We start from the raw sequence: 57,259 nt of genomic DNA, 5'->3' as shown, positions 1-57,259 counted from the left end.
CTGGGAGTCGAACCGGAATGAACGGCATCCCCTTCGCGCGGGAACACAATGTCACTCTGTGCCACCTGTGCAGCTATGTCTGCGCAGAGGACGATGAGACCTGCCCGCGCTGCGATTCCACCGTCCATGCGCGCAAGCCCGACAGCCTGAGGCGCACCTGGGCGTTCCTGCTCGCCGGGCTGATTTTCTACATCCCGGCCAACACGCTTCCGGTGATGTTCACGACATTGCTGGGCAGCAGCAGCGAGAACACCATCATGAGCGGGGTCATCGAGTTTGCCGAAGGCGGCTCGTGGGACATCGCCATCCTGATCTTCATCGCCAGTGTGCTGGTGCCCTGCATCAAGTTTCTGGTGCTGGGCATGTTGCTGGTGACGTGCCAGCGCCGCAGTCAGTGGGCCATGCGCGAGCGCTCGCGCCTGTATCGCTTCATCGAACTGATCGGCTATTGGTCGATGCTCGACGTGCTGGTCGTGGCGCTGGTCGCCGCGCTGGTTCAATTCCGCGGCTTGAGCACCATCGAGCCCCGGCTTGGCATTCTGTTTTTTGGTCTGGTGGTCGTGATGACGATGTTCGCCGCCATGAGTTTCGATCCCCGGCTAATCTGGGACGCAGAGGTTGAAGATGTCCGATAACGCACTCCCCCCGTCAGCCCCCGCGCGCCCGCATGTCAAGGCCCGCAAGGCGCGTATATCACTGGTCTGGCTGGTGCCTATCGTGGCCGGCATCATCGGCCTGTCGATGGTGATCCACGACTTCCTCAACGTCGGCCCGAAGGTGGTGGTGTCGTTCCTCACGGCCGAAGGGCTGGAGGCGAAGAAAACCCAGGTCAAATACAAGAACGTGGTGATCGGGACCGTGACCGACATCGCGCTCAGCGACGACCGCACGCACATTCTGGCGACCATCGAACTGAATCAGTCGGCCACCCCGTTCACCCGCGCCGACACGCAGTACTGGGTGGTCCGCCCGCGCATCGGCGCCCATGGCGTGTCAGGCGTCGACACCTTGCTGTCGGGTGCATTCATCAGCGCCGACGCAGGCAGCTCGGACAAGACCGAGAAAAACTTCACCGGGCTGGAAACACCGCCGCCGGTGACCTTCGGCGAACGCGGCAAACGCTTCATCCTGCACACCGATGACCTCGGCTCGCTGGACATCGGCTCCCCGGTGTACTTCCGCCGTATTCAGGTCGGTCAGGTGGTGGCCTACGAACTGGCCAAGGACGGCAAGGGCGTGGACATCGAAATCTTCATCAGCTCGCCCAACGATGAATTCGTGCTCACCGACTCGCGATTCTGGAACGCCAGTGGCGTGGATGTCTCGCTGGGCGCCGCCGGACTGAAGGTCTCCACCCAGTCGCTGACCTCGATCATCTCGGGCGGCATTGCGTTTCGCGAGCCCAACTACAGCCCCGACGCCAAGCCTGCCGAGGGCAACGCCGAGTTCAAGCTGTTCGACGATCAGGCCAGCGCCCTCGCCCCACCGGACGGTGAACCCAAGTACATTCGCATGCGCTTCAATCAGTCCCTGCGCGGGCTGGTGGTCAACGCACCGGTCGATTTCCTGGGCGTGAACGTCGGCCGCGTGGTGTCGGTGGACCTGGATTACGACCCGGCCACCGGCAGCTTCCCTGGCGTGGTTGGCGCTGTGATTTACCCGCAACGACTGGGCGCGGCCAACGACAAGCTTCGGCAACAGGCTGGCGGTGGCGATGAAGAGGAGCAGACGTCGAGAATCATCGGCCGCTTCGTCGAACGTGGGCTGCGGGCGCAGGTTCGCACCGGCAACCTGCTGACTGGCCAGCTGTACGTGGCGATGGATTTCGATCCGAAAGCGCCGAAAGTTACCTACAACGCCAAGGCGCGGCCGCTTGAGGTGCCTACCATCGGCGGCAGCTTCGACAAACTTCAGGAGCAGTTGCAGGCCTTCGTCGACAAGCTGGGCAAGATTCCGCTCGACGATCTGGCCAAGAACCTCAACGGCAGCCTGATCGAACTGCAAAAAACCATGAAACAGGTCAACGGCGAAGTGCTCCCGCAGATGCGTGGCACCTTGCAGCAAGCACAGAAAACGCTGGGCAGCGCGAACGACACTTTCGCCGACGACTCGCCGGCGCGCCAGCAATTGGGCCAGGCCATGGAGGAGGTGCAGCGCACGGCGCGTTCCGTGCGCGTGCTGACCGACTTCCTCAGCCGACACCCCGAATCGCTGATTCGAGGACGCAGCGGCGACGCGGCGCCCGGCTCGTATAAAGGTTCTTCCTCATCCCGTGAAATCGCTCCGGAGCCTGTGCAATGACCCTGCGTAACCACCTTCTGATGTTGGCCTGCGCGTTGAGCCTGGGCGCCTGCTCCTCGACGCCGACGCGTTACTACACCCTCATCGCGCCTGCGACCGAGCCTGCAGCCAATGTCGCCCAGGCACCGTTTCAATTCGAGATGCAGCCGGTGCTGATGGCCGTGCAAGTGGATCAGCCGCCCCTGGTGGTGCGTCAGGGCGATGGCAGTCTGGCGATTCTGGAAAACGAACGCTGGGGCGCGCCGCTCGGGGACGAGTTTCACGACGCGCTGACCGGACAACTGGAGCGTCGCCTGGGGTCGCGGGATCTGGCCGGTTTGCCCAAACAGAGCGATGAGCCGGTGCTGTCGGTGCGCACCGACGTGCGACGGTTCGAGTCAGTGCTCGATCGATACGCGCTGATCGACGTGGTATGGAACCTGAGCTTGCGGGGCGCCGGGGTCAAACGCCAGACGCTGACCTGCAGCAGCGTCATCCGACAGCCTGCCGGAACCGGCATGGAGAACCTGGTGCTGGCCCATCAGAAAGCCGTGTCCAGCCTGGCCGACGTCATCGCTCGAACTGCGACTGACTGGGCTCGCCAGCCCTCCTCGCGCTGCCCTTCCTGATCCCGGCGTATGAACTGACGGGCCGTCATGCAACGCGGCGGCCCTGCACGCGTTGTGCCCGGTTTCTATACGCGCTGTTTATGAAATTCCATTCAGCCGTAACACTTTCATACAACCATTTGAGAAAAGTCTGACAGACAGCACCAAAATGGATCCACATTCGAATGAATGTGGGTTATCGTCCGAACGCCTAAACCGTTGTTCATTTGGTTTACATCAACCCACTCGTTGGAATTCTCCCGGCAAAAGGGATGCTACGAGCTCCCCGCTGCAAGACGCGTCATTCAGGCTACGGCCAATGATCAAGGAGTTTCATCATGTCAGGGATCGGTGTGCGGCTCAGGCAGGAACGCAACCGGCTTAAACTCTCCCAGAGCGCCCTCGGCGCGATCGGAGGCGTAGAAACGAACGCACAAGGTAATTATGAAAGTGGGGCGCGCTCGCCCAAGACCAGCTACCTGCTGCGCATTGCCGAGGCTGGCGTGGACCTCAACTACGTACTCAGCGGCGTGCGCACGGACAAATCGAACGCCGTTCATGAGGGTGAAGGCGCTGGGCTCAAGCCGGTTGTGGACAGCCATTTGCACAAAGTGACCGATCAGTTGCATCGCAATCTGTATGGCCTGATCGACGCGCTGTATCAGATGGCGCAACTGATCGAAGCCCGCTCGAACGACACCTTGGATGAACAGGCAAAAGCCGAACTCGACAATATGAAAGCCGAAGCGCAGTCGCTTGCCCAGGCGTCGGTGCGGCTGATCTTCGTCACCTCGAAACTGACCTGATGTCCTGCGCCGGGTGATATACAGCCCGGCGATCCCTGCGGCATGATTCAGCTTTCTCCAGACGATGTGGAACGCGCCGTGTCTCTTGCCCCTTCTGACCCCAGTCTGCTGACCGCCAGCGCAGCCTTCAAACGGCTCCAGCGCCGGGAACTGACCGCGCAGCAATTGCTCGGCGCCTGCCTGGAACGTATCCGCGCTCAAGAACCCCAAGTCCTGGCCTGGCGCCATATCGATACCGAGCGCGCCCTCGAACACGCCCGCGCACTGGATGCGGGTCCGATACGCGGGCCTTTGCATGGTCTGCCGCTGGGTGTGAAGGACCTGTTCGACACCCGAGACTTTCCGACCGGATATGGCTCGGCAATCTATGAACGGCATCAGCCGGTGACCGATGCAGCCGCCGTTGCCCTGTGCAAAGCAGCGGGGGCCATCGTGTTAGGCAAGACCGTGACCACCGAATTCGCCACCTTCACCCCCGGGCCAACTCGCAACCCGCACAATCCGGGGCACACACCGGGCGGATCCTCCAGTGGCTCGGCAGCAGCCGTGGCGGCGAACATGGTGCCGCTGGCGCTGGGAACGCAGACCGCTGCATCCATTGTTCGCCCGGCGGCCTACTGCGGGATCGTGGGTTTCAAACCTGGCTTCGGCCTGATTTCCCGTGCAGGCGTGAAAAGCCTCAGTGAGTCGCTGGACACCGTAGGCGGTTTCGGCCGCAGTGTGGCGGACGTCGCGCTGCTGACCTCGGTGATGGCCAATGCTGCGGCTTGGCGTGATTTGCCCGCGGACAGCAAACCTCGAATCGGCGTCTGTCACACACCGCATTGGGACAGCGCCAGTGCAGCGGCGCAGCAGGCGTTCGAAGCCACTGTCCAGCGTCTGGCCAGGGCTGGCGCTTTCGTGGTCGATGTCAGCCTGCCCGACGCCGTTGCCGCGCTGACCGCGGTGCATGATGAAGTGATGTGCGCCGAGGCCTTCAAGGCGCTGGCCGATGAGCGTTTGCAACATCCTGAATTGCTGAGTGAACGGCTCAGGGCAATGCTCGAGCGCGGCGCCGCCGTGACCTACGAGCAGACCGTCAGCCATCGCGCGCACGTGGCGTCGGCCCGTCATCAACTGGGACGTGGCTTTGCCGGATACGATCTGTTGATGACGCCCAGCGCGTGTGGTGAGGCCGATGCAGGCCTTACCGCCACTGGCGATCCGCTGTTCTCACGTATCTGGAGTCTGCTGGGTTTGCCGAGTGTGGCACTGCCGACCGGATTCGGACCTCAAGGTCTGCCGCTGGGCATTCAACTGGTCGGACCTTCGATGAGCGAGACCGCGACGTTGGGATTTGCGCACTGGATCGAGCAACGCCTGCACGGCTGAGCGTTGCGCGGGTTCCGAGAGGAAAGGCCGACTCGGGAAATCGTCAGGCGTACGGCACGCGTGACGGCCGTACGCCCTTACCCGGGGCGGGTCAGCGGCGTTTGAGCCGGTCGATGATCACCGCCAGCAACAGAATCGTGCCGCGAATCACATATTGGTAGAAGGTGTCGATGTTCTTCAGGTTCATCGCGTTCTCGATGATCGCCAGAATCAGCACACCGGCAATCACGTGGCGGATCATGCCGATGCCGCCGCTGAGCGAAACCCCGCCCAATACGCAGGCAGAAATCACCGTGAGTTCAAACCCCTGACCGATCATCGGCTGGCCGGAGGTCATCCGCGAGGCCAGCACCACACCCGCCAACGCGCCGATCAGGCCGTGCACGGCGAAAATGATGATCTTGGTGCGGTCGACATGAACGCCCGCGAGCAACGCGGCTTCCTGATTACCGCCGATGGCCAGCGAATTGCGCCCGTAGGTGGTGTAGTTCAGCAGCCAGCCGAAGAACACGAAGCAGACGACGGTGATCAGGATCGGCACCGGCACGCCGAACAACTGCCCGTTGCCGAACACGAAGAAGCCTTCTTCGCCCACGCCTACCGCTTTGCCGTTGGAAAAGATATACGCCAGACCGCGCACGATCTGCATGGTCGCCAGCGTGGTGATCAACGCGTTGATGCGCAACTTGGCAATGACGATGCCGTTGATCAGCCCAACCAGCAGCCCCATGGCCAGCGCCGCCGACACGCCAAGGAACACGCTCTCGGTGTCACGAATGACGATCCCGGCGATGACGCCCGAGCAGGCCAGCACCGAACCGACCGACAGGTCGAAATGCCCGGATGCCAGGCAGAACAGCATGGTGCAGGCCGCGATGCCCACGGTTGAAATCGCCAGCCCCAGGCCACGCATATTGAGCGGCGATATGAAGTTATCGATGAGCAAGGCACAGAGCACAAATATGCCCAGTGCGGCCAGGAGCATCGCCCAATCGTCGAAGAATCGACGCATGTTCATGCCCTGGCGGGGAGCCGTCAGGCTGGTTTCGGTAGACATACGCACCTCGTTTTTATTTTTCACTGTCAACACCCGCTGTCAGCCGCGCGTGCGCGGCAATGCCAGCTGCAATAACCGTTGCTCGTTGGCCTCATCGCGAGAAAGCTCGCCGGTGATCGCGCCTTCGCTCATGACCAGAATGCGGTCGGAAATGCCCATCACTTCCATCAGATCGCTGGACACGACGATGACCGCGATGCCGTCCGCCGCCAGGTTGTGGATGATCTGATAAATCTCGGACTTGGCACCGATGTCGATGCCTCGGGTCGGCTCGTCGAGCAGCAATACCTTCATCGGCATCGACAGCCAGCGGCCGAGAATGGCCTTCTGCTGATTGCCGCCGGACAGGAACAGCATCTGCTGCTCCGGCGAAGGCGTCTTGACGTTCATCGAGCGGATCTGGCCCTTGGCGTTTTCCCGCTCCCACTTGCCCTGAATCAGGCAACCCAGGTGCACATGTCTAGGCCGCGCGCCGATATTGATGTTTTCGGCGACGCTGGACAGCGGCACGATGCCTTCCTTCTTGCGGTCTTCCGGGCACAGCAGGATGCCGGCGGAAATCGCATCGCGCGGGGATCGCAGTTCAAGGGGCTTGCCATCCAGTTGCAGGGCGCCGGCCTGACTGCGCGTCAGCCCGGAAAGCAGGCGGAACAGCTCGGTACGACCGGCGCCGACCAGCCCGAAGAAGCCCAGCACTTCGCCCTTCTCGACCGCGAAACTGACCGGCTCCTGCAGCCCCGGCCCCATCAAACCGGTGACGCGCAGACTCGGCCCCTGATGCTGGCGCGGGCGATAATTGTAAATGTCCTGAATGTCGCGCCCGACCATGCACGTCACCAGACGATCATGGTCCAGCTCAGCCATGTCTTCGAAGGTGCGCACGAAGCGTCCGTCCTTGAACACGGTCACCGCGTCGCACACCCGGAAAATCTCTTCCATGCGGTGCGACACATATAGAATCACTCGTCCTTCGTCGCGCAGCTTGACGATGATGTCCATCAGGCGATCGATTTCCCGCGCCGAGAGGCTGCTGGTCGGCTCATCGAAGGCGATGACGTGAGCATTGCGCGACATGGCCTTGGCGATTTCCACCAGTTGCCGCTGGCCCAAAGACAGGTCGCCCAGGCGCATGCCCGGATCGATTTCGTCCGCCAGGCCTTTGAGCAGTTCGCGGGCGCGGCGCGTCATCGCGCGGCGGTTGACCATGCCCCAGCGATTGGGCATGTGCCCCAGCAGCAGGTTCTCCGCCACCGACATTTCCGGCACCAGATGCAGTTCCTGGTGAATCACTGCAACCCCGGCAGCGATGCTGTCCGCGGTGGACTTGAATGCGAGGTGCTGATCGCCGATCTGCAGGTCGCCGCTGTTAGGCTGGTACGAGCCGCCAAGGATTTTCAGTAGCGTGGATTTGCCCGCGCCGTTCTCGCCCATCAACGCATGAACGCTGCCTGGCCGAGCTTCGAAATTGATGTCTGACAGCGCCTTCACGCCCGGGAAGGTCTTGCCGATCCCGTTGAAGCGCAGACTGCCGCCTGGTTGCTGTTGTTGAGCTGATGCCTGTTGCATGAACCACCCTCCTCCTCGCTCCACGCCATGGGCATGAAGCGAGGCCTTGCAGATGTCAGCCTGTGTGATCAGGCCCGCCAATGTGCGCCGCGATTACTTGTACAGACCGATCTTGGTCAACACGTCCTTGAAGTTCGCACGGGTGATCAGGGTCACGTCATCCATGGCGGTGTACTTCGCCGGCTCCTTGCCGGTGGTCACCCACTCGTACATTTGCAGGGCGGTGTTGTAGCCCTCTTTGTCAGGGCTTGGCAGCATCGAGCCGAAGAAGCCGCTTTCGGGTTTCTTCAGTTCGTCGATGGCGTCGGTGCCGTTGATACCGATGCCTATGACGTTGGCCGGAGCAAACCCCGCGCCTGCGGTTGCGCGTACGCCACCGAGTACGGTGTTGTCGTTCATGCCGCCGACGATGAGGTTTTTCGCGCCACTGGGCAGTTTGGGCAAGGCCGCGTTGGTGGCGTCCATGCTGCCAGGTACGTCGAGAGTCTTCTGCGGGGTGAAGAGGATATGGTCTTCCGGCAGACCGGCTTTCTTCAGTGCATCGACCGAACCGTCGGTGCGCTTCTTGCCCGTGTCCAGCTCGTTGTAGGTGTTAATGATCGCGTAGGTTTCCTTCCAGTCCCACTTGCGATTCTGCGCTTCGGTGGCCATGGCCGCGCCCTGTTTCTGACCGACCTCGAAAGCGGCCATGCCCAGATAAGGAACGTCTTCCATGAACTTGCCTTTGGCATCGACGAAGCGATCATCCACGGCCATGACCTTTATGTCGTTGAGCTTGGCTTTGGCAACGATCGACGGACCGAGGGAGACATCAGGCGGGCAAATGACGAAGCCCTTGGCGCCGTTGGCAGCCAGGCTGTCGATGGCAGAGAGGGTTTTCTCGCCGTCCGGCACGGCAATCTTGATCACTTCGAAACCGTGATCCTGGCCAGCTTTCTCGGCGAATTGCCATTCAGTCTGGAACCAGGGCTCTTCAGCCTGTTTGACCAGAAAACCGATCTTGACCTTATCGGCGGCAAACGCGCCGCCCGTCATCCCGACAATGGCGGTGGCAACAGCGGCACAGCACAGGGAGCGAATCCCGTGGCGACTCAACATAGCTAACTCCTTATTTTTATTGAATAGCTACAGCGTTCAGCAGTGATTGTCGTGACGACCCGAGTGAGGGGGCCGATCGACTGAAAACAGTCATATCATATTATCAATGACGTCTATGTAACCGAGTGTCACACCCCTTCGACGCGCCGCCGTGTTCATCCAGAGAACCGGTGCGATGGCGTTCCCTTGATACCGGTTTCGGCACTCAACACACAGCCGTCCAGCTCAAGGGTGCCGCTGGCAGGTCTTGCGCTGGTGACGAACAGCGTGGTCATGTCCGGCCCGCCGAAGACGCAACTGGTGGGGTGGCTGACGGGCAGTTCGACGATGCGATCGACGCTGCCATCGGGCGCGAAGCGAATGATGCAACCACCGCCCCAGCGCGCGTTCCAGACGTACCCTTCGGCGTCCATCGCTGAGCCATCCGGGGTTCCACGCGGATGTTCATGGGCCCAGATATCGCGCTCGCCGAGCGAGCCATCGGGGCGAATCGGGTAACGATAGATCAGACCGTCGAGACTGTCGGCGGACAGCAGTGCCCCGCCGCTGGCTGGCCAGAGCATCGTGTTGACGATGCCCTGATCGCTCAGCAGCGCCGTGACCCGCGCATCGCCATCGACGCGAAAAATGCCGCCCGAGCGGCGCTCGAGCGGCAGATCACCGCCCTGCGCATCAAGGTTGTTTTGCATGGTGCCCAGCCACAGCCGGCCCTGACTGTCGCAACGGGCTTCGTTGGCACGATTGCCTTCCACCGGATCGGCAACGCACAACAGCGTGAGTTCGGGCTGGTCGGCAGGGGAATTCAGATTCAGGCGATAGACGCCGCTGGCCAGCGTCACCAGTGCATCGCCTGCAGAGGCGGGAATGAACGCCGACACCGGCTCGTTGAATTGCCAGTGACGCACCTCTTGCCGATGCAGTTGCAGGGCGCGGAACCCGGCAATATCGACCCAGTACAACGCTGCTTGCTCGTCGTCCCAGAACGGCCCTTCGGCCAATGTGAAACGCTGGTCACAGACCGCCTGCCACTTCATAGGAATGTTCCTGTTTATTATTGTTGTTCCAGGCCTTGCGGCCCGCTTGCAACGCATTCGTTCACTGCTGCGCCATCGAGCGAGAGATCACCTCGCAGGCGTTTTCGATCAGACTCATGCACGCCCAGACACCGCGCGCCGAATCACGGCTGGCAATCGCATCCGCCAGCTCTTTGTGCAGCGGCAGGGTCCTGCCCAACTCCCCCGGCACCGCGGAGGACACTTCAAACGAAATCGCCAGCAGCGCGCCCAAGGCCGGCAACATCTGCTCGATAAACTGGTTATGACTCGCCGCCAGCACCGCCTCATGGAAACGCTGATCGGCGTGGTTGTAATCACCCAGGTCGGCGACACTGGCCGCCAGCTGCACGTACGCCGCCTGAATCTCGGCAATCTGCTGCGGTGTCGCGCGTTCACAGGCCCAACGCACGGCCATCGGCTCTATCGCACGGCGCAGGTCGAGCAGGTCCATCACCAGGCTTCTCGACAATCCCGTCGCCGCCAGCCAACCGACCACCTGCGGGTCAAACAGGTTCCAGCTGCGCGCCGGCAACACGCGGGTCCCGACCTTCGGGCCGACCTCCAGCATCCCTTTGGCCACCAGCGTTTTGATGGCTTCGCGGATCACCGTTCGACTGACGCCGAATTCCTCACCCAGCGCCGCCTCCACCTTCAGCGACTGCCCTGGTGCAACACTGCCCCGAGCAATCCAGGCCCCCAGGCGGTCTACTGTCGACGCGTGAAAACTGCTGCTCATTGATCCGCCCCTTCTCGCGGCCTTTCCGCGAAATGGAGGCTAATGATCATATGATTAGCTGTCAAACGGCTGTACAAGCCTGAAAAGCTGGACTAAACCTGTTCACCGAATCGATCAAGCTGAAGCTTCTCCAAATAGTATTACAATTTATTTTTAAATCGAGTTTTTTGTTCTATATATTCATCCGTTCGGTTCGCGAATCGTCAAATAGTATGACCAATTGGCGTAAACGTCGTTCGCAGACACGCTGTTCTGCATGCGGTCGTCCAGTTGGCATGCGCAAGCTCCTAAAACAACAAAAGGAAGGACGCAATGAGGAAGACGCTTATCCCTGCCATCGGGCTGACCCTGCTGGCTGCGGCCCTGCAGGCCAATGCCGCCGCCGGCCTGACGGCCGAACATGGCACCTTCGGCAAAATGCCGGACGGCACGACGGTGGAGAAATACACCCTGCGCAACAGCCTCGGCATGCAGGCAACGGTCATCACCTACGGAGGCACGCTCCAGTCGCTGCTCGTGCCCGACAAGCACGGCAAGGCCGAGGACGTCGTGCTGGGTTTCGATGACCTGGATGGCTACCTAAAAGGCACCTCATTCTTCGGCGCCACCATCGGGCGCTTCGGCAACCGGCTCGCGGACGGCAAGTTCACCCTGGACGGCAAGAGCTTCCAGGTGCCGCAGAACGACAAGACCAACGCCCTCCACGGCGGCACTAAAGGCTTCGACAAGCAGGTGTGGAAAGCTGAACAGGTGAAGGACAAAGGCTGGGTCGGTGTGAAGCTGACCTACGTTTCGGCGGACGGCGAAATGGGCTTTCCCGGAACGCTTAAAACGGAAGTGACCTACAGCCTCAACGAAAAAAACGAGCTGCGCATCCAGTACCACGCCACCACCGACAAACCCACGGTGCTGAACCTGACCAACCACAGCTATTTCAACCTGGCCGGTGCCGGCAATGGCGACATTCTCGATCAGGTCGCCGTCGTGCACGCTGCGCGCTATACGCCAGTCAATGAAAAACTGATTCCGACCGGCGAGCTGGCGCCCGTGGCGGGCACGCCGATGGACTTCGTCAAACCCGTGGCGTTCGGCAAACGCATCCGTGAAGACCACCCGCAGCTCAAATTCGCCGAGCCGACCGAGGGCGGCTATGACTTCAACTGGGTCCTGGACACCAAAGGCAAGGTCAGCAACCTGGCGGCCGATGTGGTCGATCCAAAATCCGGACGCCGACTGCAGCTGTTCACCAGCGAACCGGGCGTACAGCTGTATACCGGCAACTTCCTGGACGGCACGGTGAAAGGCAAAGGCGGCAAGATTTATCCGCACTGGGGCGCCTTTACGCTGGAAACCCAGCACTATCCCGACGCGCCCAACCAGCCGGCCTTCCCGTCCACTCGACTGGATCCGGGCAAGTCATACAACCAGACCACCGTCTTCAAATTCCTGACCAAGTGACCCACGCTGCGCTGGCTCATCGGCTCCACTGATGCGCCAGCGCCCCCCATCACTCATTCGTCCACATCCTCAAGTTGCCACACATTCTTCTGTACCAAACGTAACCGTTTGGCATTGAAAGGATTATTTGACTGAATTTTCCTGACGGCAGCGACTCAGTGGAATGTGAGCGACTGATAGGGAGGTTAGCAAGAGTGGCACAGTACAAGCATTTCAGAATCGATTATCTGCTTCATGGCAAATACAAAAGCTTCTACATCAGCGCCGAAACCATGGATAACGCATCCGCCTGGCATTGGGCATCTGTAGACGCAGGATTTGGGCAGATACCGAAATACCGCTCGGACAAAGTCCCGAAAGTCAGTAAGCCCAAAGCCGAACAGCTGGGGCTGACGGACGTTGAGTGGGCGGAGTCTTGAGCCGCTGATCGGGCGTGTGAAGTGTCCAGGCCGGCCCCGTCGGCGAGCGCTGAAAATGCGTGTCGGCGGGGCCCTGGATTTGCAACTCTTTTAATGATCCCCCTACCGCTTCACTTGGCTACGTTGAACCACAGCTCACCGATCAACAGCCGATTCACAGTCCACCCCATGCGGTCAGCCTTAGCTGACCCTGCCGCCGCATAACATCCCCTCTCGTTGAGCGATCGTGCAAGTCGTCCCCACCAATGGCATGTGTTCGTTGAGCAGGCCCGGCTTTATCCCGGAAGGCGCTAAACGTCAGGCCTCAAAAACGATGGCGCCAACTCAGACCTATTCCCGGCTGAAGCCGGTCCTACTGACGGTATGCATTTCTTCCGTAAAACCGGCTTCAGCCAGGAAGGCACGAGACGTCACGCCGCAGAATCGATGGTGCGAACACAGGCATCTTCCCGGCTGTCACTGAACGGATTTGTGACCATTGACTGGCTGCATGAGCGCCATTAGCGTAACTGATCATTAAACGATCATTATGAGTAAGGCCTTGGATTTACTGCCTTACAGCAACTTATCCACAGAGATATTCACGTTTTCCGTGGACAACTTTTTGAACGATATGGCGTTGACTTTCAGCGTCTGTCCAGCGTAGCCGCAAGCAGTCTTCAATGCCTCAAATGGCAGGCGCAACCGTTACGTAATCAGGCTCGATTGCTACAACGAAACGCTCTCGCAGGCAAGCGTTCGCTTCCCCCAATCCGTCCCCCCTTTGGCACAACGCCTCCGGCAAAGGCAGCGCTCGCGGCACGTGTTAGCATCGCTGCCATGCGCAACAGCCACCGAGGAGTACCCATGCTGGAGCAGTCCACCTTCGCCGCCTTCCTGTTCGACATGGACGGCACGCTGACCAATTCGATCGCTGCCGCAGAGCGGGTCTGGACCCGATGGGCGCTCGATAAGGGCGTGAACGTCGACGAGCTTCTGCCCACCATTCACGGCGTACGCTGCATTGACACGCTGCGCCGCCTGAACCTGCCCGGCGTCGATCCCGAGCGCGAAGCCGAACTGCTCGCTCAGGCGGAAACCGATGATGTCGAAGGCGTGATCTCGATCGAAGGGGCTGCGGCATTTCTCGCCAGCCTGCCCGCGGAACGCTGGGCGGTGGTGACCTCGGCGCCGCGCAAGCTGGCCGAGCGCAGAATCCTGGCGGCCGGCCTGCCACTGCCCAAGGTCATGGTGGCCGCTGAAGACGTCGCCCACGGCAAGCCTGCGCCGGACTGCTTTTTACTGGCAGCCCGTCGTCTGGGTGTAAACGCTGAAGATTGCCTGGTGTTCGAAGACGCGGTCGCCGGCATTACTGCCGCAGAGGCGGCGGGTGCAAAAGTGATGGTGATTACTGCGGCCCATTCCCACGCGATGGACACCGCGCATCCCACCCTGAAAAGCTACGACGCCTACTCGATCGAGTTCAACGATGACGGGCGGTTGCAACTGCGCGCACGCTGAGCCGACTGAGCAGGGGCCGATCACAGCCCCTGCAGCCGGCCTCTGTCCGCGGCCGCTTCAACGAGCAGGCTATTGAGCGCCGAGGACGCGGGCCAGTGTCGCCTTGACCTTGCCGATGCCGTCATGCAACGCCTGTTCGATTTCCGCCATGGTAATGACTGCGGAGGACTTGCCGGCGGCCGGGTTCACGACCAGCGCCAGACAGGCGTAATCCAGTTCCAGTTCGCGGGCCAGTGCGGCTTCGGGCATGCCGGTCATGCCGACGATGTCACAGCCATCACGCTCGAGCCGGACGATCTCCGCCACGGTCTCCAGACGCGGGCCTTGTGTGCAGGCGTACACGCCAAAATCGCTGAACGGATAGCCTTCGGCAGACAACGCAGCGATCAGCCGCGCCCGCAACGGCTCGCTGTAGGGGTAACTGAAGTCGATGTGAGTGACATGCTCGAGGTCATCGGCAAAAAACGTGTGATCGCGGCCGCTGGTGTAATCCATGAGGTCATGAGGAACACAGAAATGTCCGGTGCCCATGTCAGGGTGAATACCGCCCACAGCGTTGACCGCCAGGATCGCTTCGGCCCCTGCCTGCTTCAATGCCCAGAGATTGGCCCGATAGTTGACCTTGTGCGGCGGAAAGCGATGCGGGTGGCCGTGGCGGGCCAGGAACATGACCTCGCGCCCGGCATAGTCGCCCACCTGGATCTCACCGGACGGCGCGCCATAAGGCGTGTTCATCGGCAGCGACTGACGAATCGTCAGGCCTTCGAGCTGCGTCAGGCCGGTGCCGCCGATAATTGCGTAAACAGTCATGACAATTCCTTAATCGATCAAGTGTGCGGCGCGCAGGTCGCTCAGCGCCGACAGCCAGCGCGGATGCTGACGGTATTCAGTGGTCGCCAGGCCCTGGCCTCGCATTCTGGCGACGCGGGCAGCGGGTGAAATCTTCAGGCGCTGGGCGGCACTCAATGCAAGCTCTGCCGCCGCACGATCATTGCAGACCAGCCCCATGTCGCAGCCAGCCGTCAGCGCGGCCTCGATGCGACTGGCCGCATCCCCGACCACATGCGCGCCTGCCATGGACAAGTCATCGCTGAAGATCACGCCGTCAAAACCCAGCTCACCGCGAAGAATCTCCTGCAACCAGCGACGGGAAAACCCGGCTGGCTGAGGATCGACATGGGGATAGATGACATGGGCCGGCATGACCGCAGCCAACTGTTTGCTCAACCGGGCAAACGGAATCAGATCATTGGCGCGCAGGGTTTCCAGGCTGCGTTCGTCAACCGGTATCGCCACGTGGGAATCGGCCTCAGCCCAGCCGTGTCCCGGAAAATGTTTGCCGGTCGCCGCCATCCCCGCCTGATTCATGCCGCGAATGAAGGCGCCGGCCAGCAGCGCGGCGCGCTCCGGATCCCCTTCGAACGACCGCGTACCAACGACCGCACTTCGCTGGTAATCCAGATCCAGCACCGGCGCAAAGCTCAGATCAAGGCCGACAGAAAGCACTTCGGTCGCCATCAACCAGCCACACTGTTCGGCAAGGCGTTCGGCATTGGGCGCAGCAGCAATGGCGCGCATGGCAGGCAGACGCACGAAGCCCTGACGAAGACGCTGAACTCGACCACCCTCCTGATCCACCGCCAACAGCAGATCGGGACGGATGGCGCGAATGGAAGCGCTCAGCTCACGAACCTGCCGTGGACTCTCGATATTGCGCGCAAAAATAATCAGGCCGCCCACTTCGGGCTGACGCAGAAACTGACGGTCGTCGGATGTCAGCCAGGTACCGGCGATATCCACCATCAGGGAGCCTTGCAGGCCAGAACTCATATGAAGATCCTTCAACAACCATTGCCCAGGCCGGCATGGTGAGGGATCGACGGGTGCGATGCAAATGCCGGCACACCCGGCGTCGGCTGCGCCTCAGACCTTGGCGGCGACGGGCGCAGAACTTTTGCTGCGCGGCTTGAGTTGGGCGTTGATCATCGCGGTGTCGGTCACGCCGGTTTCCGCGCGCATACCGGCCGCCAGAAACGGCACCATCAGGCGCATGACCTGCTCAATAGACGTATTGACGCCGAAATCGGTTTCGGCGATGGCGCGCAATGCCTTGATCCCGGACATGCTGAACGCCGCCGCGCCGAGCATAAAATGCACGCGCCAGAACAGTTCGATGGGCGGAATACGCGGCGCGGCTTCATTGACCAGCAACATGTAACGGCGGAACACCTTGCCGTACATGTCCTCAAGATAACGCCGCAGGTGGCCTTGGCTCTGGCTGAAAGCAAGGCCCAGCAAGCGCATGAAAATCGACAAATCGTTGCCGCTTCGGGGCTGCACGACCAGCGCCTGCTCGACGAGGATCTCGAGCAACTCTTCCAGTGTAGGTTTGTGATCGGGCTTGGCCTGCCGACGCTCCAGTTCGCGATCCAGGCTGATGCAGAAAGGCCCCAGGAACCGCGAGAACACAGCTTGAATCAGGGCCTTTTTCGAGCCGAAGTGATAGTTCACCGCTGCCAGATTGACCGACGCCTTGCTGGTAATGAGGCGCAAGGACGTTTCGGCAAAACCTTTTTCCGCGAACAGCTGCTCAGCAGCATCGAGAATTCGTTCAACTGTTTCCGACTGGGCCATGGTTACTCGCCTGACAAACACTTGTTTGAAACATACGTTTCAGTCGATCACCTGTCAACCCTGACGGTTCGTTTTCTGTCCAGTGAGTCACGCCATTTAACCATACAAACCGTGGCCGGTAGCCATCCCCGGCAAGACCATCCGGCACGCTTGATAAAAAGGAGGATTGCCAAGACGCGATCACTGTATATAATCCCAGTCACTGTATAAAAAGACAGAGCGATGCACATGATCAAACTGACGTCACGCCAAGCCGAAATTCTGGACTTCATCAAGCGCTGTCTCGAAGATAACGGCTACCCGCCCACCCGTGCGGAAATCGCTCAGGAACTGGGATTCAAATCCCCTAACGCCGCTGAAGAACACCTCAAGGCCCTGGCGCGCAAAGGCGCCATCGAAATGACCCCGGGTGCTTCCCGCGGCATCCGCATTCCCGGCTTCGAAGCCAAGACCGAAGAAAGCGGCCTGCCCATCATCGGCCGCGTGGCCGCCGGCGCGCCGATTCTGGCTCAGCAACACATCGAAGAATCCCTGGCCATCAACCCGGCCTTCTTTCATCCGAGTGCAGATTACCTGCTGCGCGTACACGGCATGAGCATGAAGGACGTCGGGATTCTCGACGGAGACCTGCTTGCCGTCCACACCACCCGTGAGGCCCGCAATGGCCAGATCGTCGTGGCGCGGATTGGTGACGAAGTCACGGTCAAGCGCTTCAAGCGTGAAGGCAGCAAAGTCTGGCTGATCGCCGAAAATCCCGAATTCGCCCCTATCGAAGTCAACCTGAAAGATCAGGATCTGGTCATCGAAGGGTTGAGCGTTGGCGTGATTCGCCGCTAAGGAGAACGTTTATGCAGTTCCCACAGACACCGCAACAACATGCACAACTGCCTTTGTTCGAAGCATTCATGGCGCCTGTCGCGATGCTCGATGTCCCACGGCTTCACATCCCGGTGCTCGACGAAGTCGTCGATACGCCGTGGAACAGTGAGCCGGAAGCCTTTAGTGAATTGTCATTGCGCGGCGCTGCCGGGAACTGCCTGAACCTGCTCGCACCGATCCTGCGAGAACTCAGCCAGGACAAACATGACCGCTGGCTGACGCTGATCGCGCCGCCATCGAGCGTGACACAGGCATGGCTGCGCGATGCCGGCCTGAACCGGGAACGCATTATCCTGATGCATCCTCGTGGGACGCAGAGTGCACTGGAGTTAACTCGCGAGGCGCTGCGCCTGGGCCGCAGCCATACCGTGGTGAGCTGGATCAATCCGATATCGAGCAGTGCTCGTCAGCAACTGATCAGCGCGGCACGCACCGGCGACGCACAGAGTCTCAACATCCGCCTGGGCTGAACCGGCAAACCGCGTGAGGAAGGATTCAGGGGTGTTTCCGGGCTTCTCTGGGACGAGAAGCCGACAGACATGAAAGCAAGAGGATAATCCTGGCGGATCAATGCAGGACGCGAGGTCCCTCTTCTTCTTTGGTCAACTCACCCTCGGCCAGACGACCGGCCATCTGCACACCCACACTGAGCATCGCTTTGGCGACTTCGACGTGTTGGCCTTGCAGAAACGCCTTGGCGTCTTCGGAGAAGTTCAAGGTCACAAGAGACCCTTCATCCTCGGCTCGGCGCAGCTCGATGCGACCGTCAGGCAGTTCGACAATTTCCAGAAAAGAGGTTGGCATCAGGACAGTTCTCCACGAAAGGCGGGCATTGTAACAGCCTGATGACTCAGGCCCTAGCCCATCGATCACTCTGCTGTCTCAACACTCGCTCAGCCCTTCCCTGAAGCGAATCGCCAGCCCTTTCAGTTGCTGACGCCAGCTTTCCATCTCCTCGCGGCTCAATTCCGGCGCAGCGGTTTCCTCCACGGCGACTGCAATGATCAGTGGCTGGGTCACGTCACCTTTGGGCTTCTTCGGCGCCCTGGGTGGCAAAAACAGCGAGTTGTACGAAGCCAGCAGTTGTGCCAGCCATGTTTCCCGCTGCTGTGCCAATTCGACAAGCTCGGCCATTTCCGGGATGGCGATGGCTTCCAGAACCTGACGCGTTAGCAAATCTTCTGCGCGAGAGGTGCCCGCCTGGGGCAGGCGATAATACCCGGCGATCTCGTGACACAAGCCCAGCAACGCACCATAGAGGTGAAACACTGCCGATTCGCGCTCGGCCTGCTCCAGTCCCTGGGCATTCATGGCACGGCTTTCCCGGGCCTTGGCCATTGACTCCAGGGCGAGGCCTGCGAAGAAAATCTTCTGATTGGTGCGGGTATAGAGTTCGTGAGCCATGTCAGTGGCCTCCACTTCAATGAATGCGAACGAGCAAGCCTGGCAAAAAAATCCCTCGGGGCGCTTACGCACATCGAGGGATTCTTTTAACGCAAAGCGCCGGGGCTCGCCAGTCTGATCAACGTCAGGCGATCAACGCTTGTCTTCGACCTTCCAGCTGCCACCGTCGTAGAACGCACGCCAGCCCGTTGGCTTGCCGTCCACTTCGGTCTGCACGTATTGCTCCTTGGACTTGCGGCTGTAGCGAATCACCGCGGGACGACCATCGGGATCCTTCTTCGGTGCTTCGCACAGGAAGTGGTACTTGGGATCGATCTCATCCTTGTGCGGCACGATTTCCAGCACCAGCGGCGCACGCGTCTCGCGGTTTTTCGGGAACTGGCTGGCGGCCAGGAACAACCCCGAGGCACCGTCACGCAGGATGTAGGTGTCGTCGACCTTCTCACACTTGAGCTCCGGCATTTTGACCGGGTCCATCTTCGGCGGCGCCGCTTCTCCGTTTTTCAGCAGTTTGCGAGTGTTCTTGCAGTTGGTGCAGCCGAAGAACTTGCCGAAGCGGCCGGTCTTCAGTTGCATCTCGCCGCCACACTTGTCGCACTCCACGCTCGGGCCTTCATAGCCCTTGATGCGGTAGTTACCTTCTTCGATCTCGTAGCCCACGCAGTCCGGGTTGTTACCGCAGATGTGCAGCTTGTGCTTCTCGTCGAGCAGGTAGGCATCCATCGCCGTGCTGCAGACCGGGCAGCGGTGCTTGCCACGCAACACGCGTGATTCGGATTCGCCCTCGTCGTCTTCGGCGATCTCATCGCCCGGCGTCAGGTTGACCGTCGCCTTGCAGCGCTCTTTTGGCGGCAGGCTGTAACCCGAGCAGCCCAGGAACACGCCAGTGGACGCCGTGCGAATCTGCATCGGACGACCGCAAACCTTGCACGGAATGTCTGTCATGACCGGCTGGTTGGCGCGCATGCCGCTGTCGCTGGCCTCGGCGACTTCCAGTTTTTTCTTGAAGTCACCGTAGAACTCGTCGAGCACGTTTTTCCAGTCGCGCTCGCCTTGCGCCACGTCGTCGAGATTCTCTTCCATGCCGGCAGTAAAGCCGTAGTCCATCAGGTTGGAGAAGCTTTCGGACAGACGCTCGGTGACGATGTCACCCATTTTTTCCGAGTAGAAACGGCGGTTGTGCAGAGCGACATAACCCCGATCCTGGATGGTCGAGATGATCGCCGCGTAGGTCGAAGGACGACCGATCCCGCGCTTTTCCATTTCCTTGACCAGGCTCGCTTCCGAATACCGGGCAGGCGGCTTGGTGAAATGCTGGCTTGGATCGAGCTTGATCAGCTTCAGGGTGTCGCCCTGGGCCATGTCCGGCAGCACGTCGTCATCGCCAGGCTTGCTCATCTGCGGCAGCACGCGGGTGTAGCCGTCGAACTTGAGGATGCGGCCCTTGGCGCGCAGCTCGAAACTGCCGGCAGTCACGCTGACCGTGGTGGACAGGTACTGCGCCGGCGGCATCTGGCAGGCCACGAACTGGCGCCAGATCAGGTCGTACAGGCGCTCGGCGTCACGCTCCATGCCCGACAGCTTGCTCGGGTGAGTGTTGACGTCGGAAGGACGAATCGCTTCGTGAGCTTCTTGTGCGCCTTCTTTGCTGCTGTAGACGTTCGGCGATTCCGGCAGGTATTTCTTGCCGAATTCGCTTTCGATGTAAGTGCGCGCCATCGCAACGGCATCGGCCGACAGGTTGGTCGAGTCGGTACGCATATAGGTGATGTAACCGGCTTCGTACAAACGCTGGGCCATCATCATGGTTTTCTTTACGCCGAAGCCCAGGCGGTTGCTGGCAGCCTGCTGGAGCGTGGACGTGATGAAGGGCGCCGACGGCTTGCTGCTGGTCGGTTTGTCTTCACGCTTGGCGATGCTGTAGGAAGAAGACTTGAGCTTCTCCAGTGCGGCCATGGCCTGCGCTTCGTTCAGGGGCTTAAAGGCCTCGCCGTTTTCGCGAGCCACTTCAAATCGCACGTTGGCGCCCTTGGCGGTGCCCAGATCAGCGTGAACCTCCCAGTACTCTTCCGGAATGAACGCACGGATCTCGCGCTCACGCTCCACCACCAGCTTCACGGCAACCGACTGCACACGACCGGCGGACAGTCCGCGGGCGATCTTCTGCCACAGCAGCGGCGAGACCATGTAACCCACGACCCGGTCGAGGAAGCGGCGCGCCTGCTGGGCATTGACACGATCGATGTCCAGCTCGCCCGGTTTGGAGAAGGCTTCCTGAATGGCTTTCTTGGTGATTTCGTTGAACACGACACGCTTGTAGCGATCGTCGTCGCCACCAATGGCTTCGCGCAGGTGCCATGCAATGGCCTCCCCTTCGCGGTCCAAGTCCGTCGCGAGATAAATGGTGTCAGCATCCTTGGCCAGCCGGCGCAGCTCGTCGATCACCTTTTCCTTGCCGGGAAGGATCTCGTACTTGGCTTTCCAGCCATGCTCGGGATCGACGCCCATGCGCGCCACCAGCTGGCGCTTGGCCTTTTCCTTGGGCGACAGCGCAGGCGCTTCGGACGCAGTCTTGCCACGTTTGGCAGCAGGCTCTTTGGCGGCGCTAGCCGAACCGCTGGTGGGCAGGTCTCGGATATGGCCGATACTCGACTTCACCACGTACTGGCTGCCCAGATACTTGTTGATGGTCTTGGCCTTAGCCGGGGATTCCACAATGACCAGCGATTTGCCCATGGATCGGAAAATTCCTAATGCGAGAAAAAAGACGTTGGAGCCGTCGAGGCCCCGCTATATATAGTGGCTGCAAGGTGAGGTCAAGCAGAGGCTACTGCAAGGTCTCGCCTCATCCCTTTGAAAAAAGATCAGGTTCGGCCTGGACCAAAGCAAAGCGCGGCACTTGCTCCCCGTCAACCTCGACCGACTCCAGAAACATGCTCAAAGGGCGTACCCACAAGCCATATTCGCCATACAGCGCCTGATAAAACACCACTTCCTCTTCCGTCTCGGAATGGCGCGCGACACCGAAAACACGGTACTCGGGACCTTTGTAGTGACGATAGAGACCTGGCTGTAACGGCATGGTGCGGACCTCGAGGATTGACACGAAAAAACTTTCAAAAAAACATTTCCGGAGAAAAACAAAAGCCGGGGCACATGGCCCCGGCTTGCACACTCACACCGGTTAAACGCGTTCGAACACGGTGGAGATGCCTTGTCCAAGGCCAATGCACATCGTTGCAACACCCAATGTGCCGCCGTTCTGCTTCATGACATTGAGCAAGGTGCCGGAAATACGGGCTCCGGAGCAACCAAACGGGTGACCCAGGGCGATGGCACCGCCGTGCAGGTTAACCTTCTGGTCCATCTTGTCGAGTACTTTCAGATCTTTCAGCACTGGCAAGGCCTGTGCAGCGAAAGCTTCGTTGAGCTCGAAGTAGTCGATATCGCCGATGCTCAGACCCGCGCGCTTGAGCGCTTTCTGAGTCGCCGGCACCGGGCCGTAACCCATGATCGCCGGGTCCACGCCCGCCACCGCCATTGACCGGATCACGGCCATTGGCTCGATCCCCAGATCCATCGCCCGCTGGCCCGACATGACGATCATGCAGGACGCGCCGTCGGTGATCTGCGACGAGGTGCCGGCGGTCACGGTACCACCTTTCGGGTTAAACGCAGGCTTCAAAGCCGCGAGGCTTTCGAGCGTGGTTTCCGGACGAATGGTTTCGTCAAAATCGTACATTTTCAGGAAGCCGTTCTCGTCATACCCTTGCATCGGGATGATTTCGTCCTTGAAGTTGCCTTCCACGGTCGCCTGATGCGCCAGCTTGTGGGAACGCACGCCGAACGCGTCCTGGGCCTCACGGGTGATGCCGTGCATTTTGCCGAGCATTTCCGCAGTCAGGCCCATCATGCCCGATGCCTTGGCGGCATACAGCGACATGTGCGGGTTCGGATCGACGCCGTGCATCATGCCGACGTGCCCCATGTGTTCGACGCCACCGATGACGAACACATCGCCGTTGTTGCTCATGATCGCCTGGGCGGCGGTGTGCAGCGCGCTCATGGACGAACCGCACAGGCGGCTGACGGTCTGCGCAGCGGACGTGTGCGGGATCTGCGTCATCAGCGACGCCATGCGCGCGATGTTCCAGCCCTGCTCCAGGGTCTGGTTGACGCAACCCCAGATCACGTCCTCGACTTCGGCCGGGTCGACCTTGCTGTTGCGTTCAAGCAACTTGCTGATCAGGTGCGCCGACATGTCTTCGGCGCGGGTGTTGCGGTGCATGCCGCCCTTGGAGCGGCCCATCGGCGTACGACCGAAGTCGACAATCACGACGTCTCTCGGATTCAAGCTCATATTCTCACCTGTTCGTTGGGCACTTAGCCGAAGAAGCGCTGGCCAGTACGGGCCATTTCGCGCAGCTTCGCAGTGGGGTGGTACAGAGCGCCCAGATCAGCGTATTGGTCAGCCAGGACAACGAATTCAGCCACACCGATCGAGTCGATATAGCGCAGCGCACCGCCGCGGAAAGGAGGGAACCCGATGCCATAGATCAGGCCCATGTCGGCCTCGGCTGCGGTGTCGACGATGCCGTCTTCCAGGCAGCGGACAGTCTCCAGACACAGCGGGATCATCATCCAGTTGATGATGTCTTCGTCGGTGACGTCGCGCTGTTCGTAGACAATCGGTTTGAGCACTTCGAGCACGGAAGCGTCGACAACTTTCTTAGGCTTGCCCTTCTTGTCGGTCTCGTAGACGTAGAAGCCCTTGCCGTTCTTCTGGCCCAGGCGATTGGCGTCGTACAGCGCGTCCACAGCGGAGCGGCGGTCGTCTTTCATGCGGTCAGGGAAGCCTTCGGCCATGACGTCGCGGCCATGATGACCGGTGTCGATGCCGACCACGTCCATCAGGTAAGCCGGGCCCATTGGCCAGCCGAATTTTTCCATGACCTTGTCGATGCGCACGAAGTCGACGCCGGCGCTGACCAGCTTGGCGAAACCGCCGAAGTACGGGAACAGGATACGGTTGACCAGAAAGCCCGGGCAGTCGTTGACCACGATCGGGTTCTTGCCCATCTTCTTGGCGTAGGCCACGGTCGTCGCCACGGCGACTTCGCTGGACTTCTCGCCACGGATCACTTCGACCAGCGGCATCATGTGCACCGGGTTGAAGAAGTGCATGCCGACGAAGTTCTCAGGACGCTTGAGCGCCTTGGCCAGCAGGCTGATGGAGATGGTCGAGGTGTTGGAGGCCAGAATGGTGCCTTCGGCAACCTGCCCTTCCACTTCGGACAACACGGCCTGTTTGACCTTCGGGTTTTCGACGACGGCTTCAACGACCAGGTCGACGTTGCCGAAATCGCCGTAAGACAGCGTAGGACGAATCGCGTTGAGCGCTTCGGCCATCTTCGCCGGGGTCAGACGCCCTTTTTCGACGCGCTTGCCCAGCAGTTTCGACGCTTCGCCCAGACCCAGTTCGATGGCCTCTTCGCGGATGTCTTTCATCAGGATCGGCGTGCCTTTGACAGCCGACTGATAGGCGATGCCGCCGCCCATGATGCCTGCGCCCAACACGGCCGCCTGCTTCACGTCCTTGGCGACTTCGTCGTAAATCTTCGCTTTCTTTTTCAGTTCCTGATCGTTCAGGAACAGGCCGATCAGACTCTCGGCCGCCGAGGTCTTGGCCATCTTCACGAAACCGGCCGCTTCGACTTCCAGCGCCTTGTCACGGCCGAAGTTGGCGGCTTTCTGAATGGTCTTGATCGCTTCGACAGGTGCCGGGTAGTTCGGACCGGCCTGGCCTGCGACGAAACCTTTGGCGGTTTCGAACGCCATCATCTGCTCAATGGCGTTGAGCTTGAGTTTGTCCAGCTTGGGTTGACGCTTGGCCTTGAAGTCGAACTCGCCGGAAATGGCGCGCTTGATCAGGTCCAGTGACGCTTCCTGAAGCTTTTCGGGCGCGACCACCGCATCGACGGCGCCCACTTTCAGGGCATCTTCGGCGCGATTGTCCTTGCCCGAGGCAATCCACTCGACGGCGTTGTCGACGCCGATCAGGCGCGGCAGGCGAACGGTGCCGCCGAAGCCCGGGTAGATACCCAGCTTGACTTCGGGCAGGCCGATCTTGGCGGTGGCGGACATCACCCGGAAGTCGGCCGCCAGGCACATTTCCAGACCGCCACCCAAGGCGATACCGTTGATGGCAGCGAGGGTCGGGACATTCAGGTCTTCGAAATCACTGAAGATTTTGTTGGCTTCCAGGTTACCGGCCACCAGTTCGGCGTCCGGCAGCTTGAAGTTGTCGACGAATTCGGTGATGTCGGCGCCGACGATGAACACGTCTTTGCCGCTGGTGACGATAACGCCTTTGACCGAGCCGTCAGCCTTGATGGCTTCGACAGCCTGACGCAGGTCGTTGAGGGTGAGGCGGTTGAACTTGTTGACGGACTCACCCTTGAGGTCGAAATTCAATTCGACGATGCCACTTTCAAGAGCCTTAACCGTGATGGCTTTACCTTCGTAAATCATCAACTGATCTCCACGATATGGAAGCTGAACAATACGCGTCAGACGCTGAAATCCGGCGAATCACCTGACCTTTCCGGCCATGCGACACCAAACGCCAGGCACCCCGTCGACACGATTCGAGCGTCTGTCAGAGCATTCCTACGGCAAACGCTCAATTCATACGCCCGTTTGATTTGGGTGCACCTACCTTCAGCCATATTCCAACAATTGTCAATTCGGCAGACAGCGGGCAAAACCGGCAAATCGCAGGTAAAAGACACCTGTGATCAGGCGCCATTCAGTTCAGTGATCAGCACAGGGGACTCGGCACGCCTGACTAAACAGTGGAAGCGACGGCTAAAGGTATAAACGTCAAAAATAATTGGATCCGCAGCAGACAAATGCACCAATAAGGTCTACATTCAGCGCACTGCGCATCAAGACGGGTCGTTTTCGGAAATGCCGTGAAACGAATTTGCACGTCTTTTGCGGCGTTGCACCGCAAAGCGTCACGAATTATCGGCCTGCCTGGCCAACCCCGGCCCGATGTTGCTATCGGGCTTTTTAATGCCTGCGATTTGCCGAGCTCCTGCGCGCGGCCTCACGCCAGCGCCTTGAGCACTCCAGCGATTCTCTCCAGCACCTGGGTTTCGCCCTTCTCCGCCCAGTACAGCGCGATCAGCTGTCTACCCGCCTCAACTTTGTAGACGTCCGCTGGCAGCGTCTCGAATTGCGCCTGCAGGCGCGCATCGGCGCAAGGCTCACGCCACTGATTGACCCACGCTCCGGGCGCCATCTGCCAGTACACCCAGACGTCCGGATCACGTGCCGTGCGCGGCCTGTGGTATTGGGCGCAGGGGCTCGGTGGCTCGGTCGGCAGCCAGTGGGGCCATTCCTGCGGAATCAACTGCATCGCCAGCCCCATGCGCCGCGCCTCCATGCGCATGGCCATTCTTCCGCTCTGCGAACGCGACGGGCGCAGCCATACCAGCGGGCTCAACACCACGGCAATGATTGACAGCACTATCCACAGCGTCATATCTCTATGCCCCTGCCGCGATATGTCGGCAAACAAAGCATAACGGCGTGCCAGGGGCGCGTGAAAAGAGCCATAATCAAAACCATCGCAAACCTCAGAAGGAACATCCCATGTCCTATGAACATATCCTGGTAGCCGTGGACCTCACTGAAGAGTGCGATCCGGTTATCAAAAAGGCCATCAAGCTGGCCGTGGGGACCCAGGCCAAGCTGTCGCTGGTACACATCGTCGAACCCATGGCCATGGCCTTTGGCGGCGACGTGCCCATGGACCTGTCGCAACTGCAGCAGCAGCAATTCGACCAGGCCAAGGAAAAGCTTGCAGCACTCAAACTGAAGTACCCGGACGTACACACCGGCGACAGCCATCTGACCTACGGCCAGCCTCGTCAGGAAATTCACAATCTGGCCAAGGAGCATCATGTCGATCTGATCGTCGTGGGCAGCCATGGCCGTCACGGCCTGTCGCTGCTGCTGGGTTCCACTGCCAATGACGTGCTGCACGGCGCGCCGTGCGATGTACTGGCCGTGCGTCTGGTCAAACGCGCCGAGTAATTCCTGACACATCAAAAAGCCCGAACCCTTGAGGGGTTCGGGCTTTTTTTGTTGCACGACGTTACTGAGTTATTCGTCCAGCTCGGCCCAGCGCTCGACCAGTGCGTCGAGCTCCTTGGTCAGCTGCTCCAGGGACGCCAGCACCTTGGCGGTTTCAGCAGCCGGACGCTGGTAGAAGCCAGGGTCGGCTATCTCTGCCTCGACAGCCGCGATCCGCTGCTCCTTCGCATCGATCTCGCCCGGAAGCGCTTCCAGCTCGCGCTGCAGCTTGTAGCTCAGCTTCTTCTTGGTGGCGGGCGCCGGTTCCTGTACGGGAGCAGGCGCCGCCACAGGCTCGACGATCGCCGAATTCAATTCGGTCTTGCCGGACTTGCTCTCGGTCACGCCCAACAGTCGCGGCGAGCCACCTTGACGCAGCCAGTCCTGATAACCACCGACGAATTCGCGCACCTTGCCCTCGCCTTCGAACACCAGCGTGCTGGTGACGACGTTGTCGAGGAATGCCCGGTCGTGGCTGACCATCAGCACGGTGCCCTTGAAAGTCAGCAAGACCTCTTCAAGCAACTCGAGGGTCTCGACGTCCAGGTCGTTGGTCGGTTCGTCCAGCACCAGCAGATTGGCCGGTTTGCTGAACAGCTTGGCCAGCAGCAGACGCGCGCGCTCACCGCCGGACAGCGCTTTTACAGGCGTGCGGGCACGCTGCGGGCTGAACAGGAAATCCCCCAGATAGCTGAGGACGTGGCGGCTCTGCCCGTCGATGTCGATGAAATCGCGGCCTTCGGCGACGTTGTCGATCACGGTTTTTTCCAGATCGAGCTGATGACGCAACTGGTCGAAGTAGGCGACGTCCAGACGCGTACCCACTTCCACGGTGCCGCTGGTGGGCTTGAGGTTATCGAGCATCAGCTTGAGCAAGGTGGTCTTGCCCGTGCCGTTGGCGCCCAGCAGACCGATGCGGTCTTCACGCTGCAGCACCATGGAAAAGTCCTTGATCAGCGTCGGGCCACCCGGGTGGGCGAAGCTGACGTTCTCCAGCACCATCACCTGCTTGCCGGATTTATCGGCGGTGTCCAGCTGAATGTTTGCCTTTCCGGTGCGCTCGCGACGTTCGCTGCGCTCGACGCGCAGCGCCTTGAGCGCACGCACGCGGCCTTCGTTACGGGTCCGCCGCGCCTTGATACCCTGGCGAATCCACACTTCTTCCTGCGCCAGACGCTTGTCGAACAGCGCGTTGGCGGTTTCTTCCGCCGCCAGCATCGCTTCCTTGTGGACCAGGAAGCTGGCGTAGTCGCCGTTCCAGTCGATCAGGCCGCCACGGTCCAGTTCCAGAATGCGCGTAGCGAGGTTTTGCAGGAAAGAACGGTCGTGGGTAATGAACAGCACGGCGCCCTGAAATTCCTTCAACGCCTCTTCGAGCCAGGCGATGGCGCCGATGTCCAGGTGGTTGGTCGGTTCGTCGAGCAGCAGCAGATCAGGCTCGGAGACCAGCGCCTGGGCCAGCAGCACGCGACGGCGCCAGCCACCGGACAACTCGGCCAGGGTCTTGTCGGCCGGCAACTGAAGCCGGCTCAGGGTGCTGTCGACCAGTTGCTGCAGGCGCCAGCCGTCACGGGCTTCGAGGTCCGACTGCACGTGCATCAGCTTGTCGAGGTCCTCCGCGGTGACGATGTTCTGGCTCAGGTGGTGGTATTCGGCGAGCAGCGCGCCGACACCGTCGAGGCCTTCGGCGACCACGTCGAACACGGTACGGCCATCGGCCACCGGCAGCTCCTGCGGCAACTCGCCGATCTTCAGACCGGGGGCGCGCCAGACGCTGCCGTCGTCAGGCAACTGCACGCCTTTGACCAGCTTCAACATGCTGGACTTGCCTGTGCCGTTGCGGCCGATGATGCAGACCCGCTCACCACGGGCGATCTGCCAGGACACCTTGTCCAACAACGGCATGGCGCCGAACGCAAGGGACACATCGCTGAATTTGAGCAGGGTCATGAGCTTCTCCAAAAACCGGGCGCGCATTCTACCTGAGATACCCGACCGATGGGGGCTATTCGATGACAGGCGTGTCGATGACAGACGTGATCCGGCGAAACGCGGGCACCACGTTCAGTCCGGGGTAAGCGCCGTGCTGCTCACCCTCATGTGCCCGTCACGACCGGCCCAGCAACGTGCCGACGCGCGCAATCAACTCTTCCAGCGCGAAAGGCTTGGTCAGCACCGTCGTCGATCGGTCCAGCGGTTGCTGCTCCGGCACCAGCGGCTGCGCGTAGCCGGTCATGAACAGCACCGGCAGACCCGGCCTGTTGCCCCGCCCGGCTTCCGCCATCTGCCTGCCATTCATCCCGCCCGGCAGGCCAATGTCGGTGACGAGCAGATCGATGGGCGTATCCGATTGCAGCAGTTGCAAACCGGCCTGACTGTCGGCGGCTTCAACGACCACGTAGCCCAGATGCCCCAGCGCCTCGCTCACGAACATCCGCACCGTCGGCTCATCATCCACCACCAGCACGGTTTCGCCCGACCCAACCGTATGGGGCAGACACCCCGGTTCGACCTCGGTGCCCGCCGCGACCTCGGCCGGGTGATAAGGCAGTTGCAGGCAGACGGTCGTGCCGCGGCCCTCGTCCGACTGAATGCTGACCTGCCCGCCAGACTGGCGGACGAAGCCGTACACCATGGAAAGCCCCAGTCCGGTTCCCGCGCCCACCGGCTTGGTGGTGAAGAACGGTTCGAACGCCTTGGCCAGCGTGTCAGGGCTCATGCCCGCACCATTATCCGTGACCGAGATCGTCAGGTAGGTTCCCGGCGGCAGTTCCGGGTCGAGCTCAAGCCCCGCCTCCAGCTGATGGTTGCAGGTGCGGATGGAGATTTTGCCGCCTGCAGGCAGCGCATCGCGAGAATTGATACACAGGTTGAGTAAGGAGTTTTCCACCTGCGCCGGGTCCACCAGGCACGTGCTCGATTGCGCCATGAGTTCGACATCCAGCTCAATGGTCGGCCCGACGGTACGCCGGATCAACTCCTCCATTTCCGCAATCAGGACATGCACATCGGTGTGCACCGGAAGCAGGGTCTGTCGACGGGAGAACGCCAGCAGCCGATGGGTCAGCGCCGCAGCACGCTGGGCGGCGCCGTAGGCTACTGACACGTAACGCTCGACGTCTGCAGTGCGCCCCTGCTGCAGGCGCAACTTGATCAGATCCAGACTGCCGGTGATGCCCGCCAACAGGTTATTGAAATCGTGGGCAATGCCGCCGGTGAGCTGACCGATCGCTTCCATTTTCTGTGACTGACGCAGCGCAGCTTCCGCCGCTTCGCGCTCGGCTACCGCCTGCGCGATGCGCGCCTCCAGCGTACGGTTGAGATCGCGGAGCGCCGTTTCGGCGGATTTCCGTGCAGTCACGTCGATCGACGACCCGATCAGACCGATGACCTCGCCCGCCGCGTCGAGCAATGGAGCCTTGGCCGACAGCCATATCGTGGCTGAGCCATCGGGCATGTCGACGCGCTCCTCGATCTGCTCGGCCTTCCCGCTGCGCATGATGCGCTGGTCCGTCTCCATGACTTGACGCGCCTGATCTTTATCTTCGAGAAACTCCAGGTCGGTCTTGCCGAGGTAGAACTCAGGCGGCTTGCCGATCAGCTCGGTCGTGCCATGGTTGGCAACCAGCATGCGCCCCTCGAGATCCTTGGCGTAGACCACGCCTGGTACGGCGGCGGTGAAGGTCCGCAGCAACGCCGACATTCTGTCTCGCTCGGCTTCCGCGGCGCGACGCGACTCGATGTCCATCAGCACGCCGGGGAAGCGTACGGGTTGTCCCTGGGCGTCCAGTTCCGCCCGGCCATTGGCCTCGACCCAACGATAACAACCATCTTCCTGGCGCACGCGATACTCACACCGGTACGCGCCGCCACGCCCCATCGCTTCGTGGATGTCGGCCGCCACGCGCGCCACGTCGTCGGGGTGGATCGAGGAGAAGGCCTCGGCGATGGGAATACCGGCCTTGCAGCTTTCGGCGGACAAGCCGAAGGACCGGGAAAATCGTTCGTCCGCGGTCACGCAATCGTGAGTGATATCCCACACCCAGGTGCCAATGATCGCACCGGCGTCCAGCGCAAGCTGCAGACGCTCCGAGGTGTCGGTCGGAAATTCGTGAGCCTGAGGCTGCAAGGAGGAAACCACCTGTCGGGCAGGTCGTTCATTGTTACCCTGATCCATTTACACCCTCGGCAACCGCTTGGCAGACAAACGCCGAGCATACCTGTCCGCGACGGCGAGGCGAAGTGTCGCCGAGCAGCGCCGTGGCCCGGCATGCCTGACAATGTCACCGCCGGTCATTGCCGAGTACGTTGCGAGGCGGTAAGGCTATCTGCCCGTGCAACCTGACGCCGAAAGGTTTTCTTCGCTGCGGCTTGCCCCTTCAACTGCTTCGTCGCTGGCTGTTACGATCCATTTCCGGCTCATCTCGAGGCATCATCATGGACAAAAACCAGACTGAATTCGAAGGTTCCTGTCACTGCGGCGCCGTGCAGTTCCGGGTCACTCTCAGCGGAGGTCTGGCGACGGCGCGCCGTTGCGATTGCTCTTATTGCCGCATGCGAGGGGCGGTCGTCGTGACTGCGACCCAGGATAATTTTCGCATCGTCGCGGGTGAACATGCCCTCACGCTCTATCAATTCAATACCCACACCGCGAAGCACTATTTCTGCGGCACATGCGGGATCTACACGCATCACCGGCGGCGTTCCAATCCCGATCAGCTCGGCGTCAACGCAGCGTGCCTGGCCGGGGTCAGCCCTTTCGACTTTGCCGAAGTTCCAGTGAACGATGGCGTCAATCACCCTTCAGACAGAAAAGGAACAGCTGGCAACCCGCTCTCTGGCGTGCTGCGGTTCATTCCCTCCACGGATGCCTGAACGCACGGATAGTCAAGGTGCAGCGCGAGAAGTGGCGGGTTCGCCAGATCGCTGCCCCGCTCAGGCTGTCCTATCAATGGCAGAATTGCCTCCATTGACTGTCTATGGAACCCTCCATGCTTCGCATTTTTGAACGATGGCTCGACCCCTTTCCGCCGGATGAGGTTCCGCCGCCCCCGGCCGGGCTGGCACGCTTCCTCTGGGCCTGCACACGAGGGGCACGGCGCTACATCCTCGCCCTTGCACTGCTCAGCGCCGCGGTATCGATCTACGAAGCGTGGCTGTTTTCCTTCCTCGGCCAGGTCGTCGATCTGCTTTCGGTCTGGAAAGCCGGCGGCGAAGCGGCCGGACAGGAAAGCCGCGTGTTGTGGGGCATCGGCATCGTGCTGATCACCAGCATAGGCCTGGTGGCGCTGCGCACGATGGTGCAGCACCAGGTGCTGGCTATCAATCTGCCGCTTCGTTTGCGCTGGGATTTTCATCGGCTGATGCTGCGACAAAGCCTGTCGTTCTTCTCCGACGAATTCTCCGGCCGGGTCACCACCAAAGTGATGCAGACCGCGCTGGCCGTGCGCGAGGTGTTGTTCACCATTATCGAAATCGCGCCGGGGATCGGCGTGTACTTCATTGCGATCATTGCCCTGGCGGGTGGCTTCGCGCTGAAACTCATGCTGCCGTTCATTGCCTGGATCGTGCTGTTCGGAGTGGCCATGTGGTACTTCGTGCCGCGCCTGGGGAAGGTCGGTCAGGAACAAGCCCACGCACGATCGTCGATGACCGGTCGTATTTCCGACGCCTACACCAACATCACCACGGTGAAACTGTTCTCCCACTCCAGACGGGAAGCACATTTCGCGCGGGCCGCGATGGAGGACTTCAAACAGACAGGCTTTCGCCAGATGCGTCTGGTCAGCCAGTTCGAGATCGTCAATCAGGCACTGGTGGTCGGACTGATCATGGCGGCAAGCGGTTATGCACTTTGGCTGTGGCACCAGGACGAAGTGGGAACCGGTGCGGTAGCAGCGATCACGGCCATGGCGCTGCGTATCAACGGCATGTCGCACTGGATCATGTGGCAGATGACCTCGCTGTTCGAGAACATCGGCACCGTCCAAGACGGCATGGCGACGCTGACCAAAGGCCCCAAGGTGCAGGATGCTCCCGATGCCCGCGCGCTGGTGCCCGCAGGCGGCGCGGTGACCTTCGACAACGTGAGCTTCAACTACAACGGCGAGCGCCAGGTGCTCGACGGGCTGAGCCTGTCGATCCGGCCGGGTGAAAAAATCGGGCTGGTGGGTCGCTCGGGCGCCGGCAAGTCCACGCTGATCAATCTGCTGCTGCGCTTCTACGATGTGGACGGCGGCAGGATCAGCATCGACGGCCAGGACATTGCCAAGGTGACCCAGGACAGCCTGCGCAGTGCCATCGGCATGGTCACACAGGACACGTCCCTGCTGCACCGCTCGATCCGCGACAACATTGCCTACGGTCGCCCCGACGCCACCGACGCCCAGATCCGCCGCGCCGCCGCCAACGCCCAGGCCGACGGCTTCATCAGTCAGCTCAGTGACCGTCAGGGGCATTGCGGCTACGACACGCTGGTGGGCGAGCGCGGAATCAAACTTTCCGGCGGCCAGCGCCAACGTGTCGCGATCGCCCGGGTGATGCTCAAGAACGCGCCGATCCTGTTGCTGGACGAAGCCACCAGCGCGCTGGATTCGGAGGTCGAAGTCGCCATTCAGGAAAGCCTCGACGAAATGATGCAGGGCAAGACGGTCATCGCCATTGCCCACCGGCTGTCGACCATTGCGGCGATGGACCGACTCATCGTCATGGAAGACGGGCGCATCATCGAGCAAGGCACCCATGCCCAATTGCTCGGCAGGAACGGCACCTACGCACGGCTGTGGCAACACCAGAGCGGCGGGTTTCTGGGTGAAGATCAAGGCGTGGTCGAGGCGCATGAGTAAACATATGTAACCGCCCACGCGCCAGCGCTTCAACCGGCGCTGGCAACAGGCTAAGCTAGCGACACTTTTCACGGTTCATCTGCACGGAAGTCTCATGCGCAGTCGTTTGTTCAGCCTTTTGTCCTGCCTGCTTCTGTCGGCCACCGCAGCCCAGTCCGTCCAAGCGGTCGATATCACCACCCAACGCCAGTATTACGATCAAGCCAAACGCGCGCTGGCCAAGGGCGACGCCGGGCCGTATCGAACCTACGCCAGTGCACTGGCCGATTACCCGCTTGAACCGTATCTGGCGTACGACGAACTCACCGCTCGCCTGAACAGCGCGAGCGATCAGGAAGTCGAAAAATTCCTCGCCGAACATGGCGATCTGCCTCAAGCCAACTTCATGAAGCTGCGCTGGCTGCGCCTGCTGGCAGCGCGAGGTGACTGGCAACCGTTCGTCCAGTATTACGACCCCAAGCTCAATTTCGTCGAGCTCGACTGCCTGTATGGTCAATATCAGCTGAGCCATAACCTGCGCTCGGAAGGCTACGCGAACGCCGAAAAGACCTGGATGACTGGCAAGACCCTGCCTCCGGCCTGCGATGCGTTTTTCACGCAGTGGGCGGTCGAAGGCCAGTTGACCGAACAGAAGCGCTGGCAGCGCGCCAAGCTGGCCGCTCAGGCCCGCAACTATGCGCTGGCCAACCAGTTGGTCAACAGCATGACCACCCTCGCGGCTCAAGGTCGTCTGCTCATCGCGGTCGCGCAAAAGCCGGAAATGGTCAACAATCAGGGGCAGTTCATGCCGGCGGACGAGGCCATGTCCGATGTCGTCGGACTGGGCCTGCGCCGCCTCGCCAAACAGGACCCGCAACGGGCGATGGAGCTTCTGGACAGTTATTCGCCGATGCTGCATTTCTCCCACGAGGAGCAAGTCCAGATCGCCAAGGAAATCGGCCTGACGCTGGCTCGCAGCTACGACGGCCGCGCTCTGGAAGTGATGACCCGTTACGATCCGGATCTGCGTGACGACACCGTGACCGAGTGGCGCCTGCGCCTGCTGCTGCGTCTGGGCCGCTGGAACGACGCCTATGAACTGACCCGTCGCCTGCCGCAGACGCTGGCGACGACCAACCGCTGGCGTTACTGGCAGGCGCGCTCGCTGGAGCTGGCGCAACCCGACAGCCCGCTCCTGGCCAATCTGTACCGCACCGTTTCCAAGGAACGGGACTTCTACGGCTTTCTCGCCGCCGACCGCACGCAGACGCCGTACATGCTGAACAACAAACCGCTGCCGCTCAGCCAGGCGACGATGAACAAGGTGCGCAACACCCCCGGCGTGCAGCGTGCGCTGGAGTTCTACGAGCGTGGCGAGGTGGTCAACGGACGCCGCGAGTGGTATCACGTGACGCGCCGCTTCACCCGCGACGAGATGGTCGCCCAGGCGAAGCTGGCATACGACATGCGCTGGTACTTCCCGGCGATCCGGACCATCAGCCAGGCGCAATACTGGGACGATCTGGACATCCGCTTCCCGATGGCCCACCGCGACACCCTGGTGCGCGAGGCACAGATCCGTGGGCTGCATTCCAGCTGGGTATTCGCGATCACGCGTCAGGAGAGCGCGTTCATGGATGACGCACGCTCCGGTGTCGGCGCCAGCGGGTTGATGCAGTTGATGCCCGCGACTGCGAAGGAGACCGCACGCAAGTTCAGCATTCCGCTCGCCTCCCCCGCTCAGGTGCTGGATCCGGACAAGAACATTCAGCTGGGTGCGGCGTATCTGAGCCAGGTCCACGCGCAGTTCAATGGCAACCGCGTGCTGGCGTCCGCCGCTTACAACGCAGGTCCCGGCCGCGTGCGGCAGTGGCTGCGCGGCGCAAATCACCTGGCGTTCGATGTGTGGGTTGAGAGCATTCCGTTCGATGAAACCCGCCAGTACGTTCAGAACGTGCTGTCATATGCGGTGATCTACGGCCAGAAGCTCAACGCTCCACAGCCGCTGGTGGACTGGCACGAACGGTTCTTCGACGACCTGTAACGATCCAGGCCGCGCTGTTTAGCTCCTCAGCGCGGCCGCGACGCCGACCTCCCGCTCAGCGCCGCTCAACTCACTCGAGCACTTCAATCGGCATCCCGACCTCAATGACGCCCGGCCCGTCGCTGACCATGTTCTGGCCGAACCACACCTCGCCCTCCCGTTCGCGATAGGTCTTCAACGTGCTCAGCGGCTCGCGGTCTTCACTGCGCTGGCCAGTCGCCGGATCGATGGTGGTGAGGATGCAGCGCGAACAGGCCTTCAGCAGCCTGAATTCCAGATCGCCGATGCGGATACGCTTCCAGCCATCCTCGGCAAACGCAGGCGCGCCTTCGACCACCAGATTGGGCCGAAAACGCAGCATCTCCTGAGGACGACCGATTTTCTGCGACAGATCGTCCAGCGAAGACTGACCAATGAGCAGCAGTGGAAAACCGTCGGCGAAACCCACCCTGTCATCCGCTGTGCCGTAGCCGGATGGCATGAAGCGGGCCCGGTCCTTGGGCACATGGACCATCCGGGTTGGCTTGCCAATGAACGCACTGACCCAACGCGCCGCCTCATCGCCAGCGTCCGGCACGCGCAACGTGTCGCGCCAGACCGTCACCCCGCGCAGGTTGTCTTCAACGTTCAGTGGCACTGCGATCTGCACAGGCTCATGCCCGGGCGCCGAAAGGGTCACGCCGTCGTCGGCATGCCACAGCACCGACAGTTGTGACATGTGCGGCAAGGCGCGCTGGGTCAGGAACCGACCGCTGCTTTCATCCACCAGCATCCAGCGTCGATCCCCGGTCATGCCCAACTCGTCGAAGCTGGCCTGCTGAAGCGAGTCCGCCTTGCAGGATTTGAGGGGGTACCGATACAGCGCGCTGAGACGAAGCATGTACGCGTCCTTTCTGACAGTGTGAAAACGCCACACTTTATACGAGCGCGCCGGATTCGACGCGGTACAGATACAAAAAAGCCCCTCCATACAGCAAGGGGCTCAAATCTGTCAGACCGGGCTGGAACGTCAGTTGTCGAGCATCAGGCGCTCGCGCACGACATCGACCAGTTTGTCGGGCTGGAATTTGGAGAGGAAGTTGTCGCAGCCGACCTTCTTGACCATCGATTCGTTGAAGCTGCCCGACAGCGACGTGTGCAGTACCACGTACAGCCCGCGCAAACGCGGATCGTGGCGAATCTCGGTGGTCAGGCGATAGCCGTCCATTTCGGGCATTTCGGCGTCGGTGAAAACCATCAACAACTTGTCGGTCATGACCTCGCCAGTGTCCGCCCAGCCTTTGAGCATGTTCAGCGCTTTGAGGCCGTCACTGGCCACGTGCATCTTCACGCCAAGCTGGCCGAGGGTGTCACGCAGCTGCGAAAGCGCCACGTTGGAGTCGTCCACCAGCAGCACTTCACGGCCACGGGCACGCGCCAGTACCGGATCATCGAGCTTGTCGCGGGAAACCTTGGCACTGTAAGGCACGATTTCGGCGAGGACCTTCTCGACGTCGATGATTTCCACCAATTGATCGTCGACCTTGCTGATGGCGGTCAGGTAATGCTGGCGGCCGGCACTGGTCGGCGGCGGCAGGATCGCTTCCCAGTTCATGTTGACGATGCGGTCGACGCCGCCGACCAGAAACGCCTGAACGGAACGGTTGTATTCGGTCACGATGATCGTGCTCGACGCGCCTGGCACCAGCGGGCGCATGCCGATGGCCTGAGACAGATCGATGACCGGCAGGGTCTGGCCGCGCAGGTTGACCACGCCGCACACGAACGGATGACGTTGCGGCATAAGGGTCAGCTTGGGCAGCTGCAGGACTTCCTGAACCTTGAACACGTTGATCGCGAACAGCTGCCGGCCAGCCAAGCGAAACATGAGGATTTCCAGGCGGTTCTCACCCACCAGCTGTGTACGTTGGTCTACCGTGTCGAGAATGCCAGCCATCTGTTGCTCCTGGAGCAGGGGTTCAAGTAAGTCCGCCTACCTGTTATCGGCAGCGACGGTGCAGACCTTAATGTCGATATAATACCGCTCGGCATCATTGATATCACATTAACATCATGCTTTACTGACTGGCATCCGGAGAGCCCGAATAACGGCGGTGTGATGGCTCTTCGCTGATCAATTGCGCCAGGCTCATCCATTCCCCTAGGGGTAATCCCTAACGACAATCAGGGCAAACCTGATATTCCCGAATTCTGTTAGCCATTATTGTGACGCCATTCTCATTGAATGAATGGAGTCAGGTACGTGGTCGTGTTCGCGCAATCTTCCGAATCCCCCGTAACCGCATCGAAGACGGACCGGATCGCCCAGACTATCGCGCGGGGCACTGCTGCACCCCTCCCTTCGAGCACTCGCTCGGCCGTTCGCGCTCACCAACAATCAGAAATGCCCTACAGACTTCCGAATGCCTTCAACATTAACTTTGGGCCACTCGCCCCACGCGATCTGATATCGCAATCCATCAAGAGTGATCTCACATGCTGAACGGCAATGAATGGCATCAGCTGCACGGTGATTTTCTCAGCGAAACGCAACTCCTCATGTGCCGCGCAGACGAGTGCCTCAGTCATCTGGAACTGATCGGCGACGATCGGGATGCCATTGAGTGCCTGCTCACCACGCTGCAGCAACTCGCCGGCAAGGCAGATACTGCGGCGGTCGACTCGGTCGCCGGCTTCGCCCGGCAACTGCGCTACCTGCTGTATTTCGCCAGTGCCGCCGGACGCCTTCAGCCCAAGGCACTGCTGTCCCTGCGCCAATGCATCTCGCTGATGTCCTGGCAAATCGAACTCATCGATCCACTGGACGGCTCACTGCCGCTGGATGATGGCGAACAGCGCGACCTGCTTGAGCAGTTCGGCTGCGCCTGCGGCATCGGCAAACTCGACAACGGACATTCGATCACCGTCGAGTGGTCGGCGCCAATGACCGTCACGCATGCAGAACCCGCCGCAGGCGAACGCCTGGACCGCTCCACCACCCTCTGAAGCCATTGCCGCATCGCCCGAGGCCCAAGGCCGGGGCGCACATGCCCCGGTAAGGCGACCGATCGGCACAAACCATCGATCGCTCTCCTGCGACGCTCCTGCCACTTTCCAGCAACTGCCAACTTGCCATTCGGCGCATTGAAGTTCGGCATGAGTCACTGTGGCGATAACAAGTCCGCAACTAGTCAATGGCCAACTCATGGCACTATCGTTCCAGTTTTAAATCCTGACTGATCAGACAAATATCACCTTGATGTTATTCACACTTAACGCTTAATCGGCACGTTATTTAGGGTAAGATTGCCGACCGCGGATACACGCGCGAAAGTTTGCGACATCATTAATCTGGTTGAAAACCGATCTCGGGATCCTGGGCACCTGTTACACGTGGGCGGACTCGCGTCCCTCGCTCGACCACCTTGAGTGACCTGGCAATGACTGTTCAGGTATCCGCTATAACTATCCGATGGCTTCATCCGCTATGCATGGCAGCAGCAATCTTTCCAAGTTCCAGCGCATGAACTCGAACAGCGCGTTTCGATGGGCAGCACTCTTATGTCTGGCGACGACCGGCGGCAACACCCTTATATATCTGTTCAATGGCGGCCTGCCTCTGGTAATGACGCTGCTCAATGTCGGCGCATTCCTGAGCATTTGCTATGCCATGACACGCCCGGATCAGACCATCCAGTTCCAGCCCCAGGAACTGGCCGACCACATGTTGCAGGTTCAGGAAACCGAGCGTCATCGCCTGAGCCGCGAACTGCATGACGACATTGGTCAGATGCTGACCGCCGCCAAGTTACAAAGCGACTGGCTACAACGCCGCGCGCCGCAAGAGCTCCATCCCCACTGCAACATGCTCAATGGCATCCTGGACGAAACCCTGGCGAAGGTCCGCGACGTTTCGGCAATCCTCAATCCCCGTCAACTCGCCAGCCTGGGGCTCGAGGCCAGCCTGCGCGCGCACCTGTTGCGCACGCTGGCCGATACGCAGGTATTGTGGAGCCTGGAATGCCACCAGCGGCTGGCGGGCATTCCCGAGGAAATGGCCGTGGCCGCTTTCCGCATCACTCAGGAAGCGGTGACCAACATGCTCCGCCACGCGCAGGCAAACAACCTGCTCGTTCGCCTGCAGCGCCAGCCGGAAGGTCTGGCACTGAGCATTTCCGACGACGGTATAGGTTTTTCGCCCGCTCAGGACCCCGCTCAGCAGGGTCAGCGCGGCATGGCGGGCATGGCCGAGCGCGCCAGTCTGCTGGGCGGGGAGCTGACCGTCGACAGCGCTCCCGGCAAAGGCACTCACATTCACGCGCTCTTCCCCTGGGCCCCGCGAGCCCGCGGACGCGCTGACATAAGTAAGCACCCATGATCTGCAATCTTCTTCTTGTCGATGACCATGCCCTGATCCGCGCCGGCATCCGTGCGCTGGTTTCGGACATTCCCGGCTATCAGGTGATCGGCGAAGCCTGCGACGGCAATCAGCTGCTGGAAATGACCCTGGCGTTGAAGCCGGACATCATCCTGCTCGACATCTCCATGAAGGACAGCAACGGTCTGGATGCACTCGAACGGCTGCATCACGCCCTGCCCGACAGCAAGGTGCTGATCCTGTCGATGCACACCGAGCCGCAGATGATTATGAGGGCGCTGGAAGGTGGTGCCCACGGCTACCTGCTCAAGGACGCGACTGCGACGGAGATCGAGCAGGCGCTGGAGGCGTTGCGCAACGACGAGCGTTACCTGAGCCCCGCCATCGCGCACACCGTGATCAACCAGGCGCTGGTCAGCGCGCAGTCGACCAAGGTCGAAGCCGTCGAGAACCATAATCTGACAGCTCGTCAGCTGGAAATCCTGCGCCTGATCGTGAGAGGCAAATCCACCCGGGAAATCGCCAACGGCCTGACCTTGAGCGTGAAGACCGTCGAAACCCACCGCTCGCAAATCATGAAACGCCTGCAGATCTACGACGTGGCGGGCCTGGTGCTGTTCTGCGTGCGTGAACAGATCATCAGCCTGGACGATTGAGCCCGATCCCTCGCCGCGAGCGAAACGCGCGCCGCTGAACGCGGCGCACCCTGGCGCGACCTGCGCAAGCGCCGTCGGGCGTCTCGCATCAACCCAGACGTTTTGCCTGCCCGAGCAGCGGCGAATGCGCGGGTAAATGGATGCGCAGGGCACCGGGCCGGGCTTCGAAACGCAGTTGCTCGCCGCTGAGGGGTTCGCCGTCCAGATTGATGTCCAGTCCCTGCGACGACTTCAGTTCGACCCAGGGCAGGCGGGCGCGAACGAACAGATTGTCGATGCCCAGTCCGCCTTCGAGCAGACTTTTGAGCGTGCCGACGATTTCTTGCGGCGCCGGCAGGATGCTGATGTCCAGCAGCCCGTCGTCGGCCAGCGCGTTCGGGCACAGCGGATGCCCGCCTCCGGCCTGTCGGCCATTGCCGATGCCCAGCGCCAGCAGATCGCCCTGCCAATGAAAGTCCGGGCCGCTCAACTCGCCGTAGGCAGATTTCAGCTCACTGAAACGCGTCAGACCGGTGAACAGATACGCCGCACCGCCCAGCACTTTCTTGAGGTCTTCAGAGGTGTTCGCCGTAACCTGGCTGCCGAAGCCGCCGGTGGCCATGTTGAGGAACAGGTTGCCGTCGACCGCACCCATATCGACGGTGCGGGCCGGGACGTCCAGCAGGTCCAGCGCACGCTCGATCTCCAGCGGGACACCGGCCGAACGCGCGAAATCATTGGCGGTACCCAGCGGCAAGATGACCAGGCTGGCATCCGATTGCGCCAGTGCGAGCGCTTCGGCGACATCACGTAACGTGCCGTCACCCCCGCCCGCAATAATCTGTCGATGGCCCGCTGCCAGCGCCTCCTTGACCAGTCGCTGCGCGTCACCCCCTTCCCAGGTGAGCCGCACGTCCAGCGTCCAGCCATGTTTGCGCTTGCGCTCCACAGCATTGCGCACGTCTTCGTTGAGCGCCTGTTTGCCGTGAAGAATCAATAAAGCCCTGCGCTCCGTCATATGTCCTTCCTTATCATCGTGCGATTCGTCTGCGTGAGATGTTGACCTCAGGCAGTACAGAAAAAGCCACGATCATGATTTTTTTTTGCGATGCCCGGAATGGGGTCAAACGCCCGAAGTCATGGGAGGCCTCTGCGATAAGACACGTGGCCTGCGATCTGATGACAGCGGTTCGATGCGCCTTTTTGAATCCGGCCCGATGACATCATCCGATTCATCGGCTTTACTAATGATGGCACTCGTTTGAGGGAATCTCTTAACTGCGTTTGGGAGTAGTCCTACAATGACCGGGAAAAAATAGGATTATTCCTTGCTGATGGGATTGAAATACCGTGGGATAGAGTGCTTAATCGACAATTAATTGGCTTATTTCGCCGCAGTCCGCAAAAGAGTCATTATATTGACTTTTCCGAGTGCGATTGCCAATCGGGTAGGCCCGTCATGGATTCATGGAACGAAGATGTGAGGACGTTTTATGCGGCTGCACCCGGTTGACAGTCTGTTGCTCACCCGCACCAGTCTGGTTGAATATTTTCTGTTCGCTGTACGGCTGGTTCACGGTCTGACGTCCATTCTTCCTGGCATCCTGATCCTCGCGTATTGGCAGGCTGAAGCCCCCGCCGCCCCCGAAAGTTATTTGATGGTGCAGATCTTTTTCGGCATCGTTTGCGTCCTGATGTTTCAGGCACTCGGCGTATATTCCGAATCTATCTTCAGCAACCGCACGCGATTCAAAATGATCCTGTTTGTGTGGTCGTCGGCCTTTTGCGTCTTGCTGTTCATGCACAAGGCGCTTGATCTTTTCGACTACATCAGCCAGGAACAGCTGATGGTCTGGTTCGTCGTCAGTCTGGCGATGTTCTGCGCTGAACGGCTTTTGCTGCTATTGATTTTCAAACGCCTGATGGCCCGCGGGTTCTTCCTGCAGAATGCCGTGATTCTTGGCGCCACCGAGAACGGCCAGCGCCTGGCCGAGTACCTGCTGGAGAATCAGGACATCCGTTCCGGCGTATGGGGTTTCATCGATGATCGTATCGGTCGCCTGCCCAAGACCGTCGCCAATCTGCCGATGCTGGGCAACACCCGCGATCTGGAAACCCTGATTCGCGAGGAGAAGGTCACTCAGGTGCTGGTCGCCCTGCCCTGGACCGCCGAGAACCGCATGGATTACATCATCCGCGAGCTGCGACGCCTGCCGGTGAACGTGCTGCTGGTGCCTGACATGGTCGCGTTCCGGCATGCCCATAACCGCATCACCGAGGTCGCCAGCCTGCCGATGTTCAACGCATCGGACGTGCCGTTGCGGGGCTGGTCACCGCTGTTCAAGCGCATTGAAGACATGGTGCTGTCGACGCTTGCGATCGTGTTGCTGTCGCCGTTCATGGCGCTGATCGCGCTGGCCATCAAACTCGATTCACGCGGGCCGGTGCTGTTCTGGCAGAAACGCTACGGTTACAACAACCGCTTGATCACGGTCTGCAAGTTCCGCTCGATGCACACCCATCAGGCCGATGCGACTGCCGAGAAACAGACCGTCAAGAACGATGTCAGGGTCACCCGGGTCGGGCGATTCATCCGCAAGACCAGCCTGGATGAGTTGCCGCAACTGTTCAACGTGTTCGCGGGCAGCATGTCCATGGTGGGGCCGCGCCCACATGCCACGGCCACCAAGGCCGCCGGCATTTTGTTCGAACAAGCTGTCAAGGAGTACACCTCGCGTCATCGGGTCAAGCCAGGCATTACCGGCCTTGCCCAGATCAACGGCTATCGTGGTGAGACAGACACTGTGGAGAAGATCGAAAAGCGCGTCGAGTTCGATCTTGAATACATCGAAAACTGGTCCGTCTGGTTCGATCTATACATCCTTTTGCGCACTGTTCCTGCAGTGCTTTTCTCCCGCGAGGCTTACTGATGGGCACCCTTATTCCCTGCATCATCGCCGGCGGCGCCGGCACCCGGCTCTGGCCGGTATCGCGCGAAGCCATGCCTAAACCTTTCATGCGTCTGCCCGATGGCGAAAGTCTGCTGCAGAAGACTTTCAATCGCGCCAGCACGCTGGACGGCGTTCACAACCTGCTGACGGTGACCAACCGGGAAGTGTATTTCCGCACCGTCGACGATTACCGGCTGCTGAACAAGAACAAGATCCAGCTGGATTTCCTGCTGGAACCGTTCGGTCGTAACACCGCCCCGGCCATCGCCGCAGCGGCGCTGCACGTTCAGGCTCGCCAGGGGGATGACGCGCAGTTGCTGATTCTGCCGGCCGATCATCTGATCAACGACGTGGCCGCTTTTGGTAAAGCCGTTAAAGATGCGCAGAAGCTGGCCGATGAAGGCTGGCTGGTGACATTCGGGCTTATCCCGACGCGTGCGGAAACCGGTTTCGGCTACATCGAAAAAGGTCAGGCGCTCAGCGACAAGGCTTATCAGGTGGCGCGCTTCGTCGAGAAACCCGACGCATCGACCGCGCAGGAATACATCGATGGCGGCCTGCATCTGTGGAATGCCGGGATGTTCTGCATGCGCGTCGACGTGCTGCTGCGTGAACTGGAAACCCATGCGCCGGACGTGCTCGCAGCAGTGCGGACCTGCCTGGCCCAGTGCAGCAGCAAGGAAGGCAGCAACGAACTGCAACTGGAACTGGACAGCGAGACGTTCGCCAAGGCGCCGGACATTTCAATCGACTACGCCCTGATGGAGCGCTCACACAAGGTTGCCGTGGTGCCGTGCGAACTGGGCTGGAGCGACATCGGCTCCTGGCAGGCAATTCGCGAACTGGCGCCGGCAGACGCGAATGGCAACCAGTACAACGGCCAGGTCGTGCTGCACGACGTGACCAATTGCTACATCGATTCCAAGAAGCGTCTGGTGGGCGGAGTCGGACTGGACAACCTGATCATCATCGACACGCCGGATGCGCTGCTGATCGCCGATGCCCAGCGCAGTCAGGAAGTCAAAGTGATCGCTCAGGAGCTCAAGCGCCAGGGTCATCCGGCGTACCTGTTGCACAACACGGTGACTCGCCCCTGGGGCACGTACACCGTTCTGGAAGAAGGCAAGCGCTTCAAGATCAAGCGCATCGTGGTCAAGCCGCAGGCGTCGCTGTCGCTGCAGATGCATCATCACCGCAGCGAACACTGGATTGTGGTCAGCGGCATGGCTCGAGTGACCAATGGCGAGCGCGAATTCATGCTGGACACCAACGAGTCGACGTTCATCAAGCCGGGCCACACCCACCGCCTGGTCAATCCGGGGGTGATCGATCTGGTGATGATCGAGGTTCAAAGCGGCGAGTACCTTGGCGAAGACGACATCGTGCGCTTCACTGATGTCTATGGCCGAGTGCCCGCTGCCAAGGTCTGACAACCGACCGGCCCCTGAAAACGGCCGCGCAGCGGCTGATTCGCCCTGCCCCTTCACAGACGGCGGGGCAACGAAGACCAGGCTCTGCACCGCTATCCCGTTGACATTGGACTTGGCAGTATCGCCGACATGATTGTTTTACCCGCAAGGGAGCCGTATTCATGCATGACAGGAGTTCCGGACCAATGAAAAACACGCTGCTGCTGGCCAGCGTCTTGCTGTTGTGCGCGTGCAATACACCCGCGCGGATCGGCTTGCCTGACTCGCCTGAGATCAAGGCGGCACAAGACGCAGGGCTGGCGCTGGCAGGCAAACCGCTGCCACCGGAACGCATTCATGCAGGCGACACGCTGCGGATTGTGCGCAACACAGGCGAAGCGCCGTCGATTTCTGCGTTCACGGCCAACTCGATCTACGAATTGACCCTCTTCCCGGTGCTCAACGATGGCACCTTTTCCTATCCCTATATCGGCTCGGTCAAAGCCGCCGGCCTGACCGTACCGCAACTGACCCAAGTGCTGGAAGACAAGCTGGCGCCGGTGTACCGGGAAACCGCACTGACCATCAACATCAGCCAGGCGCCCAGCAACACGGTGTTTGTCGGCGGTGCGGTGCGCAATCCAAGCAACCTGTCAGTGGCCGTGGTCACCAACCTGGAGCAAGCGCTGGTCGGTGCCGGCGGCATCAACCCGGACGCCGACGCGCGTCTGGTGGCGCTGTTGCGTCAGGGCGACGATGGTCTCTACAAAACCTATTTCTTCGATTACAGCAAATTGCTGTATGCCGGCAGCGGCGGGCCTCGGGCGCCCGTGCTGCTGCAGCGTGGTGACGTCGTGTTCGTTCCCAAATCTACGGTCGGCAACAAGATCGACGGCGTGAATCTGTACTTCAACCAGCTGATTCCGTTCTCCAAATCGCTGGGCTTCGGCGTGAATTACAACTTGCGCGACAACAATTAATCGGAAGGGACCACCGACATGATAAGCATCCGCTCATTCCGCGATCTCTTGCGCCTGTTTTTCATCTTCCGGCGCGAAGTACAGATCACCGTGGTAGCGACCTTCGCAATCATCGTGCTGGGGGCTTTCCTGCTGCCCAATCGCTATGAGTCCACAGCGTTGCTGCTGGTCAAGCCCGGCCGCGACACCAGCACCCTGCCGATCGAGTATGCCGATCGCCCGTCCATCGTCATGCCCAGTGCCCTGCGCGATCCGCTGTTGGACGAAGAACGCATGCTGACCGGCCGGCCCATCACCCGGCTCGTGGCACAGCAGTACATGGAGGCGCTGTCCAATGCGCCGAAGCCGACCGGTTTCATGGCATCGGTCAAAGGCGTCATACGCGCCACCGTCAGTGGCGTGATCGAGTTCATCCGCGGCTCGCTGGAGCTGATCGGGCTGGTAGAAAAGCGCACACCTGAAGAGCGTCTGGCCGAGGATCTGGAGAAGAACTTCAAGGTCAGTCACGACCCGGGCTCCTCGGTCATGGAGCTGACGTTCACCTGGAACGACCCGGAAGTCGCGCAGATCGTGCTGAAGAACTGGGTCGAGCAATATGAAAACGAGCGCACCCGCACCCTCGGCCGGGTCAGCCTGTATGCGTTTTACGAGCAGGAGGTCAAGGACACGCAGGCCAACATCCTGTCGCACAAGCAGCAGATCCAGGCGCTGCTCGATCAAGTGGGCAGCACCAGCATCAACCAGCGACTGGCCGACACCGCGCAAGGCTTGAACGACCTGCGCACCGAACGCAACAATACCGCGCGCTCGATTGCCTCGACCAAGGCCGGGATCGACAAGATCCAGCAGCAAATCAACCAGCAGACGCGACTCATCAGTTCGGGCAAGGAAATGGCCCTCAACCCGAGTCGTCAGGATCTGGAAAACCGCATCAACAGCAAAGAGGTCGAGCGTCAGGAACTGCTGCGTTCGTTCAAGGAGAGCGCGCCACCGGTGCAGGCGCTGGACAACGAAATCAAGAACCTGAAGCAGCTCTGGAGCAGCCAGAACCCCACCGTGCAGCGCACTGAGAACATTGCACCCAACCCGTTGTTCACGCGGCTGCAGAACATCCTCAACGACCAGCAGGCCAGCTACACCCGTCTGCTGATCCAATTGCAGCAACTGGACGCTCAGCTGGCCCAGCTGGAAAAGGATCGTCAACAGGCACTGTCCCTGGAACCGCAGATTTCGCGCCTGCAGAATGAGCTGGACGCCGAGGAGAAAAACTACGTTCTCTACACCGACAGCCTGGAAAAAGCGCGCATCGACCGTGAACTGGACAAAAGCCGCATCAGCAACATCGCGATCATCGAACAGGCCACGCTCAATCCGAGCCGGGTCTTCCCCAAAAGCCTGCTGATGCTGCTGCTGGCGGTGCCGTTGAGCCTCGGCGTCGGCATGCTGGCGCTCTACCTGTTCTATCTGCTGGACCAGCGCATCCACGACGGCGACAAGATCGAGGCGCAGTTCGGCGTGCCGCTGTGGAGCAGTCTGCAGGACCTGGAAACCGTTCAGCCTCATCGCACCAGTGCCTTCACCGCCAGCCTGTATCGGTTGTACAGCGTGCTGCCTCTCAAACAGGTGGCCGAACGCGGGCTGAGCATTGGTCTGACCTCGGCGCATTCCGGCGAAGGCGTGACGTTTGTCGTCGATCATCTGCGCAAGCTGCTCGAAGACCACGGTCACACCGTCCGGGTCGGTGACGGCAGGCCAGCCGAGCCCGGCGAGATCCAGTTGATCGACGCTTCCGCGTTCTTCGTCAATCAGCAGGCGTTCGTGCACCTGCGCGACGCCGACCTGATCGTGCTGGTGGTGCAGGCTGAAACCTCCACCGTGCCAAAACTGCAGAACGCTCTGGCCACGCTGACCACCGCCTTCAAACGGGTTGACGGGATCATCCTCAACCGTCGTCGCTTTGAAATTCCCGAGCGGGTGCTGAATTGGCTCTCGCGCCTGCGGAGCCCGCACTGATATGCAGATCGCTCTCCTCGCGCCGCTGCCGCCGGAGCAGAATGGCATCGCCGACTACGCAGGCCACCTCAAGCGTGCGCTGGAGGAACTGGGCGTGCGTGTGAGAACGCCTTTGCAAGGCATCGGCAACGATCCGATCGCTGCTCGCCAGCGTGTGGCCGACGCCGACTGGCAAGGCATCGATCTGGTGCATGCAGAAATCGGCGGCGGACGTCTGGCCGAGTTTCACGCGCTCAGAGCCTTGCGCGAGCGGTTTCCACGACTGCCGCTGACGGCGACGGTGCACGACCCCGAACGTCTGGTCTGGCGTCGGCACAAGCTGCCGTGGCCATTGTCGATGGCGGCGTCGTTGCGCTCGCCGCTTCCGGAGATCGCAACGGTGCTCGCCGATCCGCTGTGCCTGCATGAGGAACGGCAGCTGGCGCGGCAAATGACCCGTCTGGTGACACTGACCGAGGCGGGCAATCGTTGCCTGCAAAAGCGCATGGGCTTGCGTCAGGAACAGATGGCCGTGATCGCTCATGGGAACCTGCCGATCCCGCCAATGCCCCTGCCTGCCTTGCAGCCACTGAAGCTGCTCTACTTCGGTTTCATTTACCGCGGCAAAGGCATCGAAGACTTGCTCGATGCGCTGGCCCGCCTGCTCGCCGACCAGCCTGAACTGCGCACCCGCGTGCGCCTGACGCTGGCCGGCGGCAGCGAGCCGGAAATGGCCTTCGGTCCCTCCGGCAGTTATCTGGAGCAATTGCGTCAGCGCATTCGCGAGCTGGGTCTGAACGACTTGATCCACTGGCATCTGGACCTGCCCGCGTCTGACATTCCCCACGTGATTCAGGGTCACCACGTGATGGTCCTGCCGTATCGTGAGTCGAGCAAACTGAAAATTCTCGGCACGTTGCGCGGCACCAGCGGCGCGTTGTCCTGGGCGACCGCCTGCGGCCGCGGCGTGATCACTTCCGATGCCCGTTCGTTCGCCGAGGAAGTCTCCCACGGCAACGGCGAGATCTATCCGCAAGGCAGCGTCCAGGCCTTGACCGACGCCCTGGCGCGGCTCTGCGAGCAACCGCAGAAGGCCCAAATATGGTCCGAACAGGCACAGATACTGGGACGCCAAAGGGTCTGGAGCCAGACCGCCGAACGTTTTCACTCACTGTTCCAGCATGCATGCGAGGTGCGCTGATGAAAGGCAAGACGCTGTTGGCCATGACTTTACTCAGCGCGATGGGCCTGAGCAGTGCCGCCTGGTCGGCAACGCTGCTCAAGGCACCGAGGTCGGTGACCTGGCGGGACTTCCTCGGGGTCAACGTGCAGTTTCATTATTTCGAGCCGCAGGCCTACCAGAAGCAGATGACGCGTCTGGATGCGCTGGGTCTGGGCTGGATTCGCTGGACATTGCACTGGCCCATCCTGGAACCGGCGCAGGGCCAATACAACCTCGCCGCGCTGGACGCGGCGATGCAGACCGCCAGCGCTCACCATTACGACACCGTCGCCTACCTGGTGGGTTCGGCGGCATTCGACAGCACCGCGCCGCAAGGCGCCAGCAACACCGATCAATACCCGCCGCGCGACAACAGCATCTTCGCTCAGCGCATGACGGCACTGGCTCAGCGCTATCCGCAGGTCAGCCATTGGCAGGTGTGGAACGAGCCCAACATCATCTGGCTGCCGCAGGCCGATCCGGTCGCCTATTACAAGCTGCTGACCACCACCGCCGATGCCATCCGCAGCGCGCTGCCGGGCAAGCCGATCGTCACCGCCGGGGTGGCCTATTACGGGCAGATGCGCGGCTCGACCGGCTACATGCTGCAATCGATGGTCGATCAGGGTCTGGCGAGCAAGGACATCGTCGCCGCCTATCACCCGTATTCCGAATACCCGGAGGGCGACTCGATTCCCGACCGGGACTTCCTGGTGCGCGCCAACGCGATGAACAAGAGCCTGCATGATGCGGGCGTGAAACAGGTCTGGGCCACCGAGTGGGGCTGGTCGAGCTACAGCGGCCCGGTGGAAATGCAGCGCATCATCGGCGTCAACGGCCAGGCGGACTACACCCTGCGTCGCCTGGCCTTGATGAGCGCGCTGGATTATCAGCGCATCTTCCTGTTCAACCTCAGCGACCTGGACGAACGCGCCAGCCCCAGGGATCGCGGCTACGGCCTGGTCGACCTGAACGGCGAGCCGAAGCCGGTGTACACCGCGCTGCAGAATTTCCTCAAGGTGACCGGCCCGAGCCTGCAGCCCGCCGATCCGCCGCCCGCCTCTTCGGTGCCCGATGATCTGTACGCCATTGCCTGGAATCGTCCGGACGGCTCGCACTTGCTGATGGCCTGGAGCGCCAGCGGTGCGCAGATGAGGTTTCCCGGCATCAAGAGCGCGACGCTGTATGACCCGCTGACCGGCAACCGTCGCGAGCTGACCGGCGCGCAAGGCGTGGATGTGGCCTTGACCCCTACCCTGCAAATTCTGGTGTGGAATCCGTAGCCATGCGCATTCTCTGGACATTGCCCTATCTGCCATGGCCGACCACGAGCGGCGGCAAGACCCGGCAGTTTCACCTGCTGCGCAACCTCGCCGCCCGCGGGCACCGGATCACCTTGCTGGTGCAGTCCAAAACCGCACTGGACGATGACACCCGCGCGGCGCTGGAACCGTGGCTGGAGCGGCTGATCGTCATCCCGCGACGCTCGCTGCGCAGCCTGCGTACCTTGCTGGCTGTGGCGTTCGCACGACCGCCGATGCTGGCCACGGTCAACGGTTTCGCGCCGCAACTGCAGCAGCAGTTCGAGGCCCTGTTGCGCGAAGAATGGGATGTCATCCAGATCGAACACAGCTACAGTTTCCAGCCGTTCGAAGCGCCGCTCAAACGGGCCGGCAAGCCTTTCATCATGACCGAACACAACGTCGAATCGGGGCTGGGTGCCGCCAGTTATCACCACTTCCCGAAATGGGCGCGACCGTTTACCCGGTTCGATCAATGGCGTTATCGGCAATGGGAAGCGCGTGTGTTCGGTCAGACCCGCGAGCTGATCGCGGTCACCGAAGAAGACGCCAAGGGCCTGGCGCGCCTGACCTCGCGGGCTACCGCCGTGGTGGTCAACGGCGTGGACTGCGACTACTACGCGCAGGTCGTTCCGGATCGCTACAGCCGTCGGCTGCTGTTCATCGGCAATTACGAATACGGGCCGAATCTGGATGCCATGGAATGGGCGCTGGAGCACATCATGCCCAAAGTCTGGCACCTGGACCCGATGGTGCGCCTGACCATCGGCGGCTACGCCCTCCCCGACCACTGGCGCGAGCGCTGGGCCGATCCGCGCATCGACTGGCTGGGTTTCGTCCCGGACTTGCGCACGGTGCAGAGAGAAGCGGCGGTTTTCTTCGCGCCCCTGCGTGAAGGCGGAGGCTCCAAACTCAAGGTTCTCGAAGCCATGGCCGCAGGCCTGGCGGTGGTGACCACCGAACAAGGCAGCTCCGGACTGAACGTGGTCAACGGCACTCATTACCTGGGCTGCGAAGACGCCGACGGTCTGGCGAAACTGCTCGCCGAGGCCATCGAACAGCCTCATCTGCTGACCGCCATCGGCGAGGCGGGCCGCGCCTACGTGCGCGAGCACCACGACTGGTCCGTGTCGGCGGCACAACTGGAAGGCATCTATTCCCGGGTTCACCGTCAGGAGGAAACCCACGCATGCGTGTAGGACTGGACTATCGCCCCGCCACGGGCTTTCCCAACAGCGGCATCGGCCGTCAGAACATTGCGCTGGAAGAAGCGTTTCGCGCAGCGCCGGACGTGCAATTGCAGCTGTTCAGCGTGGCGCCGCAGGATCATCCGGTGCGCCGCATCGCCCACTGCCCGCGTCGGGTCACGCCCCTCAATGGAATCCATCGGCTGCCCGAGCGGCTAAGGTTCGAGGCGCAGTTTCTGCCCCAGGCCCTGCGCGACGCGGAGGTGGAGGTGTATCTGGCCAATCTCAACATGGGCCTGCCGATCGGTCGCAAGTCGCCGGGGCTGCGTTACATCCTGCAGCTTCATGATCTGTTCCAGCTGACCATGACCAACGCCCATGGCTCGAAGCTCAAGGCGATGATTTATCGCCAGACCGACAACCTCTCGATCGGGTATTCCGTGCGGGTGGCCGACCGGATATGGACGCCGTCGCAGTTCACCGCCGACGAAACCGTGCGCCTGTTTCCGCAGGCGCGCGACAAAGTGCGCGTGCTGCCCAACCTGGTCGAAGGGTTCAGCAGTGAGCCCGCCGAACTCGACTCGCCGTTGCCCGAGCGTTACTGGCTGTGCGTCGGCACCCGCGAGCCGCGCAAGAACATTCCGTGGTTCGTCGAGGCCTGGCAGATCGCGCGTCGGCAATTCCCGAAAACGCCCGATCTGGTGCTGGTGGGCGGCAGCGAAGGACTGAGCAGCGCTCAGCGCGAAACGCCGGGGCTGCACATCGTCAGCGGCATCAGCGACGGTCAGTTGCATCACGTCTATCGGCAAGCCGAACGACTCTGGCACCCCTCGTACGGCGAAGGCTTCGGCCTGCCGGTTATCGAGGCCTTGGGCGTTGGCACGCCGGTGGCCGTGGCGAGCGGTTCATCGCTGGATGAAGTCACACCGCCCGACAGCCCGCGCTTCTCGCCCCAGGATCTGCCAGCGCTGGTGCGCCTGATGGGCGTGCTCTCGACGGCCGAGCGCGAAGATCCCGCGCCGCTGCAAGCCTGGGCTCACCGGTACGGCGTCGACGCGTACCGCCAGCGTTTCAACGAGTTGCTGGAGGAGCTGCGCTGATGCCGCTGGCGATGCCCGTAGGCGCGATCAATGCGGTGCTGTTCGGTCTGCTGGTCTGGCTGCTGCCGGCGCTGAAAGTGACGGCCGCGCTGATCGGCGTCGCGGGCTTGCTGGCGGTCATTCGCCGGCCGTTGCGCGGCTTGCTGCTGTTCGGCGTGTTAGCGACGTTTCTGCCTTACGCCACGGTGCAGATCGGTATTCGCACCACGGTGTCCGAAGCGCTGCTGATGCTGGTCTGGGCCAGCCTGATGGCGCATCGGGTCTTCGCGTTGTACAACCGCCCGCTGATCCTGCTGCGCACAGAGCGCTGGATGCTTGCGCTGATGCTGTTCAGCGCGCTGCCGTTCGTGGTCGGTCAATTGACCGTCAACGCCGAGGGCAACGGGCCGATCAACTGGGTGCGCTGGCTGTTCAACCTGTCGCCGCTGTTTCTGGTGCCGCGCCTGCTGGCCGACGAAAAATCCCGTGAGCAAATGACCGTGGCGCTGTTACTGGGGACGTTGGCCTTGCTGCTGCTGTCGATTCCGGTGTACCTGAAGAACGGCAACTCCACGGCGATCATCTCGATCATCGGCAGTCTGGGTTACAGCAATCTGGACAGCCTCAATGAAGGCCTGGCCGGCTTTTCGACGCGGATGTCGACGCCCTGGACGCATCCGAACATTTCCGGCGGCGCGATGGCCATGTTGCTGCCGCTGGCGTTTTGTATCGCCGTCACTCGTCGGGGCCTGGTGCGTCTGCTCGGCATCGCCGTGGCGGTGCTGGCGCTGGCAGGTCTGTTGTTCACGGGCTCGCGCGGGGCGCTGGTGAGTCTGGTGCTGGTGATGTGCTGGATGGCGCGCAAGCGCGTGCCGTTTGTGGGGCGAATGTTGATGGCTGGCGTGTTTGTCGGTGCCCTGCTGCTGATGTTTTATCCGCCGCTGCAGGATCGTCTGCTCGGACTGTTTTCAAGCCACGACGCCAGTACTGCCGTGCGGTTCGACGAGTATTCACACTTCCCGGACGCGATGAAAATGTTCCCGCTGGGCATCGGCTTCAAGGTCGACCCGCCTGTTCCAGGCACCGGCCTGTGGGGCATTTCCAACCTGTGGCTGAACTACATCTACAAACTGGGCCTGCCGGGCATGCTGTTGTTCGTTGCCGTGACGGTCAGTTGGTGGAAGGAAGCGCGCCTGCCGCGCAATATCGTCATCCTCAACCGCGACACCGCGCTGTGGCTGGGTGCTCGCACCGGCGTGATGGCCGCGCTGCTGAGCGGCTTCTTTGACCACTATTTCAGCTTTACCACCGTGTTGATTGCGCTGTTCTGGCTGCTGCTGGGACTCAGTCTGCATGAGGCCCGGCGCCTGCGATTGAAAGCGCAGGTCACGACTTTGGATTCGGGGGAACGAACATGAAACACCGCATGATGCACTCGCACAATCTGCGGCAGGCGCTGCCTGAATATGCACGCAAGATGGGGGTCAGCACCGAGGAGCTGGAGAGCGCGTACGACTGGATGCTGGCGAACGAGGTGTGCTTCGAAACCCAGATCAAAGACAAGACACTGTGCTTCATCAGTTACCTGAACATCGAACCGCGCATCGAACAGCCGCTGGCGCGGCGCTTCTACCGGCTGCTGGCCAACGAGACGCCCGGCGCGCTGATTCCCCTGTACGGCATCAATTGGCCGACGCTGCGCGACCGCATGCTGCGCACCTGGGAGCAGGCCTACAACATCCTCATCTGCAAGATTCCGAGCCATACCCTGAGGCTGTTCTGGCTGCGCATGGGCGGCGCGAAGATCGGCAAGGGTTCCTCGGTGTGGCGTAACACGGAAGTGCTCGGCGTCGACGGGCTGACCATCGGCGACGACAGTACCGTCGGCTGGCATTGCCAGCTGGACGCACGCGGCGGGCTGATCATCGGCGATCACGTGACCATCGCCTCGCATGTGCTGATCATTGCCGGTGGACACGATCTCAGGGCGCCGGAATTCTGGGCCGTGGGCGGACCGATCTACATTCACGACTACGCCTGGATCGCCAGCCGCGCCCTGCTCTCCTTCGGCGCCGACATCGGCGAAGGCGCCGTGGTCGGCGGCGGTTCGGTGGTTTCAAAACCGGTGCCGCCTTACGCCATCGTCGGCGGACCGAACGCCGAGATCAAAGGCGAACGGGTTCGCGGCCTCAACTACAAAGTGGGCGGCAAAGGCCTGTTCACTTTGTTCCACTGAGGCGGCTGCGTGTTCGGCTCAACGCTCTGGCTGACGCTGGCCACACTCACGGGGCTGGCGGCAGGTTTCGCCCGTGAGTGGCTGCTGGTGGCAGCCTGGGGCGCGGGCGGGCGCAGCGACGCTTTTCTGGTCTCGCTGTTTCTGCCCGAAGCGTTGCGCATGGCGCTGGCGGCGGGCTTGCTCAGCGCCGCGGCATTGCCGCTGTATCAACAACGTTCGGCGCTGCAACAGCAGCAATGGCTCGGTGCACTGGCGCCGCGCCTGCTGCTGTGCGGGCTGGGGTTGAGCCTGTTGCTGAGTCTGGGCGCGCCGCTGTGGGTGCGCCTGATCGGGCCGGGGCTGGACGATCAAGGCTACGCGCTGGCGGCCGGCTCGCTGCAATGGCTGGCGTGGTCGGCGCCCGGTTTTCTGTTGCACGGCCTGCTGTGCGTGCCGCTGCAAGCCCGTTCGCGTTTCGTGCTGGCGGGCCTGGGTTCACTGCTGTTCAACCTGCCGCCCGTGCTTTATCTGGCGTTGTTGGGTCAGCAGGCGACGCCGACGAGTCTGGCGTGCGCCTGTCTGCTGGGCAGCGTGTTGATGCCCGCCGCGCTGTTGCCGGGTCTGATGAGCGATGGCTGGAAACCCTGGCGCCTGAGCCGGGAGCCTGGCGCGGGACGGGAGTTGCTGCAACGCATCGGCCCGTTGCTGAGCAGCAATCTGGCCAGCCAGGGCCTGGCGCTGCTGGAGCGTATGGTCGCTTCATTGCTGGGGGAAGGCGCCGTCACCTGGGTCAATCTGGCACGCAAACTGATCAACTTGCCATTGATCGCCCTGATGAGTCTGAATCAGGTGCTGCTGGGCCTGATGAGCGGGGCCGAGGGCGATCAGCGCAGAAGCCTGCTGCGCAAAGGCCTGAGCAGCGCAACCCTGTTAACGGTGCCGGCGGTGGCCGGGTTGATCGGCGCAGCCGGCGCGCTGGTGGCGCTGCTGCTGCCCAATCAGGCAGCGGACGGCCCGCTGCCCGGCCTGCTGGCATGGTTCGCCGTGCCGTTGATGTTCGGCGCATGGAATGCCTTGCTCGCCCGCTTTGCTTACGCCGCCGGCGACACGCGCCTGCCACTGCGATGCGAGCTGGCCGGCAGCCTGCTCAACGCGGTGCTGCTGGCTGTGCTGCCGTTTTTCTTCGGTCTGATCGGCATTGCCATGGCCGCCGTGTGTGGCGCCATCCTCACCGGCCTGCTGTTGATGCGCAGACAGGACTTGTTGAACCAGTTGCCGTGGCGTCAGCAGTGGCTGCTCGGCGCCGCCATCATGCTGTTGGCCGCGACCGTGTTGCACCCGCTGAGCAACATCTGGCTGCAATTGGGCCTGAGCTGCGCGTACGGCGCGACGCTGCTGGTCGCCATGGCGTTGTGGCTCAAACCGTGGCGTGGCGCCGGCGATTGACCGCGCCTTCCCGCAGCATTGCGCTGAGCTGAACTGAGCTGGGCTAAACTGGGCGAACGCGACGATCAGGCCGGTTCGGCAATCTCGATCAGGTTGAGGTCCGGGTCACGAACGTACACCGAACGAATCGGGCCAGTCGCACCAGTGCGTGCGACCGGGCCCTCGATGATCGGCCATTGCGCCTCGTTCAATCGGGCAATCACCTGCTCCAGTGGAATCGACGCGATGAAGCACAGGTCCAGCGCGCCAGGCGCCGGCACATGCGCCTTGGGCTCGAACTCATGCCCCCGCACGTGCAGGTTGATCTTCTGATCGCCGAACCTGAACGCCCTGCGCCCCGCGCCGAACGTCTCCAGCTGCATGCCCAGTACGCGGGTGTAGAAATCCACCGTGGCGTCAGCATCGACAGCGGTCAGTACCAGATGGTCGAGGTGATCGATCATGAAAAAAGACTCCAGGAGGCTGCAGGTTGGGTGGGGAGCGTGAACAGGATTCGCCGCGCCAGCTTACACCTGACGCAGCAATGGACACCGCAGACGCGTGGGTTTGCCTGCCCGTTTTTTCAAAGCACGCTGAATGACTCGGCGTGGCGAGCGATGGCATG

51 protein-coding genes (2 of these 51 cut by a window edge) are annotated in these 57,259 nt (G+C 61.2%); 29 read left to right on the top strand and 22 right to left on the bottom strand.

Going from position 1 to position 57,259, the window contains the following annotated elements:
- The 6 genes from BMZ10_RS22990 to BMZ10_RS22965 all read left to right on the top strand — a co-directional run.
- Positions 1 to 21 carry the 3' end of a paraquat-inducible protein A gene (locus tag BMZ10_RS22990; protein ID WP_093467665.1) on the top strand. The gene continues 615 nt to the left of window position 1, outside the view, so the window shows 21 of its 636 coding nt (coding positions 616-636); its start codon lies beyond the left edge, outside the window; it ends in the stop codon at positions 19 to 21.
- A complete protein-coding gene (locus BMZ10_RS22985; RefSeq protein WP_093467662.1) occupies positions 18 to 635 on the top strand; it encodes a paraquat-inducible protein A in 618 nt (205 codons plus the stop codon). Before BMZ10_RS22990 ends, BMZ10_RS22985 begins: the two co-directional genes overlap by 4 nt.
- Positions 625 to 2,301 carry a PqiB family protein gene (locus BMZ10_RS22980; protein ID WP_093467659.1) on the top strand — a complete coding sequence of 559 codons (1,677 nt, stop codon included), beginning with the start codon at positions 625 to 627 and terminating at the stop codon, positions 2,299 to 2,301. The genes BMZ10_RS22985 and BMZ10_RS22980 overlap by 11 nt, the downstream gene beginning before the upstream one ends.
- Positions 2,298 to 2,909, top strand: coding sequence for a PqiC family protein (locus BMZ10_RS22975; protein WP_093467655.1), 612 nt, complete (start codon positions 2,298 to 2,300; stop codon positions 2,907 to 2,909). Before BMZ10_RS22980 ends, BMZ10_RS22975 begins: the two co-directional genes overlap by 4 nt.
- A 317-nt stretch (positions 2,910 to 3,226) precedes the next feature.
- Complete coding sequence (locus BMZ10_RS22970) at positions 3,227 to 3,694, top strand: helix-turn-helix domain-containing protein (RefSeq protein ID WP_093467652.1); 468 nt, start codon at positions 3,227 to 3,229, stop codon at positions 3,692 to 3,694.
- Between the two features lie 78 nt (positions 3,695 to 3,772).
- Positions 3,773 to 5,065: an amidase gene (locus BMZ10_RS22965; RefSeq protein ID WP_218147273.1), complete on the top strand. Its 1,293-nt coding sequence runs from the start codon at positions 3,773 to 3,775 to the stop codon at positions 5,063 to 5,065.
- Between the two features lie 91 nt (positions 5,066 to 5,156).
- Here the strand turns inward: BMZ10_RS22965 and araH are convergent, their stop codons facing one another.
- From araH to BMZ10_RS22940, 5 genes are all read right to left on the bottom strand, one after another.
- Entirely contained in the window at positions 5,157 to 6,122 is a 966-nt protein-coding gene (gene araH / locus BMZ10_RS22960) for an L-arabinose ABC transporter permease AraH (protein ID WP_177182200.1), read from the bottom strand.
- 39 nt (positions 6,123 to 6,161) lie between these two features.
- The gene (gene araG / locus BMZ10_RS22955) at positions 6,162 to 7,688 is read right to left on the bottom strand and encodes an L-arabinose ABC transporter ATP-binding protein AraG (protein WP_093467642.1); all 1,527 of its coding nucleotides are present in this window, start codon (positions 7,686 to 7,688) and stop codon (positions 6,162 to 6,164) included.
- Positions 7,689 to 7,781: 93 nt separating this feature from the next.
- Positions 7,782 to 8,786 (bottom strand): substrate-binding domain-containing protein, encoded by a 1,005-nt coding sequence (locus BMZ10_RS22950; RefSeq protein WP_093467639.1) that lies wholly within the window; start codon positions 8,784 to 8,786, stop codon positions 7,782 to 7,784.
- Positions 8,787 to 8,941: 155 nt separating this feature from the next.
- Positions 8,942 to 9,820 carry an SMP-30/gluconolactonase/LRE family protein gene (locus BMZ10_RS22945; protein WP_093467636.1) on the bottom strand — a complete coding sequence of 293 codons (879 nt, stop codon included), beginning with the start codon at positions 9,818 to 9,820 and terminating at the stop codon, positions 8,942 to 8,944.
- 61 nt (positions 9,821 to 9,881) lie between these two features.
- On the bottom strand, positions 9,882 to 10,577 hold the full coding sequence (locus BMZ10_RS22940; protein ID WP_093467633.1) for a FadR/GntR family transcriptional regulator: 696 nt from the start codon (positions 10,575 to 10,577) through the stop codon (positions 9,882 to 9,884).
- Between the two features lie 312 nt (positions 10,578 to 10,889).
- On the opposite strand from BMZ10_RS22940, the gene BMZ10_RS22935 reads away from it, so the two are divergent.
- From BMZ10_RS22935 to BMZ10_RS22925, 3 genes are all read left to right on the top strand, one after another.
- Complete coding sequence (locus BMZ10_RS22935; protein WP_093467630.1) at positions 10,890 to 12,035, top strand: aldose epimerase family protein; 1,146 nt, start codon at positions 10,890 to 10,892, stop codon at positions 12,033 to 12,035.
- A 194-nt stretch (positions 12,036 to 12,229) separates the two neighbouring features.
- Positions 12,230 to 12,454, top strand: coding sequence for a DUF6555 family protein (locus BMZ10_RS22930; RefSeq protein ID WP_093467628.1), 225 nt, complete (start codon positions 12,230 to 12,232; stop codon positions 12,452 to 12,454).
- A gap of 846 nt (positions 12,455 to 13,300) precedes the next feature.
- Positions 13,301 to 13,954, top strand: coding sequence for an HAD-IA family hydrolase (locus tag BMZ10_RS22925; RefSeq protein WP_093467625.1), 654 nt, complete (start codon positions 13,301 to 13,303; stop codon positions 13,952 to 13,954).
- A 69-nt stretch (positions 13,955 to 14,023) separates the two neighbouring features.
- Here BMZ10_RS22925 and BMZ10_RS22920 read toward each other — a convergent pair whose 3' ends face one another.
- From BMZ10_RS22920 to BMZ10_RS22910, 3 genes are all read right to left on the bottom strand, one after another.
- Positions 14,024 to 14,764 carry an S-methyl-5'-thioinosine phosphorylase gene (locus tag BMZ10_RS22920; protein WP_093467622.1) on the bottom strand — a complete coding sequence of 247 codons (741 nt, stop codon included), beginning with the start codon at positions 14,762 to 14,764 and terminating at the stop codon, positions 14,024 to 14,026.
- A gap of 9 nt (positions 14,765 to 14,773) precedes the next feature.
- Positions 14,774 to 15,772 carry a beta-N-acetylhexosaminidase gene (gene nagZ, locus BMZ10_RS22915; RefSeq protein ID WP_177182205.1) on the bottom strand — a complete coding sequence of 333 codons (999 nt, stop codon included), beginning with the start codon at positions 15,770 to 15,772 and terminating at the stop codon, positions 14,774 to 14,776.
- A 105-nt stretch (positions 15,773 to 15,877) separates the two neighbouring features.
- On the bottom strand, positions 15,878 to 16,588 hold the full coding sequence (locus tag BMZ10_RS22910) for a TetR/AcrR family transcriptional regulator (RefSeq protein WP_093467616.1): 711 nt from the start codon (positions 16,586 to 16,588) through the stop codon (positions 15,878 to 15,880).
- 228 nt (positions 16,589 to 16,816) lie between these two features.
- Between BMZ10_RS22910 and lexA the strand changes: the two genes are divergently transcribed.
- Positions 16,817 to 17,425 (top strand): transcriptional repressor LexA, encoded by a 609-nt coding sequence (gene lexA, locus BMZ10_RS22905; protein ID WP_093467923.1) that lies wholly within the window; start codon positions 16,817 to 16,819, stop codon positions 17,423 to 17,425.
- Positions 17,426 to 17,436: 11 nt separating this feature from the next.
- Complete coding sequence (gene sulA, locus BMZ10_RS22900; RefSeq protein ID WP_093467613.1) at positions 17,437 to 17,937, top strand: SOS-induced cell division inhibitor SulA; 501 nt, start codon at positions 17,437 to 17,439, stop codon at positions 17,935 to 17,937.
- A gap of 97 nt (positions 17,938 to 18,034) precedes the next feature.
- Here sulA and BMZ10_RS22895 read toward each other — a convergent pair whose 3' ends face one another.
- From BMZ10_RS22895 to BMZ10_RS22865, 7 genes are all read right to left on the bottom strand, one after another.
- Positions 18,035 to 18,271 (bottom strand): hypothetical protein, encoded by a 237-nt coding sequence (locus tag BMZ10_RS22895; RefSeq protein WP_093467610.1) that lies wholly within the window; start codon positions 18,269 to 18,271, stop codon positions 18,035 to 18,037.
- A gap of 78 nt (positions 18,272 to 18,349) precedes the next feature.
- The gene (locus BMZ10_RS22890; RefSeq protein WP_093467607.1) at positions 18,350 to 18,871 is read right to left on the bottom strand and encodes a DUF6586 family protein; all 522 of its coding nucleotides are present in this window, start codon (positions 18,869 to 18,871) and stop codon (positions 18,350 to 18,352) included.
- A gap of 132 nt (positions 18,872 to 19,003) precedes the next feature.
- Positions 19,004 to 21,607: a type I DNA topoisomerase gene (topA, locus tag BMZ10_RS22885; protein ID WP_093467604.1), complete on the bottom strand. Its 2,604-nt coding sequence runs from the start codon at positions 21,605 to 21,607 to the stop codon at positions 19,004 to 19,006.
- A gap of 109 nt (positions 21,608 to 21,716) precedes the next feature.
- The gene (locus BMZ10_RS22880; RefSeq protein ID WP_177182199.1) at positions 21,717 to 21,953 is read right to left on the bottom strand and encodes a DUF1653 domain-containing protein; all 237 of its coding nucleotides are present in this window, start codon (positions 21,951 to 21,953) and stop codon (positions 21,717 to 21,719) included.
- Between the two features lie 102 nt (positions 21,954 to 22,055).
- A complete protein-coding gene (gene fadA / locus BMZ10_RS22875) occupies positions 22,056 to 23,231 on the bottom strand; it encodes an acetyl-CoA C-acyltransferase FadA (RefSeq protein ID WP_093467598.1) in 1,176 nt (391 codons plus the stop codon).
- Between the two features lie 23 nt (positions 23,232 to 23,254).
- On the bottom strand, positions 23,255 to 25,402 hold the full coding sequence (fadB, locus tag BMZ10_RS22870; protein ID WP_093467595.1) for a fatty acid oxidation complex subunit alpha FadB: 2,148 nt from the start codon (positions 25,400 to 25,402) through the stop codon (positions 23,255 to 23,257).
- A gap of 580 nt (positions 25,403 to 25,982) precedes the next feature.
- The gene (locus BMZ10_RS22865; protein WP_093467592.1) at positions 25,983 to 26,420 is read right to left on the bottom strand and encodes a hypothetical protein; all 438 of its coding nucleotides are present in this window, start codon (positions 26,418 to 26,420) and stop codon (positions 25,983 to 25,985) included.
- A 110-nt stretch (positions 26,421 to 26,530) separates the two neighbouring features.
- On the opposite strand from BMZ10_RS22865, the gene BMZ10_RS22860 reads away from it, so the two are divergent.
- Positions 26,531 to 26,974 (top strand): universal stress protein, encoded by a 444-nt coding sequence (locus BMZ10_RS22860; RefSeq protein ID WP_093467589.1) that lies wholly within the window; start codon positions 26,531 to 26,533, stop codon positions 26,972 to 26,974.
- A gap of 69 nt (positions 26,975 to 27,043) precedes the next feature.
- Here the strand turns inward: BMZ10_RS22860 and BMZ10_RS22855 are convergent, their stop codons facing one another.
- Together BMZ10_RS22855 and BMZ10_RS22850 are read right to left on the bottom strand one after the other, a co-directional pair.
- Positions 27,044 to 28,963 carry an ATP-binding cassette domain-containing protein gene (locus BMZ10_RS22855; RefSeq protein ID WP_093467586.1) on the bottom strand — a complete coding sequence of 640 codons (1,920 nt, stop codon included), beginning with the start codon at positions 28,961 to 28,963 and terminating at the stop codon, positions 27,044 to 27,046.
- 157 nt (positions 28,964 to 29,120) lie between these two features.
- Positions 29,121 to 31,190, bottom strand: a complete 2,070-nt coding sequence (locus BMZ10_RS22850) for a hybrid sensor histidine kinase/response regulator (RefSeq protein WP_093467583.1) — start codon at positions 31,188 to 31,190, stop codon at positions 29,121 to 29,123.
- Positions 31,191 to 31,450: 260 nt separating this feature from the next.
- Between BMZ10_RS22850 and BMZ10_RS22845 the strand changes: the two genes are divergently transcribed.
- The 3 genes from BMZ10_RS22845 (at position 31,451) to BMZ10_RS22835 (ending at position 35,881) form a co-directional block, all read left to right on the top strand.
- Complete coding sequence (locus tag BMZ10_RS22845) at positions 31,451 to 31,888, top strand: GFA family protein (RefSeq protein WP_093467581.1); 438 nt, start codon at positions 31,451 to 31,453, stop codon at positions 31,886 to 31,888.
- A gap of 116 nt (positions 31,889 to 32,004) precedes the next feature.
- Entirely contained in the window at positions 32,005 to 33,858 is a 1,854-nt protein-coding gene (locus tag BMZ10_RS22840; RefSeq protein WP_093467578.1) for an ABC transporter ATP-binding protein, read from the top strand.
- 94 nt (positions 33,859 to 33,952) lie between these two features.
- The gene (locus BMZ10_RS22835; protein WP_093467575.1) at positions 33,953 to 35,881 is read left to right on the top strand and encodes a transglycosylase SLT domain-containing protein; all 1,929 of its coding nucleotides are present in this window, start codon (positions 33,953 to 33,955) and stop codon (positions 35,879 to 35,881) included.
- 70 nt (positions 35,882 to 35,951) lie between these two features.
- Here the strand turns inward: BMZ10_RS22835 and BMZ10_RS22830 are convergent, their stop codons facing one another.
- Together BMZ10_RS22830 and BMZ10_RS22825 are read right to left on the bottom strand one after the other, a co-directional pair.
- Positions 35,952 to 36,761, bottom strand: a complete 810-nt coding sequence (locus tag BMZ10_RS22830; protein WP_093467572.1) for an MOSC domain-containing protein — start codon at positions 36,759 to 36,761, stop codon at positions 35,952 to 35,954.
- A gap of 129 nt (positions 36,762 to 36,890) precedes the next feature.
- Entirely contained in the window at positions 36,891 to 37,817 is a 927-nt protein-coding gene (locus BMZ10_RS22825; protein ID WP_093467569.1) for a chemotaxis protein CheV, read from the bottom strand.
- A gap of 539 nt (positions 37,818 to 38,356) precedes the next feature.
- Between BMZ10_RS22825 and BMZ10_RS22820 the strand changes: the two genes are divergently transcribed.
- From BMZ10_RS22820 to BMZ10_RS22810, 3 genes are all read left to right on the top strand, one after another.
- Positions 38,357 to 38,866: a hypothetical protein gene (locus BMZ10_RS22820; RefSeq protein ID WP_177182198.1), complete on the top strand. Its 510-nt coding sequence runs from the start codon at positions 38,357 to 38,359 to the stop codon at positions 38,864 to 38,866.
- Between the two features lie 466 nt (positions 38,867 to 39,332).
- Positions 39,333 to 40,238 carry a sensor histidine kinase gene (locus BMZ10_RS22815; protein ID WP_093467566.1) on the top strand — a complete coding sequence of 302 codons (906 nt, stop codon included), beginning with the start codon at positions 39,333 to 39,335 and terminating at the stop codon, positions 40,236 to 40,238.
- Positions 40,235 to 40,894 (top strand): response regulator, encoded by a 660-nt coding sequence (locus tag BMZ10_RS22810; protein WP_093467563.1) that lies wholly within the window; start codon positions 40,235 to 40,237, stop codon positions 40,892 to 40,894. The genes BMZ10_RS22815 and BMZ10_RS22810 overlap by 4 nt, the downstream gene beginning before the upstream one ends.
- An 88-nt stretch (positions 40,895 to 40,982) precedes the next feature.
- Here the strand turns inward: BMZ10_RS22810 and yegS are convergent, their stop codons facing one another.
- Positions 40,983 to 41,891 carry a lipid kinase YegS gene (yegS, locus tag BMZ10_RS22805; RefSeq protein ID WP_093467560.1) on the bottom strand — a complete coding sequence of 303 codons (909 nt, stop codon included), beginning with the start codon at positions 41,889 to 41,891 and terminating at the stop codon, positions 40,983 to 40,985.
- Between the two features lie 475 nt (positions 41,892 to 42,366).
- Here yegS and BMZ10_RS22800 point away from each other — a divergent pair, with 475 nt between their 5' ends.
- From BMZ10_RS22800 to BMZ10_RS22750, 11 genes are all read left to right on the top strand, one after another.
- Positions 42,367 to 43,803 carry an undecaprenyl-phosphate glucose phosphotransferase gene (locus tag BMZ10_RS22800; RefSeq protein ID WP_093467557.1) on the top strand — a complete coding sequence of 479 codons (1,437 nt, stop codon included), beginning with the start codon at positions 42,367 to 42,369 and terminating at the stop codon, positions 43,801 to 43,803.
- Positions 43,803 to 45,254 carry a mannose-1-phosphate guanylyltransferase/mannose-6-phosphate isomerase gene (locus tag BMZ10_RS22795; RefSeq protein ID WP_093467554.1) on the top strand — a complete coding sequence of 484 codons (1,452 nt, stop codon included), beginning with the start codon at positions 43,803 to 43,805 and terminating at the stop codon, positions 45,252 to 45,254. The genes BMZ10_RS22800 and BMZ10_RS22795 overlap by 1 nt, the downstream gene beginning before the upstream one ends.
- 185 nt (positions 45,255 to 45,439) lie before the next feature.
- Positions 45,440 to 46,213, top strand: coding sequence for a polysaccharide biosynthesis/export family protein (locus BMZ10_RS22790; protein ID WP_093467550.1), 774 nt, complete (start codon positions 45,440 to 45,442; stop codon positions 46,211 to 46,213).
- A gap of 18 nt (positions 46,214 to 46,231) precedes the next feature.
- On the top strand, positions 46,232 to 48,226 hold the full coding sequence (locus tag BMZ10_RS22785; protein ID WP_093467547.1) for a GumC family protein: 1,995 nt from the start codon (positions 46,232 to 46,234) through the stop codon (positions 48,224 to 48,226).
- A 1-nt stretch (position 48,227) separates the two neighbouring features.
- On the top strand, positions 48,228 to 49,406 hold the full coding sequence (locus BMZ10_RS22780; RefSeq protein WP_093467544.1) for a glycosyltransferase: 1,179 nt from the start codon (positions 48,228 to 48,230) through the stop codon (positions 49,404 to 49,406).
- Positions 49,406 to 50,710, top strand: a complete 1,305-nt coding sequence (locus tag BMZ10_RS22775; protein WP_093467541.1) for a cellulase family glycosylhydrolase — start codon at positions 49,406 to 49,408, stop codon at positions 50,708 to 50,710. Before BMZ10_RS22780 ends, BMZ10_RS22775 begins: the two co-directional genes overlap by 1 nt.
- 2 nt (positions 50,711 to 50,712) lie before the next feature.
- Positions 50,713 to 51,927: a glycosyltransferase family 4 protein gene (locus tag BMZ10_RS22770; RefSeq protein WP_093467538.1), complete on the top strand. Its 1,215-nt coding sequence runs from the start codon at positions 50,713 to 50,715 to the stop codon at positions 51,925 to 51,927.
- Positions 51,918 to 53,015 carry a glycosyltransferase family 4 protein gene (locus BMZ10_RS22765; protein WP_093467535.1) on the top strand — a complete coding sequence of 366 codons (1,098 nt, stop codon included), beginning with the start codon at positions 51,918 to 51,920 and terminating at the stop codon, positions 53,013 to 53,015. Before BMZ10_RS22770 ends, BMZ10_RS22765 begins: the two co-directional genes overlap by 10 nt.
- A complete protein-coding gene (locus BMZ10_RS22760; protein ID WP_093467531.1) occupies positions 53,015 to 54,412 on the top strand; it encodes an O-antigen ligase family protein in 1,398 nt (465 codons plus the stop codon). The genes BMZ10_RS22765 and BMZ10_RS22760 overlap by 1 nt, the downstream gene beginning before the upstream one ends.
- Entirely contained in the window at positions 54,409 to 55,230 is an 822-nt protein-coding gene (locus BMZ10_RS22755; RefSeq protein ID WP_093467528.1) for an acyltransferase, read from the top strand. Before BMZ10_RS22760 ends, BMZ10_RS22755 begins: the two co-directional genes overlap by 4 nt.
- 9 nt (positions 55,231 to 55,239) lie before the next feature.
- Positions 55,240 to 56,655 carry a lipid II flippase MurJ gene (locus BMZ10_RS22750; RefSeq protein WP_093467525.1) on the top strand — a complete coding sequence of 472 codons (1,416 nt, stop codon included), beginning with the start codon at positions 55,240 to 55,242 and terminating at the stop codon, positions 56,653 to 56,655.
- Positions 56,656 to 56,720: 65 nt separating this feature from the next.
- Here the strand turns inward: BMZ10_RS22750 and BMZ10_RS22745 are convergent, their stop codons facing one another.
- Together BMZ10_RS22745 and BMZ10_RS22740 are read right to left on the bottom strand one after the other, a co-directional pair.
- Positions 56,721 to 57,098, bottom strand: coding sequence for a VOC family protein (locus tag BMZ10_RS22745; protein WP_093467522.1), 378 nt, complete (start codon positions 57,096 to 57,098; stop codon positions 56,721 to 56,723).
- A gap of 119 nt (positions 57,099 to 57,217) precedes the next feature.
- Positions 57,218 to 57,259: the end of a PAAR domain-containing protein gene (locus tag BMZ10_RS22740; RefSeq protein ID WP_093467519.1), read on the bottom strand. Its footprint extends 228 nt past the window's final position; the window shows 42 of its 270 coding nt (coding positions 229-270); its start codon lies off the right edge, out of view — the gene reads right to left on this strand; its stop codon occupies positions 57,218 to 57,220.

Origin of the sequence: Pseudomonas sp. NFR16 (assembly GCF_900108875.1) — a bacterium.
Classification (GTDB): domain Bacteria; phylum Pseudomonadota; class Gammaproteobacteria; order Pseudomonadales; family Pseudomonadaceae; genus Aquipseudomonas.
The sequence above is the reverse complement of the archived record's forward strand: the minus strand, read 5'-3'. Positions and strand labels throughout refer to the sequence as shown.

Bases quoted from the DNA above. Each gene is read 5' to 3' on its own strand.
- BMZ10_RS22970 (WP_093467652.1), top strand. From the start codon at position 3,227: ATGTCAGGGATCGGTGTGCGGCTCAGGCAGGAACGCAACCGGCTTAAA.
- BMZ10_RS22745 (WP_093467522.1), bottom strand. From the start codon at position 57,098: ATGATCGATCACCTCGACCATCTGGTACTGACCGCTGTCGATGCTGAC.
- araG (WP_093467642.1), bottom strand. From the start codon at position 7,688: ATGCAACAGGCATCAGCTCAACAACAGCAACCAGGCGGCAGTCTGCGC.
- BMZ10_RS22845 (WP_093467581.1), top strand. From the start codon at position 31,451: ATGGACAAAAACCAGACTGAATTCGAAGGTTCCTGTCACTGCGGCGCC.
- BMZ10_RS22770 (WP_093467538.1), top strand. From the start codon at position 50,713: ATGCGCATTCTCTGGACATTGCCCTATCTGCCATGGCCGACCACGAGC.
- BMZ10_RS22945 (WP_093467636.1), bottom strand. From the start codon at position 9,820: ATGAAGTGGCAGGCGGTCTGTGACCAGCGTTTCACATTGGCCGAAGGG.
- BMZ10_RS22840 (WP_093467578.1), top strand. From the start codon at position 32,005: ATGCTTCGCATTTTTGAACGATGGCTCGACCCCTTTCCGCCGGATGAG.
- BMZ10_RS22850 (WP_093467583.1), bottom strand. From the start codon at position 31,190: ATGGATCAGGGTAACAATGAACGACCTGCCCGACAGGTGGTTTCCTCC.
- BMZ10_RS22835 (WP_093467575.1), top strand. From the start codon at position 33,953: ATGCGCAGTCGTTTGTTCAGCCTTTTGTCCTGCCTGCTTCTGTCGGCC.
- BMZ10_RS22775 (WP_093467541.1), top strand. From the start codon at position 49,406: ATGAAAGGCAAGACGCTGTTGGCCATGACTTTACTCAGCGCGATGGGC.
- yegS (WP_093467560.1), bottom strand. From the start codon at position 41,891: ATGACGGAGCGCAGGGCTTTATTGATTCTTCACGGCAAACAGGCGCTC.
- BMZ10_RS22880 (WP_177182199.1), bottom strand. From the start codon at position 21,953: ATGCCGTTACAGCCAGGTCTCTATCGTCACTACAAAGGTCCCGAGTAC.
- BMZ10_RS22815 (WP_093467566.1), top strand. From the start codon at position 39,333: ATGGCTTCATCCGCTATGCATGGCAGCAGCAATCTTTCCAAGTTCCAG.
- BMZ10_RS22785 (WP_093467547.1), top strand. From the start codon at position 46,232: ATGATAAGCATCCGCTCATTCCGCGATCTCTTGCGCCTGTTTTTCATC.
- topA (WP_093467604.1), bottom strand. From the start codon at position 21,607: ATGGGCAAATCGCTGGTCATTGTGGAATCCCCGGCTAAGGCCAAGACC.
- BMZ10_RS22860 (WP_093467589.1), top strand. From the start codon at position 26,531: ATGTCCTATGAACATATCCTGGTAGCCGTGGACCTCACTGAAGAGTGC.
- BMZ10_RS22760 (WP_093467531.1), top strand. From the start codon at position 53,015: ATGCCGCTGGCGATGCCCGTAGGCGCGATCAATGCGGTGCTGTTCGGT.
- BMZ10_RS22830 (WP_093467572.1), bottom strand. From the start codon at position 36,761: ATGCTTCGTCTCAGCGCGCTGTATCGGTACCCCCTCAAATCCTGCAAG.
- fadA (WP_093467598.1), bottom strand. From the start codon at position 23,231: ATGAGCTTGAATCCGAGAGACGTCGTGATTGTCGACTTCGGTCGTACG.
- BMZ10_RS22810 (WP_093467563.1), top strand. From the start codon at position 40,235: ATGATCTGCAATCTTCTTCTTGTCGATGACCATGCCCTGATCCGCGCC.
- BMZ10_RS22910 (WP_093467616.1), bottom strand. From the start codon at position 16,588: ATGGCCCAGTCGGAAACAGTTGAACGAATTCTCGATGCTGCTGAGCAG.
- BMZ10_RS22790 (WP_093467550.1), top strand. From the start codon at position 45,440: ATGAAAAACACGCTGCTGCTGGCCAGCGTCTTGCTGTTGTGCGCGTGC.
- BMZ10_RS22825 (WP_093467569.1), bottom strand. From the start codon at position 37,817: ATGGCTGGCATTCTCGACACGGTAGACCAACGTACACAGCTGGTGGGT.
- BMZ10_RS22940 (WP_093467633.1), bottom strand. From the start codon at position 10,577: ATGAGCAGCAGTTTTCACGCGTCGACAGTAGACCGCCTGGGGGCCTGG.
- BMZ10_RS22980 (WP_093467659.1), top strand. From the start codon at position 625: ATGTCCGATAACGCACTCCCCCCGTCAGCCCCCGCGCGCCCGCATGTC.
- BMZ10_RS22820 (WP_177182198.1), top strand. From the start codon at position 38,357: ATGCTGAACGGCAATGAATGGCATCAGCTGCACGGTGATTTTCTCAGC.
- BMZ10_RS22780 (WP_093467544.1), top strand. From the start codon at position 48,228: ATGCAGATCGCTCTCCTCGCGCCGCTGCCGCCGGAGCAGAATGGCATC.
- BMZ10_RS22985 (WP_093467662.1), top strand. From the start codon at position 18: ATGAACGGCATCCCCTTCGCGCGGGAACACAATGTCACTCTGTGCCAC.
- BMZ10_RS22925 (WP_093467625.1), top strand. From the start codon at position 13,301: ATGCTGGAGCAGTCCACCTTCGCCGCCTTCCTGTTCGACATGGACGGC.
- BMZ10_RS22865 (WP_093467592.1), bottom strand. From the start codon at position 26,420: ATGACGCTGTGGATAGTGCTGTCAATCATTGCCGTGGTGTTGAGCCCG.
- BMZ10_RS22765 (WP_093467535.1), top strand. From the start codon at position 51,918: ATGCGTGTAGGACTGGACTATCGCCCCGCCACGGGCTTTCCCAACAGC.
- BMZ10_RS22895 (WP_093467610.1), bottom strand. From the start codon at position 18,271: ATGCCAACCTCTTTTCTGGAAATTGTCGAACTGCCTGACGGTCGCATC.
- BMZ10_RS22920 (WP_093467622.1), bottom strand. From the start codon at position 14,764: ATGACTGTTTACGCAATTATCGGCGGCACCGGCCTGACGCAGCTCGAA.
- sulA (WP_093467613.1), top strand. From the start codon at position 17,437: ATGCAGTTCCCACAGACACCGCAACAACATGCACAACTGCCTTTGTTC.
- BMZ10_RS22890 (WP_093467607.1), bottom strand. From the start codon at position 18,871: ATGGCTCACGAACTCTATACCCGCACCAATCAGAAGATTTTCTTCGCA.
- lexA (WP_093467923.1), top strand. From the start codon at position 16,817: ATGATCAAACTGACGTCACGCCAAGCCGAAATTCTGGACTTCATCAAG.
- BMZ10_RS22755 (WP_093467528.1), top strand. From the start codon at position 54,409: ATGAAACACCGCATGATGCACTCGCACAATCTGCGGCAGGCGCTGCCT.
- BMZ10_RS22795 (WP_093467554.1), top strand. From the start codon at position 43,803: ATGGGCACCCTTATTCCCTGCATCATCGCCGGCGGCGCCGGCACCCGG.
- BMZ10_RS22800 (WP_093467557.1), top strand. From the start codon at position 42,367: ATGCGGCTGCACCCGGTTGACAGTCTGTTGCTCACCCGCACCAGTCTG.
- araH (WP_177182200.1), bottom strand. From the start codon at position 6,122: ATGTCTACCGAAACCAGCCTGACGGCTCCCCGCCAGGGCATGAACATG.
- BMZ10_RS22855 (WP_093467586.1), bottom strand. From the start codon at position 28,963: ATGACCCTGCTCAAATTCAGCGATGTGTCCCTTGCGTTCGGCGCCATG.
- fadB (WP_093467595.1), bottom strand. From the start codon at position 25,402: ATGATTTACGAAGGTAAAGCCATCACGGTTAAGGCTCTTGAAAGTGGC.
- BMZ10_RS22935 (WP_093467630.1), top strand. From the start codon at position 10,890: ATGAGGAAGACGCTTATCCCTGCCATCGGGCTGACCCTGCTGGCTGCG.
- BMZ10_RS22975 (WP_093467655.1), top strand. From the start codon at position 2,298: ATGACCCTGCGTAACCACCTTCTGATGTTGGCCTGCGCGTTGAGCCTG.
- BMZ10_RS22950 (WP_093467639.1), bottom strand. From the start codon at position 8,786: ATGTTGAGTCGCCACGGGATTCGCTCCCTGTGCTGTGCCGCTGTTGCC.